Origin of the sequence: Niveispirillum sp. BGYR6 (genome assembly GCF_027568365.1) — a bacterium.
In the GTDB taxonomy this organism is placed as follows: Bacteria; Pseudomonadota; Alphaproteobacteria; order Azospirillales; family Azospirillaceae; genus Niveispirillum.
In genome coordinates, this window is sequence record NZ_JANLNL010000001.1 from 115,344 (window position 1) to 171,723 (window position 56,380).

At 63.2% G+C, this 56,380-nt stretch carries 56 protein-coding genes (2 of these 56 only partly in view); 30 read left to right on the forward strand and 26 right to left on the reverse strand.

What is annotated here, in order from left to right; genetic code table 11:
- Positions 1 to 596 carry the 3' portion of a zinc-binding alcohol dehydrogenase family protein gene (locus PCJ49_RS00460; protein WP_269909213.1) on the forward strand. Its footprint begins 418 nt before the window's first position, so 596 of the gene's 1,014 nt are visible here — the last part of the coding sequence; its start codon lies beyond the left edge, outside the window; its stop codon occupies positions 594 to 596.
- 154 nt (positions 597 to 750) lie between these two features.
- A complete protein-coding gene (locus tag PCJ49_RS00465; RefSeq protein ID WP_269909214.1) occupies positions 751 to 1,629 on the forward strand; it encodes a LysR substrate-binding domain-containing protein in 879 nt (292 codons plus the stop codon).
- Between the two features lie 7 nt (positions 1,630 to 1,636).
- On the opposite strand, the gene PCJ49_RS00470 is transcribed toward PCJ49_RS00465, so the two are convergent.
- On the reverse strand, positions 1,637 to 2,476 hold the full coding sequence (locus tag PCJ49_RS00470; protein ID WP_089289077.1) for a universal stress protein: 840 nt from the start codon (positions 2,474 to 2,476) through the stop codon (positions 1,637 to 1,639).
- A 345-nt stretch (positions 2,477 to 2,821) separates the two neighbouring features.
- Between PCJ49_RS00470 and PCJ49_RS00475 the strand changes: the two genes are divergently transcribed.
- From PCJ49_RS00475 to PCJ49_RS00505, 7 genes are all read left to right on the forward strand, one after another.
- Positions 2,822 to 3,154, forward strand: coding sequence for an NHLP leader peptide family RiPP precursor (locus tag PCJ49_RS00475; RefSeq protein ID WP_089289078.1), 333 nt, complete (start codon positions 2,822 to 2,824; stop codon positions 3,152 to 3,154).
- Positions 3,155 to 3,412: 258 nt separating this feature from the next.
- Positions 3,413 to 3,760 (forward strand): NHLP leader peptide family RiPP precursor, encoded by a 348-nt coding sequence (locus PCJ49_RS00480; protein ID WP_089289079.1) that lies wholly within the window; start codon positions 3,413 to 3,415, stop codon positions 3,758 to 3,760.
- Positions 3,761 to 4,015: 255 nt separating this feature from the next.
- Positions 4,016 to 5,572, forward strand: coding sequence for a cytochrome c oxidase accessory protein CcoG (ccoG, locus tag PCJ49_RS00485; RefSeq protein ID WP_269909215.1), 1,557 nt, complete (start codon positions 4,016 to 4,018; stop codon positions 5,570 to 5,572).
- Positions 5,526 to 6,053: a FixH family protein gene (locus tag PCJ49_RS00490; RefSeq protein ID WP_244559571.1), complete on the forward strand. Its 528-nt coding sequence runs from the start codon at positions 5,526 to 5,528 to the stop codon at positions 6,051 to 6,053. Before ccoG (PCJ49_RS00485) ends, PCJ49_RS00490 begins: the two co-directional genes overlap by 47 nt.
- Positions 6,050 to 8,437 carry a heavy metal translocating P-type ATPase gene (locus PCJ49_RS00495; RefSeq protein ID WP_347710412.1) on the forward strand — a complete coding sequence of 796 codons (2,388 nt, stop codon included), beginning with the start codon at positions 6,050 to 6,052 and terminating at the stop codon, positions 8,435 to 8,437. The genes PCJ49_RS00490 and PCJ49_RS00495 overlap by 4 nt, the downstream gene beginning before the upstream one ends.
- Positions 8,434 to 8,622, forward strand: a complete 189-nt coding sequence (ccoS, locus tag PCJ49_RS00500; RefSeq protein ID WP_089289081.1) for a cbb3-type cytochrome oxidase assembly protein CcoS — start codon at positions 8,434 to 8,436, stop codon at positions 8,620 to 8,622. Before PCJ49_RS00495 ends, ccoS (PCJ49_RS00500) begins: the two co-directional genes overlap by 4 nt.
- 1 nt (position 8,623) lies before the next feature.
- Entirely contained in the window at positions 8,624 to 8,803 is a 180-nt protein-coding gene (locus PCJ49_RS00505) for a hypothetical protein (RefSeq protein WP_269909216.1), read from the forward strand.
- A gap of 53 nt (positions 8,804 to 8,856) precedes the next feature.
- Here the strand turns inward: PCJ49_RS00505 and PCJ49_RS00510 are convergent, their stop codons facing one another.
- Positions 8,857 to 10,041, reverse strand: a complete 1,185-nt coding sequence (locus tag PCJ49_RS00510; protein ID WP_269909217.1) for a hypothetical protein — start codon at positions 10,039 to 10,041, stop codon at positions 8,857 to 8,859.
- Between the two features lie 163 nt (positions 10,042 to 10,204).
- On the reverse strand, positions 10,205 to 10,816 hold the full coding sequence (locus PCJ49_RS00515) for an NAD(P)H-dependent oxidoreductase (protein ID WP_269909218.1): 612 nt from the start codon (positions 10,814 to 10,816) through the stop codon (positions 10,205 to 10,207).
- An 82-nt stretch (positions 10,817 to 10,898) separates the two neighbouring features.
- Between PCJ49_RS00515 and PCJ49_RS00520 the strand changes: the two genes are divergently transcribed.
- Positions 10,899 to 11,357, forward strand: a complete 459-nt coding sequence (locus PCJ49_RS00520; RefSeq protein WP_269909219.1) for a helix-turn-helix domain-containing protein — start codon at positions 10,899 to 10,901, stop codon at positions 11,355 to 11,357.
- On the opposite strand, the gene PCJ49_RS00525 is transcribed toward PCJ49_RS00520, so the two are convergent.
- From PCJ49_RS00525 to PCJ49_RS00535, 3 genes are all read right to left on the reverse strand, one after another.
- On the reverse strand, positions 11,285 to 12,424 hold the full coding sequence (locus tag PCJ49_RS00525; RefSeq protein ID WP_269909220.1) for a M20 aminoacylase family protein: 1,140 nt from the start codon (positions 12,422 to 12,424) through the stop codon (positions 11,285 to 11,287). The genes PCJ49_RS00520 and PCJ49_RS00525 overlap by 73 nt on opposite strands.
- Positions 12,425 to 12,715: 291 nt before the next feature.
- Entirely contained in the window at positions 12,716 to 13,213 is a 498-nt protein-coding gene (locus PCJ49_RS00530; protein ID WP_089289087.1) for an Lrp/AsnC family transcriptional regulator, read from the reverse strand.
- A 64-nt stretch (positions 13,214 to 13,277) separates the two neighbouring features.
- Positions 13,278 to 14,663, reverse strand: coding sequence for an aspartate aminotransferase family protein (locus PCJ49_RS00535; RefSeq protein WP_269909221.1), 1,386 nt, complete (start codon positions 14,661 to 14,663; stop codon positions 13,278 to 13,280).
- A gap of 564 nt (positions 14,664 to 15,227) precedes the next feature.
- On the opposite strand from PCJ49_RS00535, the gene ccoN reads away from it, so the two are divergent.
- The 16 genes from ccoN (at position 15,228) to PCJ49_RS00615 (ending at position 30,801) form a co-directional block, all read left to right on the forward strand.
- A complete protein-coding gene (ccoN, locus tag PCJ49_RS00540; RefSeq protein WP_269909222.1) occupies positions 15,228 to 16,688 on the forward strand; it encodes a cytochrome-c oxidase, cbb3-type subunit I in 1,461 nt (486 codons plus the stop codon).
- Between the two features lie 20 nt (positions 16,689 to 16,708).
- A complete protein-coding gene (ccoO, locus tag PCJ49_RS00545; protein WP_153205896.1) occupies positions 16,709 to 17,428 on the forward strand; it encodes a cytochrome-c oxidase, cbb3-type subunit II in 720 nt (239 codons plus the stop codon).
- Positions 17,428 to 17,598 (forward strand): cbb3-type cytochrome c oxidase subunit 3, encoded by a 171-nt coding sequence (locus tag PCJ49_RS00550; RefSeq protein ID WP_089289091.1) that lies wholly within the window; start codon positions 17,428 to 17,430, stop codon positions 17,596 to 17,598. The genes ccoO and PCJ49_RS00550 overlap by 1 nt, the downstream gene beginning before the upstream one ends.
- Positions 17,585 to 18,451: a cytochrome-c oxidase, cbb3-type subunit III gene (gene ccoP / locus PCJ49_RS00555; RefSeq protein WP_269909223.1), complete on the forward strand. Its 867-nt coding sequence runs from the start codon at positions 17,585 to 17,587 to the stop codon at positions 18,449 to 18,451. Before PCJ49_RS00550 ends, ccoP begins: the two co-directional genes overlap by 14 nt.
- Complete coding sequence (gene ccoG, locus PCJ49_RS00560) at positions 18,451 to 19,800, forward strand: cytochrome c oxidase accessory protein CcoG (RefSeq protein ID WP_269909224.1); 1,350 nt, start codon at positions 18,451 to 18,453, stop codon at positions 19,798 to 19,800. The genes ccoP and ccoG (PCJ49_RS00560) overlap by 1 nt, the downstream gene beginning before the upstream one ends.
- Entirely contained in the window at positions 19,797 to 20,267 is a 471-nt protein-coding gene (locus PCJ49_RS00565) for a FixH family protein (protein ID WP_269909225.1), read from the forward strand. Before ccoG (PCJ49_RS00560) ends, PCJ49_RS00565 begins: the two co-directional genes overlap by 4 nt.
- Positions 20,264 to 22,495, forward strand: a complete 2,232-nt coding sequence (locus PCJ49_RS00570) for a heavy metal translocating P-type ATPase (RefSeq protein WP_269909226.1) — start codon at positions 20,264 to 20,266, stop codon at positions 22,493 to 22,495. The genes PCJ49_RS00565 and PCJ49_RS00570 overlap by 4 nt, the downstream gene beginning before the upstream one ends.
- A complete protein-coding gene (gene ccoS / locus PCJ49_RS00575) occupies positions 22,486 to 22,650 on the forward strand; it encodes a cbb3-type cytochrome oxidase assembly protein CcoS (protein ID WP_089289095.1) in 165 nt (54 codons plus the stop codon). Before PCJ49_RS00570 ends, ccoS (PCJ49_RS00575) begins: the two co-directional genes overlap by 10 nt.
- Positions 22,647 to 23,201, forward strand: coding sequence for a hypothetical protein (locus PCJ49_RS00580; protein WP_269909227.1), 555 nt, complete (start codon positions 22,647 to 22,649; stop codon positions 23,199 to 23,201). Before ccoS (PCJ49_RS00575) ends, PCJ49_RS00580 begins: the two co-directional genes overlap by 4 nt.
- A gap of 34 nt (positions 23,202 to 23,235) precedes the next feature.
- On the forward strand, positions 23,236 to 23,922 hold the full coding sequence (locus PCJ49_RS00585) for a sulfite exporter TauE/SafE family protein (RefSeq protein ID WP_089289097.1): 687 nt from the start codon (positions 23,236 to 23,238) through the stop codon (positions 23,920 to 23,922).
- 309 nt (positions 23,923 to 24,231) lie between these two features.
- Positions 24,232 to 24,891 carry a hydrolase gene (locus tag PCJ49_RS00590; RefSeq protein WP_089289098.1) on the forward strand — a complete coding sequence of 220 codons (660 nt, stop codon included), beginning with the start codon at positions 24,232 to 24,234 and terminating at the stop codon, positions 24,889 to 24,891.
- 206 nt (positions 24,892 to 25,097) lie between these two features.
- On the forward strand, positions 25,098 to 25,355 hold the full coding sequence (locus PCJ49_RS00595; protein WP_269909228.1) for a DUF1427 family protein: 258 nt from the start codon (positions 25,098 to 25,100) through the stop codon (positions 25,353 to 25,355).
- Positions 25,352 to 27,304, forward strand: coding sequence for an amidohydrolase (locus tag PCJ49_RS00600; protein WP_269909229.1), 1,953 nt, complete (start codon positions 25,352 to 25,354; stop codon positions 27,302 to 27,304). The genes PCJ49_RS00595 and PCJ49_RS00600 overlap by 4 nt, the downstream gene beginning before the upstream one ends.
- A 224-nt stretch (positions 27,305 to 27,528) precedes the next feature.
- Complete coding sequence (locus PCJ49_RS00605; protein WP_269909230.1) at positions 27,529 to 27,948, forward strand: DoxX family protein; 420 nt, start codon at positions 27,529 to 27,531, stop codon at positions 27,946 to 27,948.
- Between the two features lies 1 nt (position 27,949).
- Positions 27,950 to 29,560: an MFS transporter gene (locus PCJ49_RS00610; RefSeq protein WP_269909231.1), complete on the forward strand. Its 1,611-nt coding sequence runs from the start codon at positions 27,950 to 27,952 to the stop codon at positions 29,558 to 29,560.
- Positions 29,557 to 30,801 (forward strand): alginate export family protein, encoded by a 1,245-nt coding sequence (locus tag PCJ49_RS00615; RefSeq protein WP_269909232.1) that lies wholly within the window; start codon positions 29,557 to 29,559, stop codon positions 30,799 to 30,801. The genes PCJ49_RS00610 and PCJ49_RS00615 overlap by 4 nt, the downstream gene beginning before the upstream one ends.
- A gap of 3 nt (positions 30,802 to 30,804) precedes the next feature.
- Here PCJ49_RS00615 and PCJ49_RS00620 read toward each other — a convergent pair whose 3' ends face one another.
- The 5 genes from PCJ49_RS00620 to PCJ49_RS00640 all read right to left on the reverse strand — a co-directional run bounded on the left by PCJ49_RS00620 (position 30,805) and on the right by PCJ49_RS00640 (position 35,902).
- Complete coding sequence (locus tag PCJ49_RS00620; RefSeq protein ID WP_269909233.1) at positions 30,805 to 32,070, reverse strand: peptidoglycan DD-metalloendopeptidase family protein; 1,266 nt, start codon at positions 32,068 to 32,070, stop codon at positions 30,805 to 30,807.
- Positions 32,071 to 32,072: 2 nt separating this feature from the next.
- The gene (locus PCJ49_RS00625; protein WP_269909234.1) at positions 32,073 to 32,753 is read right to left on the reverse strand and encodes a protein-L-isoaspartate(D-aspartate) O-methyltransferase; all 681 of its coding nucleotides are present in this window, start codon (positions 32,751 to 32,753) and stop codon (positions 32,073 to 32,075) included.
- The gene (gene surE, locus PCJ49_RS00630) at positions 32,750 to 33,532 is read right to left on the reverse strand and encodes a 5'/3'-nucleotidase SurE (protein ID WP_269909235.1); all 783 of its coding nucleotides are present in this window, start codon (positions 33,530 to 33,532) and stop codon (positions 32,750 to 32,752) included. Before surE ends, PCJ49_RS00625 begins: the two co-directional genes overlap by 4 nt.
- On the reverse strand, positions 33,532 to 34,800 hold the full coding sequence (serS, locus tag PCJ49_RS00635; RefSeq protein ID WP_269909236.1) for a serine--tRNA ligase: 1,269 nt from the start codon (positions 34,798 to 34,800) through the stop codon (positions 33,532 to 33,534). Before serS ends, surE begins: the two co-directional genes overlap by 1 nt.
- A 100-nt stretch (positions 34,801 to 34,900) precedes the next feature.
- Complete coding sequence (locus tag PCJ49_RS00640; protein WP_269909237.1) at positions 34,901 to 35,902, reverse strand: esterase-like activity of phytase family protein; 1,002 nt, start codon at positions 35,900 to 35,902, stop codon at positions 34,901 to 34,903.
- A gap of 176 nt (positions 35,903 to 36,078) precedes the next feature.
- Here PCJ49_RS00640 and PCJ49_RS00645 point away from each other — a divergent pair, with 176 nt between their 5' ends.
- Positions 36,079 to 36,339, forward strand: coding sequence for a hypothetical protein (locus PCJ49_RS00645; RefSeq protein ID WP_269909238.1), 261 nt, complete (start codon positions 36,079 to 36,081; stop codon positions 36,337 to 36,339).
- Positions 36,340 to 36,351: 12 nt separating this feature from the next.
- Positions 36,352 to 36,666, forward strand: coding sequence for a hypothetical protein (locus PCJ49_RS00650; protein WP_269909239.1), 315 nt, complete (start codon positions 36,352 to 36,354; stop codon positions 36,664 to 36,666).
- A 21-nt stretch (positions 36,667 to 36,687) separates the two neighbouring features.
- On the opposite strand, the gene PCJ49_RS00655 is transcribed toward PCJ49_RS00650, so the two are convergent.
- The gene (locus PCJ49_RS00655; RefSeq protein WP_269909810.1) at positions 36,688 to 37,221 is read right to left on the reverse strand and encodes a protease complex subunit PrcB family protein; all 534 of its coding nucleotides are present in this window, start codon (positions 37,219 to 37,221) and stop codon (positions 36,688 to 36,690) included.
- A 4-nt stretch (positions 37,222 to 37,225) separates the two neighbouring features.
- A complete protein-coding gene (locus PCJ49_RS00660; protein ID WP_269909240.1) occupies positions 37,226 to 38,407 on the reverse strand; it encodes a M20 aminoacylase family protein in 1,182 nt (393 codons plus the stop codon).
- Between the two features lie 205 nt (positions 38,408 to 38,612).
- Between PCJ49_RS00660 and PCJ49_RS00665 the strand changes: the two genes are divergently transcribed.
- Positions 38,613 to 39,401, forward strand: a complete 789-nt coding sequence (locus PCJ49_RS00665; RefSeq protein WP_269909241.1) for a MipA/OmpV family protein — start codon at positions 38,613 to 38,615, stop codon at positions 39,399 to 39,401.
- A gap of 258 nt (positions 39,402 to 39,659) precedes the next feature.
- Here the strand turns inward: PCJ49_RS00665 and PCJ49_RS00670 are convergent, their stop codons facing one another.
- From PCJ49_RS00670 to tssI, 13 genes are all read right to left on the reverse strand, one after another.
- Entirely contained in the window at positions 39,660 to 39,953 is a 294-nt protein-coding gene (locus PCJ49_RS00670; protein ID WP_269909242.1) for a hypothetical protein, read from the reverse strand.
- A gap of 394 nt (positions 39,954 to 40,347) precedes the next feature.
- A complete protein-coding gene (locus PCJ49_RS00675; protein WP_269909243.1) occupies positions 40,348 to 40,572 on the reverse strand; it encodes a hypothetical protein in 225 nt (74 codons plus the stop codon).
- Positions 40,573 to 40,576: 4 nt separating this feature from the next.
- A complete protein-coding gene (locus tag PCJ49_RS00680; RefSeq protein ID WP_269909244.1) occupies positions 40,577 to 42,037 on the reverse strand; it encodes an RHS repeat-associated core domain-containing protein in 1,461 nt (486 codons plus the stop codon).
- Between the two features lie 652 nt (positions 42,038 to 42,689).
- Positions 42,690 to 42,989: a hypothetical protein gene (locus PCJ49_RS00685; RefSeq protein WP_269909245.1), complete on the reverse strand. Its 300-nt coding sequence runs from the start codon at positions 42,987 to 42,989 to the stop codon at positions 42,690 to 42,692.
- A 1-nt stretch (position 42,990) separates the two neighbouring features.
- The gene (locus PCJ49_RS24735; RefSeq protein WP_269909811.1) at positions 42,991 to 44,430 is read right to left on the reverse strand and encodes an RHS repeat-associated core domain-containing protein; all 1,440 of its coding nucleotides are present in this window, start codon (positions 44,428 to 44,430) and stop codon (positions 42,991 to 42,993) included.
- A 23-nt stretch (positions 44,431 to 44,453) separates the two neighbouring features.
- The gene (locus PCJ49_RS00695) at positions 44,454 to 44,759 is read right to left on the reverse strand and encodes a hypothetical protein (RefSeq protein ID WP_269909246.1); all 306 of its coding nucleotides are present in this window, start codon (positions 44,757 to 44,759) and stop codon (positions 44,454 to 44,456) included.
- Complete coding sequence (locus tag PCJ49_RS00700) at positions 44,756 to 49,126, reverse strand: RHS repeat-associated core domain-containing protein (RefSeq protein WP_269909247.1); 4,371 nt, start codon at positions 49,124 to 49,126, stop codon at positions 44,756 to 44,758. The genes PCJ49_RS00695 and PCJ49_RS00700 overlap by 4 nt, the downstream gene beginning before the upstream one ends.
- A gap of 3 nt (positions 49,127 to 49,129) precedes the next feature.
- The gene (locus PCJ49_RS00705) at positions 49,130 to 49,579 is read right to left on the reverse strand and encodes a DcrB-related protein (RefSeq protein WP_269909248.1); all 450 of its coding nucleotides are present in this window, start codon (positions 49,577 to 49,579) and stop codon (positions 49,130 to 49,132) included.
- Positions 49,580 to 49,609: 30 nt separating this feature from the next.
- Positions 49,610 to 50,260, reverse strand: a complete 651-nt coding sequence (locus PCJ49_RS00710) for a hypothetical protein (protein ID WP_269909249.1) — start codon at positions 50,258 to 50,260, stop codon at positions 49,610 to 49,612.
- Positions 50,261 to 50,513: 253 nt separating this feature from the next.
- Positions 50,514 to 51,059, reverse strand: coding sequence for a hypothetical protein (locus PCJ49_RS00715; protein ID WP_269909250.1), 546 nt, complete (start codon positions 51,057 to 51,059; stop codon positions 50,514 to 50,516).
- A 130-nt stretch (positions 51,060 to 51,189) separates the two neighbouring features.
- Positions 51,190 to 51,597, reverse strand: a complete 408-nt coding sequence (locus PCJ49_RS00720) for a hypothetical protein (protein WP_269909251.1) — start codon at positions 51,595 to 51,597, stop codon at positions 51,190 to 51,192.
- 29 nt (positions 51,598 to 51,626) lie between these two features.
- Complete coding sequence (locus PCJ49_RS00725; RefSeq protein ID WP_269909252.1) at positions 51,627 to 52,649, reverse strand: hypothetical protein; 1,023 nt, start codon at positions 52,647 to 52,649, stop codon at positions 51,627 to 51,629.
- A 64-nt stretch (positions 52,650 to 52,713) separates the two neighbouring features.
- On the reverse strand, positions 52,714 to 55,266 hold the full coding sequence (tssI, locus tag PCJ49_RS00730; protein WP_269909253.1) for a type VI secretion system tip protein TssI/VgrG: 2,553 nt from the start codon (positions 55,264 to 55,266) through the stop codon (positions 52,714 to 52,716).
- Between the two features lie 741 nt (positions 55,267 to 56,007).
- Here tssI and tagH point away from each other — a divergent pair.
- Positions 56,008 to 56,380, forward strand: partial view of a type VI secretion system-associated FHA domain protein TagH gene (gene tagH, locus PCJ49_RS00735; RefSeq protein WP_269909254.1) — the 5' end (the start) only. It continues 968 nt past the right edge of the window; 373 of the gene's 1,341 nt are visible here — the first part of the coding sequence; its start codon is at positions 56,008 to 56,010; its stop codon lies beyond the right edge, outside the window.

Sequence of the window (56,380 nt, forward strand, 5' to 3'; positions counted from 1 at the left end):
TGCGCGTTCCCTATGGCGTGAAGAACCAGACGGGCACGCTGCTGGTGATCGCCGGCGCCGGCGGGGTGGGGTCCATCCTGATCCAGTTGGCCCGCCGGCTGACCGGCTTGACGGTGATTGCCACCGCATCCCGCCCGGAGACGGTGGCATGGGTGCAGAAGATGGGCGCCCACCACGTGATCGACCATCGCCAGCCGCTGGCGGAGGGCTTGCGCGCCATCGGCATCAAGGCGGTGGATTATGTCGCGGCCCTCTCCAACACTGATCAGCATATGCCCTCGATCGTGGAGATGATTGCCCCGCAGGGCCACCTGTCGGTGATCGACGATCCGGCGACGTTTGATGTGCTGCCCTTCAAGCGGCGCAGCGTGACGATTTCCTGGGAGTTCATGTTCACCCGGTCGATGTTCGCCACGGCGGACATCATTGAACAGCACCGGCTGTTGAGCGAGGTCTCTGCCCTGGTGGATGCCGGCCTGCTGCAAACCACGCTGACCGGGGTGGAGGGCACCATCAATGCCGCCAACCTGACCCGGTTGCATCAGTTGCTGGAAAGCGGCCGCTCCTTCGGCAAGAAGGTGCTGGCCGGGTTCTGAGGGGGCGAAACAGTTTCGGCCTTCTCCACCGTCACCCCGGCGAAAGCCGGGGTCCAGCATCGTAGAGCAAAGCGCCTGTGGCCTCAGGACCCCGGCCTGCGCCGGGGTGACGGTGGGTGCAGGTTTGAAACGTACCCACCACCGGAGCCCCCCGATGCGTCACCCTGATCTGGAAATCGACCTGTTGCGGGCCTTCGTGGCGGTGGTGGATGCGGGCAGCTTCACCGCCGCCGCCGATCTGGTGGGGCGGTCGCAATCGGCGGTCAGCCAAAAGGTGCTGCGGCTGGAGGAAATCCTGCAGCTTCGTCTGTTCGACCGCACCAGCCGCAGCCTGCGCCTGACCGCCCAGGGGGAAAGGCTGCTGGTATCGGCCCGGCAGATGCTGGAATTCAATGATCGGCTGGTGGCCGACCTGCGTTCCCCCCTGGCGTCGGGCACCTTGCGGCTGGGCATATCGGAAGATTTCATCCCCCAGCAATTGCCCCGCCTGCTGGCCCGATTCAGCCGGCTCTACCCCGCGGTGCATCTGGAACTGATGACCGGCCTGTCCTGTGCCTTGCTGGCGGCCTATGATGAGGGGCGGCTGGATGCGGTGATCGCCAAGAAGGACGGCACCGCCCAGCGGGGTCGGGTGATCTGGCGTGAACAACTGGTCTGGATGGCGGCGGCGGACCAGCCGCTGGACCTGTCCGGCCCCTTGCGGCTGGTGATGCTGCCGGCCCCCTGCACCTATCGGGAATTGATGGTGTCCGCGCTGGGGCGCAATGGCCGCAACTGGGTGGCCGCCTGCACCGCCAGCAGCCTGATGGGCGTGCAGGCGGCAGTCGCAGGCGGGTTGGGGGTGACGGTGCTGGGCCGCTGTTTCCTGCGCGACGGGTTGCGGATATTGCCCGAAGGGCCGGACTGGCCGGCCCTGCCCCAGACGGAAATCACCGTGGTGGGGGAAGACCGCGCCGGCGATCTGGTCCGCCCGCTGGTCGGCTTTCTGACCGAAAGCCTGGCCGGCGGGGCGGGGATGCCGGTGGCGGCCTGAGTTGGGATCACTGCGACAGCAGCAACGGCAATTCCGCCTTGTCCAGCAGTTTGCGCGTGGCCCCGCCGAAGACGAATTCGCTGATCCGGGAACGGCCCACGGCCCCCATCACCAGCATGTCGGCGTGAAGTTCGCGGCAGCGTTCCAGCAAAATGGCCCCGGCATCATCGCCCGGCCGCTGGTCCAGCACGGCGCGCACGCCATGGCGGGCCAGATGGGCGGTGATGTCAGCACCCGGTTCCTGCCCATATAGCCGGCGCAGGCGGGCATCGGGGGCCACCACCACATGTACCTCCTCTGCGGCGATCAGGAAGGGCATGGCGGCGGCAATGGCGCGCGTCGCCTCCCGGCTGGCATTCCAGCCCACCACGATGGGGCCGCCGATACGGGCGGCCGACCAATGGGCCGGCAGGCAGAGCGTGGGCCGGCCGGAAGCAAAGATGATGTCATTGGCCAGCCCCAGCAGGCTGGGATTGGCGATATCGGGCTTCAGCGGCGGGCCGACGATGGCCAGCCCGGCGTGACGGGCGTGCAGCATCAACCCCTCGCCCGTTTCATCCTCTGCCACCCGCCATTCGGCGGTGAAGCTGCGGCGCTGGCACAGGGTTTCAAATCGGGCGCGGTTATCCAGCATCGCCGCCTGGGTGCGCAGGCGATGCTGGTTCAACATCTCCGTCAGGCCGACGCCGATGGCAAAACCGGCGTGGCGATCCAGGTGCAGCGGATTAATGACATAGGTGGCGATCAGATGCGCCTGCCAGCGTTTGGCCAGTGCGGCGGCGTAGTTCAACCGTCCGTCGCTGCCTTCCGTCTCTTCCAGAAAGACGACGATATCCTTGGGTTCCATGGCGTGTGTGCCCTTGATCGATCATGTGTCAACTGGTGGGCATCATGCCTGTGGGCGGCGACGGTTTCCTTGATCTCGGTCAAAGGTTTCCCGGCAAGATCATTAAAACACGCCGAACAGGTAAAGCAGGATGATGATGGGGATGGGTATACCCACGGCCCAGAGCAGAATGCCACGCATCGCAACCTCCTTCTTGTTTCCAAATGAATAACGATCCGGGCGGCCCGCTGGTTCCCGCCGGCAGACCCTTTAGTGCTCAACGCATAGAAGGGCGACCGCGCACATTGCTTCCGCTCGCGGTAGGTTTGCGGCACACCGTCACCCACCCACCGGAGGAAAACCACGATGAGTGCCGAACCCTTCCCGATGCGCAAGGCGCGCGATCACGCCGTGGCATCCATCATTGAACGGGCCGAAGCCGACCCGGAATTTCGCGCGCTGCTGCTGGCCAATCCACATGAAGGGGTGAAGCGGACACTCGGCATCGACCCGATTCCCGGTTTCAAGATCAATGTGGTTGAAGAAAAGCCGGGCGAAGTGACCATCGTGCTGCCGGCCGCCCTGGAAGAAAGCGAATTGTCGGACGAGCTGCTGGATCTGGCCTCCGGTGGCACCTCCTTCAGCGCCTTCATCCTCTATGGCCCGCCGTACCCGGACAGGAAGCCGAAGAATCGCTGATCTGTTTTACGTCATTCCATCTGCCCAATCTGTTGGGGCAGAGGCATTCGTGGCCGTCGGTGACAGTACCGGCGGCCATTTCTTTTTCATTCGCATGACATGGTGTCGAAACTATTTATATTAATGTTTGATTATATTTGGGATTTCCGTTTTGCAGAGCCTTTCAAACATTTTTCATAGAGATTGTGGCACCCTTCTTTCAGTGGTTACCGATAATAATGCGGCCTGTTTGTTACACCCTTTATCAGAGGTGCCAGGATGACCGCTGAAATCTCCCCCCTGAGCAAGGCCCGTGCCCATGTGACCGCCGGCCTTATCGAGCGTGCCGAGGCTGATCCGGCCTTCCGCGCCCTGCTGCTGTCCAACCCGCATGAGGCGGTGAAGAGCCTGCTGGGGGTCGATCCGATCCCTGGTTACAAGATCACTGTGGTGGAAGAGCAGCCGGGTGAAGTGACCATCGTGCTGCCCGCCGCCCTGGATGAAAATGAACTGTCCGACGAACTGCTGGATCTGGCGTCTGGCGGTGTCAGCTTTAGCGCCTTTGTTGATTGGGAAACCTGGTACGGCATTAAGAACAGTAACCAGAAGTCCAAGAAGGGCCGTTGACCTGATCCTTGTTCCCGCTGCCGGGGGCATTGCATAGGCCTTACAGGCCGCCGTTCCCCATGGACGGCGGCCTTTTGCTTTTCATCCGTTTGTCGGGATTGCCCCAGCGGCTTGCGACATGTTGGTCGCCATATGATTGGCAGACCGGGATTTGATCTATCGCAAAGCGGGGGCGGGGCGGGGGGCATAGGGTGCGCTCACGGGTGGCTTGCCGCCCGAACTATTTTGGTGCCCCAACCCCCGAGAGACCCCCCCATGACCGGGCCGAACACATTGCTGGAAAAGGCCGCCGCCGCCGATGCGGCCCAGGCTTCTTTCGAGAATGGCCGCAAGGACAAGCCGGCCCCTGGCGGCCGCAAGCCGCGTCCGAAGGGCGATCCCGGCCCGTCCAACTCGCTTTATGCCGAGCATGTGAAGGTCTATCCCAAGGGGGTGAAGGGCAAGTACCGCACCATCAAATGGGCGGTGCTGATCTTCTGTCTGGCTTTCTATTATCTGGCGCCCTGGCTGCGCTGGGATCGCGGACCGGAAGCGCCGAACCAGGCGCTGCTGATCGATATCGGGGCGCCGCGCGCCTATCTGTTCAATATCGAGATCTGGCCGCAGGAGGTCTATTTCATCACCGGCCTGCTGGTGCTGGGGGCCTTGGGCCTGTTCCTGGTCACCTCGCTGTTCGGTCGGCTTTGGTGTGGCTATGCCTGCCCGCAGACGGTCTGGACCGACCTGTTCATGTTGGTGGAACGCTGGATCGAGGGTGATCGCGGCGCCCGGATGCGGTTGGACAAGGCGCCCTGGTCGTTTGGCAAGGTCTGGCGCAAACTGGCCAAGCACAGTGTCTGGTTCGCCATTGCATTGGCCACCGGCGGTGCCTGGGCGCTTTATTTCAACGATGCGCCGACCTTTGTGGTGGAGTTCTTCACCGGCACCGCCAGTTCCATGCAATATTTCTTCGTCGGCCTGTTCACGGCCACCACCTATGTGCTGGCCGGCTGGGCGCGTGAACAGGTTTGCACCTATATGTGCCCCTGGCCGCGTTTCCAGGCTGCCATGCTGGACGACCAGTCCATGGTGGTGACTTATGAATCCTGGCGCGGTGAAAAGCGCGGGCCGCACAAGGCCGGCACCAGTTGGGAAGGTCGCGGCGACTGCATCGATTGCGGCCAGTGCGTCGCCGTCTGCCCCACGGGCATCGATATCCGCGACGGTATCCAGCTTGAATGTATCGGTTGCGGCCTGTGCATCGATAGTTGCAACGAGATCATGGCCAAGGTCGGCCGCCCGCAGGAACTGATCACCTTCGATACCGAAGCCCGCCAGCGCGCCCGCGCCCAGGGCGGCCGCGCCAAGTGGCAGATCATCCGGCCGCGTGTGCTGATCTATGCCGCGTTGCTGCTGATCGTCAGCGCCATCATGCTGGTGGCCCTGCTGACCCGTACCACGGTTCAGGTCAGTGTGCTGCGCGACCGGGCGCCGCTGTTTGTCACCCTGTCCGATGGCGGCGTGCGTAATGGCTATACGCTGAAAATCCTCAACAAGCGTCGTGAAGCGGTGGATTTCCGCCTGTCGCTGGAAGATGTGCCGCCGGGTGCCCTGCTGACCGTGCAGGATGTGGGCGAGGCGCGCGATGGCCAGCCGGTGGTGTTGCCCACCAAGGGTGACAAGGTGGCCACCTTCCGTGTCTTCGTCACCCTGCCGCCTGATCGCAAGCGCGATGAGAAGACCGAGTTCGAATTCCTGCTGCAAAATCCCGTTCGTGGCGAAGGCGATGAATATCACGCCGTCTTCGTCGGTCCCCACCCTGTCCGCCGGTGATGCCATGACCATGATCGAGACACCCCGTAAAAGCTTGTGGATTCCCTGGGTTTTCGTTGGCGCCATGCTGGTCGTCATCGCCGTCAATGGCGTGCTGGTGACCTATGCGCTGAAATCCTTCTCCGGTTTGGCGGTGGAAAAGCCCTATGAACGGGGGGTGCAATATAATCAGGTGCTGGCCGTGCAGGCGCACCAGAATGCGCTGGGCTGGAAGGTGGAAACCAAGGTCCAGGGCCGGATGCTGGAAATCCATCTGACCGGCCGCGACGGTCTGCCGATGGACCGGGCCACGGTGACGGGCGATCTGGAACGCCCGCTGGGCGGGTTGGCGCCGGTGGCGCTGTCCTTCACCGGTGTCGGCAATGGCCGCTATGTCGCCCGCCTGGATGCGGTGCCGCAGCATGGGCAGTGGGACGTGAATGCCACGCTGCTGAATGGCGGCGAACGCTATCTGCTGGTTGAAAGGGTGTTCGTTCCGTGACCGACCAAGCCGCCCTCCAGCCCCGGATGCCGGGTGAAACGGTGCTCTGTGCCCATTGTGGCCAGCCGGCCTTGCCGGGCAGCCACTTTTGCTCCCCCGGCTGCGAGGGCGCGCATGGCCTGATCCATGATCTGGGTCTGGATGCCTATTACGCACGGCGCGATGTGGCGGCCAAGCCGGTGGGCGACCTTTCAGAGGAAGCGCCGCTGGATCTGGCCTCGGCTACAGACACCCTGCCGGGGGGCGATTGCCAGATGCGGCTGGTGCTGGACGGGCTGACCTGTGGCGCCTGTGTCTGGCTGATCGAAAGCGTGCTGCGGCGGGAACCGGAGGTGGTGTCCGCCCGCGTCAACCTGACCAGCAGCCGGCTGGCCCTGCGCTGGCATGGCGATGCCGCTCTGGCCGCCCGTTTTGTCGATATCCTGCGCCGGCTGGGCTATCGCCCCGCCGTGCCGGGGACCGACGGGGCGGATGATCCGCAAAAGCGCAGTGAGCGGGAACTGGTGCGCGCCATGGCGCTGGCGGGCTTTTCCGCCATGAATATCATGCTGTTGTCTGTCTCCATCTGGTCCGGCCATGCCGGCGGCATGGGGGAGGCGACGCGCACCATGATGCATTGGCTCTCCGCCTTGATCGCCATCCCCACGGTGGCCTATGCCGGGCGGCCCTTCTTCCGCTCCGCCATTGGGGCGCTGCGGGCGCGGCGGTCCAATATGGATGTGCCGATTTCCATCGGTGTCACCCTGGCCACCCTGACATCGCTGTGGGAAACGCTGCGCCATGGCCAGCACGCCTATTTCGATGGCGCGGTCATGCTGCTGTTCTTCCTGCTGATCGGCCGCTTTCTGGATGCGCGCGCCCGTGGCCGTGCCCGCTCGGCGGCTGAACATCTGCTGGCGCTGGGCCGCGCCCCGGTGATGATGCTGGGGCCGGATGGCAGCGCCGTGCCGACGCCGCCGGCCCAGGTGCCGGTGGGGGCAACGGTGCTGGTGGCGGTGGGCGAACGCATTGGCGTGGATGGCGCCATCGCCGCCGGTACATCGGACATCGACACCTCTGTCGTTACTGGCGAAAGCAATCCGCAGGCAGCCGGTGTGGGGGATAAGGTCTTTGCCGGCATGGTGAACCTGTCGGCCCCGCTGCGCGTCACCGTGACGGCGCGCGGGGAAGATACGCTGCTGGCGGAAATTGTCCGATTGATGGAATCGGCCGAACAGGGGCGGGCCCGTTTCGTCGCCCTGGCCGACCGGGTGGCCCGCAATTACACGCCCGTGGTGCATACCGCTGCTATCGCCACCTTCCTGGCCTGGACGTTGGGTGTGGGCCTGGCCTGGCAGCCGGCTTTGTTCATCGCCGTGTCCGTGCTGATCATCACCTGCCCCTGCGCGCTGGCGCTGGCCGTGCCGGCGGTGCAGGTGGTGGCCACGGGCCGGTTGATGCGCCAGGGCGTGCTGTTGAAATCCCCCACTGCGCTGGAACGGCTGGCCAAGGTCGATCTGGTGGTGTTCGACAAGACCGGCACACTGACCCTGGGTCGCCCGGAATTGCAGGCCGATCCGGCGCGCAGCGCTGCCGATCTGGAACTGGCGGCCGGTCTGGCCCGGTTCAGCCGGCACCCGCTGTCGCGCGCCATTGCGCGGGCTGCCGGGCCGGGGCCGGTGGCGCATGATGTGCGCGAAGTGCCGGGGGCCGGGCTGGAATGGGATGGGCCGAACGGCACGGTTCGGCTGGGCCGTCGCGGCTTTGTTGGCCCGGTGCCGGCCCCCTTGGTGGAAAATGCCGCCGGACCGGAACTGTGGCTGGCCCAGCCGGGCCGCGCGCCGCTGCGTTTCAGCTTCATCGATGCACCGCGCCCGGATGCGGCGGCCACGGTCGCCACCCTGCGCCAGCGCGGCTATGGCGTGGCGCTATTGTCCGGCGACCGGGAAGGGGCCGTGGCGGCCCTCGCCGACCAGTTGGGGATCAGTGACTGGCGCGCCGGGGTGGACCCGGCCGGCAAAGCCGCCGCCCTGGCCGCCATGCGGGCAGAGGGGCGGCGGGTGTTGATGGTGGGGGATGGCCTGAACGATGCCGCCGCCCTGGCCTCGGCCAATGTGTCCGTTTCCCCCAGCACGGCGGTGGATGTGGCGCAGACGGCGGCGGACAGCATTTTCCAGGGGGATCATCTGGCCCCGGTGGCCGAATTGCTGTGGGTCGCCAAACGGTCGGAACGGCTGGTGACGCAGAATCTGGCCTTCTCTCTGCTCTATAATCTCTGCGCGGTGCCTATTGCCATGCTGGGCCATGCAACACCGCTGATCGCGGCCTTGGCCATGTCCTCTTCCTCGCTGGTGGTGCTGGTCAATGCGCTGCGCCTTTCCCGCGTCAAACGGAGCCTGCCATGACGGCCCTGTTATTCCTCATCCCCATCGCACTGCTGCTGGGTCTGGCCGGATTGGCCGGCTTCATGTGGTCGGTGCGCAGTGGCCAGTACGACGATCTGGACGGTGCCGCCGTCCGCGTCCTTTACGACGACGGCAAACCCTTGCCAGTCGTCCCTGATCAAACCGCCCCATCCAAGGAGAAGTGACATGGGCAAGTGGATTTTCGGTATTTTCGCGGTGCTGCTGGCCCTGCTGGGCATGATCCTGGCCGCGAATGCCCATGATACCGGCATGTTTGTCGGCGGCATGTTGTTCACCCTGTTCGGTGTGGGGGTGAATTTCTGGCTGATCGGCCATGAAGAGGATACCAGCAGCACTGTGGTGTAAGCGGGGAAGTCCCCCCCAAAAAAGGCCACCGGCGCCCACGCCGGTGGCCTTTTTCATGTCTCGGCCGCTTCCCGCCGGTGGCGGGCGCGGCGGCGGGCATCTTCCTGCTGGCGGGCCATGCGTTGCACGGCCGCCCCCTGGAAATGGCTGATGCCGGCTTGCCGGCCGGCCGATACGGCATCCGTCCGGGTACAGCGGGTCAGGATGCAGCGGGTGGGATCAATGCCGGTCAGCCAGCCCATGGCATCCACCACATTGATGAAATGGCCCTGCCCATCGTGCCAGGGGATACGGTACCAGTCGACCGGCGGCAGGGCGCGGTCCTCCGGCGGGTCGGCCGGCACATGGTCCAGGGCGATGGCGATATCCTCCCGCTTGGCGGTTTGCATCGCCTCGTTGAAGGCGCGCCGCGCCGCCTCCCATTCCAGGAAGGGCAGTTCCACCACCAATTGCCCGTGCAGCCGGGCCGGAAAGCGGGCGACGATGCCCCGGAACTCCTCGCTGGTCACCGTGGCGGCGTGCAGCTTCACGGCGATGGGCAGGCTATGCGCCTGCTGGTCGCGCAGCAGGTGGTAAAGCATCCGCCCGTCCAGCACATCCGTCACCTTGTCGAACAGCCAGGGGTTCTGGCGCAGGCTGGTGGAAAACAGCCGGTCCAGCACCTCCAGCGCCACGGTGCGTTCAGCCAAGATCGGTACAAGGCGGCCATTCGGTTCCATCCGGTAAACGAACTGCTCCCGCAGCAGGGAGGAGATATCCACCGCGTGCAGCGCCCGCTCCAGCATCATGAACTGGTCAAGCTGCTCCCCGTCCGGCGGGGCATGGGGGAACAGGCTGCGCCCTGCCTCTGCCGCCAGGGTCTGCACGGCAACCTGAAAGGCTTCCGCCTCGCGGGACAGGTTGAACCAGCGCGCACCGATGCTGCCGGCATGTTTTTCGCCCAGCACCTGCGCCACCCGGCCCAGCCGGGTACGCCGGTCGGCCAATTGCGCATCGGGGATGATCAGCACGATACGGTCGTGGGGAAGCTGGAAAAGCTGGATGGCGGGTCCACTGCCAGGCTGGGGCTTTCCCAGCGGCCCGCCCTCACCGGCCAGCCAGCGCACCAGGGAGCGTTTGAATACCGGCTCCTCAATATGCAGCACGCGTGACAGGTCCAGCAACAGCCCATGCTCGGGCGGCCGGTCGCGCAGATAGCGTGCCGCCAGCGTAATCAGCCGGGATTCGTCATTGGCCATGTGCCAACCATTCCCCCCACCGGGCCTTCATATGCTCCCCCTTTTTGACAGACAGTTTAAGGGGGATTGCCGATGCTGGGAAGGGCGGGACATATGGCCCTATGAAGTAACAGGGACGGTTGAGCGATTCTCAACCGTCCCTGCTGCTTGGTCATGGCGCGGATCAGGCGGCCTTCAGGCTTTCGATCTTGGTCTTGGCGCCGCTGACAGCCGCAGCCTTGGCTTCATCCCCCAGGGCAACACCCTCGGCGATGACGAATTCGACATCGGTGATGCCCAGGAAACCGAACACGGCCTTCAGATAGGTCTCACCATGTTCAAAGCCGGCGGCCGGGCCGCTGGAATAGATGCCGCCACGGGCCAGGGCGACGATCACCCGCTTGCCCCCGCACAGACCTTCCGGCCCATTGGCACCATAGCGGAAGGTCTTGCCGGCCACGCAGATGCGGTCGATCCAGGCCTTCAATTGGCTGGGGATGGTGAAATTATAAAGGCCGGCGCCGATCACCAGCACATCGGCGGCCAGGAATTCTTCCAGGATGCTGCCGCTCAGCGCCAGATCGGCCTGGGTGGCCGCATCATTGCTGGCGTCATAATTGCCCATGCCGGCGGCCAGGGTCAGCCCCGACAGGTGCGGCACCGGGGTGGCGGCCAGGTCGCGGTAGCTGACTTCCACGCCGGCGGCGGCGCTCAGCTTCTTGGTGATGTCGGCGCTCAGGTCACGGCTGACGGAATAGGGGCCGAGAACGCTGGAATCGAGGTGCAAAAGCTTCATGGTCTGGACCTTCTTGCATGGTATAAAATGAATACCGGGACACATAAGGTAACTGCCAATGTCCGCGCAAGGAGGCACATGGATGGAACCCAGTAACAGCAATGTGACTGAACAATCTGGGGCATCGCACGACAGCGATGATTTTCATGGCCGCTGCGCCATGGTCAACAGCGTGCTGACGCGCATCGGCGACAAGTGGAGCGTGCTGATTGTCGTGCTGCTCGCAGACGGCCCGTGCCGCTTCAACGAATTGAAGCGGCGCATCGGCGGGATTTCCCAGCGGATGCTGACCCTGACGCTGCGGGGGCTGGAACGTGACGGGCTGGTCAGCCGCACCATCTATCCCACCATCCCGCCGCGGGTGGAATATCAACTGACCGATCTGGGCCATTCCCTGCGCGAACCGGTGGAGGCGCTGAGCAAATGGGCCTTCAGCAATGCCGACCGTATTTTCCAGTCCCGCACAGATTATGACCGCGATTGCGCCAGCGCGCAGAGCAAGGATATGCCCGTCGGGATGATGTCATCGTTGAAATCATAGTGGGGATGGTGCAGCGGGGCCGACGCCCCGCCCTGACCCAGCCAGAGATAGGCCCCCTTGCAGGCCTGCAGCATGAAGGCGAAATCTTCTGACGTGAAGGCCGGCTCCGGCGCGCGCACGGCCGTGCAGACGCTGGCGGCAATGCGCAGCGCCTCTTCCGCCGCGTCTTCATCATTGATGGTGGCCGGGTAATAGCGGTCATAGGTGATCGCCGCCTCTGTCCCGCTGGCCAGGGCTACGCCGGCGACAATCTGGCGCAAGGCTGCCTCGATCGTATCCTGCACGGCGGGATCGAAGCTGCGCACCGTGCCGCCCAGCGTCACGGCGGCTGGCAGCACATTATGGGCGTGCCCACCCTGGATGCGTGTCACCGACAGCACGGCCGACGATGTGGGCGGGATGCGGCGGGAAATGATGCTGTTCAACTGGCCCACCAGATCGCTGGCCGCCAGCACCGCGTCGGGGGTGACATGCGGCATGGCGGCGTGACCGCCCTTGCCCGTCAGGGTGATTTCAAACTTGTCGGCGGCGGCCATGATCGGGCCGGGCCGGGTGGCCACGGTGCCGGCGGGCAGGTCCGGCCAATTATGCAGGGCGAAAACCCGCTGGCTGGGGAAGCGCTGGAACAGCCCATCCTGCACCATGGCCCGTGCCCCGCCCAGGCCTTCCTCGGCCGGCTGGAAGATGAAATGGATGGTGCCGTCGAACTGCCGGGTCCGCGCCAGATGCCGGGCGGCGCCCAGCAGCATGGTGGAATGCCCGTCATGGCCGCAGCCATGGAACACGCCGGCATGGCAACTGGCATGGGGCAGGCCCGTTTGTTCCTGGATGGGCAGCGCATCCATATCGGCCCGCAGCGCGATGGCCCGATCCGACGATCCGGCCTTCAGCACGCCGACAATGCCGGTCCCGCCGATGCCGTCATGCACCTCCAGCCCCGCCTCGCGCAGGGCGGCGGCGATGCGGGCGGCGGTGCGATGTTCCTTGAAGCCCAGTTCCGGGTGCGCATGAAGGTCACGGCGGAAATCCACCAGGGACGGCAGCAGGTCGGCAATGCTGTCAGGCATGGGAGCGGGTCCGGTTGGGGGGGGGGAGGGCAGCACGTTTTCACAACCGTCACCCATGCTGCGCCCAGAGGCGCTAAGCTAGTCCCTTGGAATAAGGTGCCTTCCCCGCGTAAGCGGGGATCCAGGGGCCAAGGGCACCGAGGTGTAGTTCCTGGTGGCCCCTGGACCCCCGCTTTCGCGGGGGAGGCAGGAAGGGGGCAATGGGACCAGCTTCGCGCCTATGGCCGAAGGCCGGGGTGACGGTTGTGATTTAAATTTCAGGAGGTTGAATAGGCCATTTTCAAATCCCCCTCACTCATGCCGATCGCCGAACAGCGTCTGGATCGGGTAATGGTGTTTGATGAAGGGGGATTTGATCACGACATAGCTGAAATATTTCTCGATGCCGAAATCGCCTTCCAGCATCCCTTCGATGATCGTCTGATAATGCGCCACGCCATGGGTGACGAATTTCAGCAGATAATCATAGCCGCCGCTGACCAGATGGCATTCCACGATCTCATCGATCTTGCGGATCTTCGTCTCGAAGCGGGAAAAATCGCCGCTGCGATGTTCGGTCAGGGTCACCTGGGTGAAGACGGTGAGGAATTCACCCAGCTTGTTCAGGTTGATATGGGCGCCATAGCCGGTGATGTAGCCCGCCTTTTCCAGCCGCTTCACCCGCGTCAGGCACGGGCTGGGCGAAAGACCCACGGCGTCGGCCAGCTCCACATTGGTGATGCGGCCGGCTTGCTGGAGTTGCGCCAGGATCTTCAGGTCGATCCGGTCTAGCTTCGGTCCCGGTAACATCTGCCGAACACCTATCTCGAATATGCCAGGGGCGCAGGGGAAGGCGGGGTGGGCGGTTCTGGTTTCAGCGCAGGGCGGCCCGGATGTCCGGTTCTTCCAGCAACTGATCCAGCGTCTGCCGGATGCGGTTGAAAATCAACGACATTTCATCAGCATTGCAGCACAGCGCCGGGGCCAGTCCGATGATACCATCAGCAAAGGCGCGGAAGATCACGCCATTCGCATAGGCCTTGGCGAACAGCCGGTCGGGCAGCTTCAAACCATTGTCAAAGCGGGCCTTGCTCTGCTTGTCGGCGACCAGTTCGATGGCGCCCAGCAGGCCCTGGCCGCGCGTTTCGCCGACCAGCGGATGGTCGGCCAGACTGGCCAGCCCGGCGGCGAAATCGGCCCCCACCTTCTGCCCATTGGCCAGGATGCCGCCTTCGGTATAAAGCCGCATCACCTCCAGCCCCACGGCAGCGCTGACCGGATGGCCGGAATAGGTGAAGCCATGGCCGATGGGCAGGTCGGGGGACGCCCCATCGGCGATGCCCTTGAATATCTGTTCGGACATCAGCACCGCCCCCATCGGGGCATAGCCGGCGGTCAGCCCCTTGGCCACCGTCATCAGGTCCGGCTGTACCCCTTCATGGTCACAGGCGAACATCGGGCCGGTACGGCCGAAACCGGTGATCACCTCATCGGCGATGAACAGGATATCCAGTTCCCGGCAGGCCTCCCGCATGGCCTTCAGCCAGCCCTTGGGCGGCACCACCACCCCGCCGGAACCCTGGATCGGCTCACAGAAGAAGGCGGCGACATTATCCGCCCCCAGTTCGGCCACCTTGGCTCGCAACTGGGCGACCGACAGGTCGATCACCGCCTGGGCATCGCCGCCCACCGGGCTGCGATAGGGGTAGGGGGAGGGGATATGGTGCTGCCAGGGGCGCGGCACGTCGAAGAAGCGATGGAAATTGCCCAGCGCCGTCAGGCCCGACCCAACGGTGGAGGAGCCGTGATAGCCCCGCTCCAGCGCGATGAAATGCTTCTTGGCCGGTTTGCCGATGGCGTTGAAATAATGGATGATGTAGCGCACGGCAGAATCCACCGCGTCCGACCCGCCCAGGGTGAAATAAACCCGGGTCAGGTTGGCCGGGCTTAGCTCCACCAGCTTTTCCGCCAGCTTCACCGCCGGCTCGCTGCCGAAATGGAAATAGCCGGTGGCATAGGGCAGGCGGCGCATCTGTTCGGCCGCCACCTCCACAATGCTGTCCTGGCCATAGCCGACATTCACGCACCACAGGCCGGCAAAGGCATCGATCAGTTCCTTGCCATCCACGTCCGTCAGGAACATGCCCTTGCCGCTTTGCAGCAGGGTGGCGCCCCGCGCCTCGTGCCCGCGGAAGGAGGTGACCGGGTGGATCAGATGGTCGCGGTCGATATCCAGAAGGGAACGGTTGCGCTTCAGCATCGGGGTCTGCCTTGGGGGTGGATGAACCAGGCGAAAGCATAGGCCCGCCCCGCCGGGGCGTGTCGCCGATCTGGTCCCCGCAAAGCGGACGGGGACAGGGATTCGCCCCGGCGGGACGGCAGAATATGCTGTGGCTCCTCCTGGCTGCATTTTGTTGCGGCGCAGCATGGACAAGCTGTCGCAGTGACATATCGAAGCAACCTATTTGATCGTCACCCCTTGCGCGGTGCGGCCCTTGGGATTCCGGCACCCTTGCATTCCCGCCATGCTGCAATGCGATGCTGCGACACTTGCGCCGTCGACAAAGCGCCGCCCGCCATGGCAGAAGCGTCACCCCATGAATGGTTGCGTGTCTCACAAGCTGGCCGGATGCATGGCTCTGCCAAACATTCAGCCGTGTGAATCACGCCAACCGCGCCCGCGTGCCTGCCATCCGCCTTTTTTAAGGGCGGGCGGTGGGCTGTCGCCTTTGTCGCAGGGCCCTGTCGGGGTCTTGCCGGGGCGGGCGGGTAGAACAGTTTGTCCGGCGAGTTTGTTCCAGCCCCTGAAAACGGGACCAGAAGCATGAGCACCCCTTCCACCAGCCTGGCCCCGGCCGGGTCCATTCCCGGCCTGAATGAGGCGATTGTCCGCCGCTTCACGCTTGCCACCGTTATCTGGGCGCTGTTCGGCTTTGCCGCCGGCACCTGGGTGGCGACCCTGCTGGCCTTTCCGCACCTGAATATGGGGCTGGAAGGCAGCTTTGGCCGCCTGCGCCCGGTTCACACCACCGGCGTGATTCTGGGTTTCGGCGGCAATGCGCTGATCGCCACCTCGTTCTATGTCGTGCAGCGCACCTGCATGGTCGGGCTGTGGGGCGGCAAGCGTCTGGCCAACCTGTTTTTCTGGGGCTATCAGGCGTTCCTGGTCATCGCCATTTCCGGCTATGTGATGGGTATTACCCAGAGCAAGGAATATGCGGAGCCGGAATGGTATGCCGACCTGCTGCTGCTGGTCGTCTGGGTGATTTATTTCGCCATCTTCGCCGGCACCATCGCCCGCCGGCGGGAACCGCATATCTATGTGGCCAACTGGTTCTATCTGGCCTTCATCATCACGGTGGCCGTGCTGCATATCGTCAATAACCTGGCGATGCCGGTGGCGATCACGGGCACCAAGAGCTATTCCGCCTTCTCTGGCGTGCAGGATGCGCTGATCCAGTGGTGGTACGGCCATAACATGGTCGGCTTCTTCCTGACCGCCGGCTTCATCGGCATCATGTATTATTTCGTGCCCAAGCAGGCGGAACGGCCCATCTATTCCTACCGGCTGTCCATCGTGCACTTCTGGGCGCTGATCTTCCTCTATATCTGGGCCGGTCCGCACCATCTGCACTTCACCTCCCTGCCGGACTGGACGCAGACGCTGGGCATGGCCTTCTCCATCATGCTGTGGATGCCGTCCTGGGGTGGCATGATCAACGGCATCATGACCCTGTCGGGCGCCTGGGGTAAGCTGCGCACCGACCCGATCCTGCGCTTCCTGGTGGTGGCCGTCGCCTTCTATGGCATGGCCACGTTTGAAGGCCCGCTGATGGCGCTGAAGTCGGTCAATGCCCTGTCGCATTACACCGACTGGACCGTTGGCCATGTGCATTCCGGTGCGCTGGGCTGGGTGGCCTTCGTTGCCTTCGGCGCGCTCTATTACATGGTGCCGCGCCTGTGGCGCCGGCCGCTCTGGTCCATCCGTCTGGTCGAATGGCACTTCTGGATCGCCTCCATCGCCATCGTGCTCTACATCACCGCCATGTGGGTCAGCGGCATCACCCAGGGCCTGATGTGGCGCGCCTATGATGCCATGGGCTTCCTGCAATACTCGTTCGCCGACAGCGTGGCGATGCTGCACCCCTATTACGTCATCCGTGCGCTGGGCGGGGTTCTGTACCTGACCGGCGGCATCCTGATGACCATCAACTTCGTCATGACCATCCGCCAGCCGGCCAGCCGCGAAGATAAAGCGGCTGTGTCCCCGGCCGTGACGGCCTGATCGGCGGGAGGGAATAGAGAATGCCCAATCACGCGACTATCGAACGCAGCCTCTCGCTGCTCTCCATGCTGGCGCTGCTGGTGATTTCCATCGGCGGTCTGGTGGAGATCGTGCCGCTGTTCCGCATTGAAACGACGGTGGAAAAGGTGGCCGGGATGCGGCCCTACAGCCCGCTGGAACAGATGGGCCGCAATATCTACACCCGCGAGGGCTGCTATCTCTGCCATAGCCAGCAGATCCGCCCCTTCCGCGATGAGGTTGACCGGTACGGCCATTACTCCATCGCGGCGGAGAGCATGTATGACCACCCGTTCCTCTGGGGGTCCAAGCGCACCGGTCCCGATCTGGCCCGCGTTGGCCTGAAATATTCCAACGCCTGGCATCTGGCCCACCTGGAAGACCCGCGCAGCGTGGTGCCGGTGTCGATCATGCCGGCCTATGCCGAACTGAAGAACCGCGACCTGGACCTGACCAGCATTCCGGACCATCTGACGGCCCTGCGCAAGGTGGGCGTGCCCTATACCGATACGCAGATCAAGACCGCCATCGATGACGCCAAGGCTCAGGCCAGCGGCGTGGATACCGATGGGCTGCTGGCCCGCTATCCCAAGGCCCGCCTGGGTGATTTCGATGGCCAGCCGAACCGCGTCACCGAAATGGATGCGCTGATCGCCTATCTGCAGGTGCTGGGCACGCTGGTTGATTTCCGCGATGCCCGCCTGGATCCGGGGGCCAAATAATGACGGAAGAGGCAATCCTGTCGCTGCTGCGTCAGGCCTGGCTGGTGATGGCCGTGGTGGTCTTCTTCGCCCTGCTGTGGCGGACCCTGCGGACCAGCAACGGCAAGACCATGCGCGATCACGCGCTTATTCCTTTCCAGATCAAGGATGATGATCATGGCGCAGCGTGAGCGCGATGCATTGACCGGCCGTCTGACCACGGGTCACGAGTGGGACGGTATCAAGGAACTCTCCACGCCGATTCCCACCTGGTGGATCACGACCTTCCTGATCTCCATCATGGTGGCGCTGATCTATCTGTGGCTGATGCCCTCCTTCGCCACGACGAAGAGCCTGGAGCCGGGCCTGCTCGGCTGGTCCTCGCGCGGGGAGCTGCGGGAGGAACAGGCCATCGCCGCCGCCGCCCAGGCCCCCTGGCGCCAGCGCCTGATGGCCGTGCCGCTGGAAGAAGTGAGCAAGGACGAGGAGCTGCGCCGCTTCGTGCAGGCCGGCGGCCGCGCCCTGTTCAATGAAAATTGCGCACCTTGCCATGGTGTGGGGGGCGGTGGCCAGCAGGGCCAGTTCCCGGCGCTGCTGGACGATGACTGGCTGTGGGGTGGCAAGCCCGCCGATATCATCCAGACCGTGCGCCACGGCATCCGCAACACGGATGAGGAAAGCCGCCAATCGGCCATGCCGGTGTTCGGCGACAGCCTGTCCAAGGAACAGATCGCCAATGTGGCGGATTATGTGCTGACGCTGGCTGACAAGTCCAAGGCCGACAGCCGCGCCGCCCTGCCGGGTGCCACCCTGTTCAAGGATAATTGCGCCGGCTGCCATGGTGAGAATGGCGAGGGCGGGCGTGATTTCGGCGCGCCGCGCCTGAATGATGCCATCTGGCTCTATGGTGGCAGCCGCGACGCCATCATCCACCAGATCACCAGCCCGCGCATGGGCTCCATGCCCAGCTTCGCCAGCCGCCTCAATGAGGAATCGCTGCGGATGCTGGCGCTCTACGTCCATGGCCTGGGCGGGGGCGAGTGATGAAGGGCGTCCCCGCCACAGCCAGCGGCCGCTATCGTCGCATCAAGACGGGGCTGGCTTGTCTGCTGCTCGGCTGGTTCTTCTTGGTGCCGTTCCTGCGCTGGGACCGGGGGCCTGACCTGCCGGGTCAGGCCATCCTGTTCGATCTGCCGGGCCGGCGGCTGTTCCTGTTCGGCTGGGAATTCTGGCCGCAGGATCTGCCGATTGCCGTGGGTCTGCTGGTGGGGGCCGCCTCTCTGTTATTTTATGCCACGGCCCTGGCGGGCCGCGTCTGGTGCGGCTTTGCCTGCCCGCAGACGGTGTGGACCGATCTGTTCTTCGCGGTGGACCGCTTCTGTGAACATCGCCGCATCCCGCCGGTGCTGGTGAAGATCGCCATCGCCCTGCTGACCGGGTTCGGCTTTGCCTGCTGGTTCACCGATGCGCCGACGCTGGCCGGCCGGCTGCTGGGCGGGTCGGCCGCCCCCGGTTCCTATGGCGCGGTCCTGATCATTGGCGGCCTGACCTGGCTGCTGGGTGTTTATGCCAAGCAGCGCGTCTGCCTGCATATGTGCCCCTGGCCGCGTTTTCAGGCGGCCTTGCTGGACCGTGACAGCCAGGTGGTGACCTATCAGGCCTGGCGCGGTGAAAGCCGGGGCCGCAAGCGCATCCCCTTGCGGGAGGATCTGGGCGGGGAGCCGGGCGGCACGCGCGGCGACTGTATCGACTGCACCCGCTGCGTCGCTGTCTGCCCCACCCTGATCGATATCCGCGACGGGCTGCAGATGGGCTGCATCGGCTGTGGCCTCTGTGTTGATGCCTGCGACACGGTGATGGAGAAGATCGGCCGCCCCAAGGGCCTGATCCGTTTTGACAGCGAAACAAACGCCAACGCCAAAAGCTGGACCAAGACGCTGCCGCGTCCCTTCGCGGCCAAGCCGATGCTGTTTTTGTCGGTGGCGCTGCTTGCATTGGGTGCCTCGCTGTTCGCCATGCTGACCTTGAGCCCGCTGCGCGCCGATCTGGACCCGCAGCGCAACCCGCTGTTCGTGCGCCTGTCCGATGGCGGCATCCGCAATGATTTCCTGCTGCATATCCAGGCCCGGCAACCCGGCCTGTCCACCCTGCGCCTGCGTCTGGCGGAAGGGGAGGCGGGTTTGCTGCGACTGGCCAGCAGTGGGGATCATATCGGCGCCGAAACGGTTGATGTGACGCTGGATCAGCGCGAGTTGCGCGAACGTCTGCTGATCACCCGCTCGGCCGGGGCGGATGCCAAGGGCCGGTCGCCGCTGCATCTGCTGGTGCAGGATGCCCGCGACGGGCGGTTGCTGGGCACGGTGGAAACCCAGTTCTGGGGGCCGGAATCATGAAGCGTGACCGTTGGATTCCCTTTGCTTTTGTTGGCTTTTTCCTGCTGCTGTTCTCGGTGCAGGGCGTCTTCGTCTCCATCGCGGTGAAGACCTTCCCCGGTCTGGTGACGGACAAGCCCTATGCCACCGGTGTGGGCTATAATGCGGTGCTGAAGGAGCAGGCGGCGGAGGCCGCCCTGGGCTGGCAGGTGCAGACCCGCTTTGAACCGACCGGCCCGCTGGCCGGGCGGTTGACGCTGCAGGTGATCGATGCCAACGGTCAGCCCGTGGAAGCGCATATCGTTGCGCAGGCGGAACGGATGACCAAGTTCCCGCAGATCGTGGAACTGGCGACGGAAACCACGTCCCGTGGTGAAGCGGTGCTGCCGGTGAAGCTGCCGCTGGCCGGCCGCTGGTTCGTGCGGCTGACGGTGAACCGGGGCGCTGACCATGTGGCCCGCATTGTTGAAATTGAGGTCTGGCCGTGACAGCGCTGGCCGGCACCTTCCCGTCCGATCAGCGGACCCTGCCGGAACAGGGTTCCGTGCTGGGCTTCGTTGACCGCGACGGGGCGGAATGCCGGCTGAATCTGCTGGTGGAGGGGGCGCATTGCGCCGCCTGCATCCAGGCGGTGGAAGGGGCGGTGGCGGCCGAACCGGGGGTGACCGAGGCCCGGTTGAACCTGACCCTGCGCCGCCTCAGCCTGCGCTGGCAGGGCGATGCCGCCGAGGCCGACCGGCTGGCCGCGCGGATTGAGGCGGCGGGCTACAAGGTGGTGCCCTTCGACCCGGAATTCCTGGAAAGCAGTGATCAGCAGACCTGGCGCAGCCTGTTGCGCGCCTTGGCCGTGGCCGGCTTTGCCGGCAGCAATGCCATGATGCTGTCCATCCCGGTCTGGGTTGGTTTCGCCACCGATATGGAAGAGGGTACGCGCCTGTTGCTGCAGGCGATCAGCGGGCTGGTGGCGGTACCGGCGGTGCTTTATGGCGGGCGGTTGTTCTATCGCTCCGCCTGGAATGCGCTGCGCACGGCGCGGACCAATATTGATGTGCCCATCACGCTGGGCCTGCTGCTGACGCTGGGCATCTCTGTGGTGGAGCTGCTGCGCGGTGGCCCGCATGTTTATTTCGACAGTGCGGCGTCGCTGCTGTTCGTGCTGCTGCTGGGCCGCGTGCTGGAATTCCGTGTGCGGGCACGGGCGCGGCAGACGCTGGAACAGTTCCTGCTGATGCAGTCGCGCGGGGCGACGCGGGTGATGGCGGATGGCGCGCTGGCGCAGCTGCGCGCTGCCGATATCCTACCCGGCATGGTGCTGCTGGTGCGTCCCGGCGAACAGGTGCCGGTGGATGGCACCATTCTGTCCGGCCATAGCGAGATGGACCGCGCCGCCGTGACGGGCGAACCGGTGCCGCTTTCCGTGGCACCCGGTGACGCGCTGGTGGCCGGCATGATCAATGGCGGCGGGGCGCTGCATTGCCGCGCCGACCGCGCCATGGCCGACAGCCATCTGGCGGAAATGGCGCGGCTGGTGGAAGTTGCGGAAACAAGGCGCGGCCATCTGGTGGCGCTGGCCGACAAGGTGTCCGCCATCTGGACGCCGATCATCCATGCCTGTGCTGCCGGCACCTTCCTTTACTGGCTGTTCCTGGGCGGGGCCGGCTTTGCCACCGCGCTGCTCTATGCCGTGGCGGTGCTGATCATCGCCTGCCCCTGCGCCATCGGGCTGGCTGTGCCGGCGGTGCAGGTGGTCAGCCGGGGGGCGCTGCTGCGGCGGGGCATTCTGCTGCGCGGCGGCGATGTGCTGGAACGGCTGGCCGCCGTGGACCGGGTGGTGCTGGACAAGACCGGGACCCTGACAGAAGGCCGCCCGCGCCTGCTGCGCGACCCCTCGCGCGATCCGGCGGTGCTGGCCCTGGCGGCAGGGCTGGCGGCGCACAGCCTGCATCCGTTGGCCCGCGCCCTGGCGGCGGCGGTTCCCGCCGGATCGGCGGTGGAACTGACGGGCGATGTGCAGGAGGTGCCGGGCGCCGGCCTGGAATGGCAGGGGCCACAGGGTGCGGTACGCCTGGGCTCGGCCGGTTTCTGCGGGGTGCCGCCGGGTTTTGGCGCAGCCGAGATGGAGGCGGCCTCCACCGTCTGGCTGGCCCGCCCCGGTCGGCCGCCCGTCTGTTTCCGCTTTGCCGATACCGTGCGGGCAGAGGCGGCGGAACTGGTGACCACCCTGAAACGCGCCGGCCTTGCCCCCTCCATCCTGTCCGGCGACGCGCAGGGGCCGGTGATGGACCTGGCCAAGCGGCTGGCGGTGCCGGCCGTGGCCGCCGCTGACCCGGCCGCCAAGCTGGCAGCGCTGGAGGCGTTGCGCGCCCAGGGCGCCCATGTGCTGATGGTGGGCGACGGGGTGAATGATGCGCCGGCGCTCGCGGGCGCGCATGTTTCCGCCAGCTTCACCCATGGCGCCCCGGTCAGCCAATGCGCGGCGGATATCGTGCTGCCGGCGGGCCGTCTGACCCTGCTGCCGGAAGCGATGCGGATTTCCCGCCGGGCCCTGGGCCTGATGCGGCAGAACATGATCATCGCTGCCATCTATAATGCCGCCCTGGTACCGGTGGCGATGACGGGGCATGTCACGCCGCTTGCGGCCGCCATTGCCATGTCGGTCAGTTCCCTGACCGTGACCTTGAACGCGCTGCGCGCGGGGTGGGGCCGATGGACGTGATCCTTTTTCTGATACCGCTGGCCCTGGGGCTGGGCGGATTGGGCCTGGTGGGCTTTTTCTGGAGCCTGGATAATGGCCAGTATGATGACCTGGATGGCGCTGCCCAGCGCATTCTGAATGAACCGGACGATAAGGTTGGAGGGGTTGAAAGATGAATGAGTTGCTGCGCGGGGCGATCAATCTGGTCATGGCCGCACTGGCCGGATATCTGATGGGCGGGCTGATCGGCACGGCGGTGGCGGTGGCCCTGCTGGCCCTGGCCTATGGCGTCTGGCTGGCCATCCGCAGCCTGCCCAAGAATCCCGGTGACAGCGCCGCGGCCAAGCTGGCCGGCGAAGGCCTGGGCCTGCTGGGCAAGGCGCTGGCCATTCCGCTGGGGCTGGTCGGTGCGGCTGTCGTCATGGGTATCGGTGTTGCGCTCAGCCTCGCCCAGCCGGTGCTGCGCCCCTTGGCCGCGCTCAGCGTGCTGGCAACGGTGCCCGGCCGGCTGTATCGTTTCGGGGCCAGCCTGTTCAGCGACCAGCTGCTGCCCTGGACGTTGGGCAATGTCATCCTGCTGCTGATCGGTGGTGTGGTGGTGATCGGGATCGATGTGGCCTTCTATGCCGCGCTGATCGCCGTGCCGCTGCTGATCCTGGCGCTGGCCCTGCTGGCGCTGAAGGGTGGCGAAGACCCGGAGGCGCAGGGGGCAGGGGACCATCACTGACCCCTGCGGTCCCATTCACTTGTTTTAGGTTCCTATGGAAGAAGTCAATTTCATCGGCGGGTTTCTGTTGGGTCTGGCCAGTGCCTTGCACTGTGCCGCCATGTGCGGCGGCATCGCCGGCAGCCTGCTGATGGCATTGACACCGGGGCGGGAGACATCCCGCCCCTTGCTGCCCCTGCTGGGGCTGCAGGCCGGAAGGGTGCTGGCCTATATGCTGGCCGGGGCCATTGTCGGGGCGCTGGGTTCCACCTTCTACGGCATGTTTGACCAGCGGGAGGCCTATCGCGTCATGCAATGGGCTGCCGCCGTCACGCTGGGCTGGATCGGCTTTTCGCTGACCGGTCTGGCCCCGCCGCTGTCCATTTTCGACCGGCTGCTGGCCCCCATCGGCAAGGGGCTGGAGATGCTGCGCCGCCACGGCCGGATTGCCGGGCCGCTGGCCGGTATCCTCTGGGGTTTTCTGCCCTGCGGCATGGTCTATGCCGCCCTGTTCTATGCCATGCTGGCCGGCAGCGCCCCGCAGGGGATGCTGGTGATGGCCGGTTTCGGGCTGGGCACGCTGCCTGCCGTCACGCTGGCCGCCATCGGCTATGGCCGCATTGTCGCCTGGGCCCGCCGCCCGGCCCTGCGCCGGGCCATGGGGGCGCTGTTGATTCTGCTGGCCCCCTTGTCGCTGCTGGTGCCGGCCTCCCTGATCGAGGCCATCTGCCGGGTGGTTTGACCCCGTTACCGGCTGAATTCCATCCCGCCAGAGGGCCTGCGACACCACGCGTGCCGCAGGCCCTTTTTGCATCTGCGCCACCCCATACCACGGGTATATGCCGATGGTCCGGGTGCGGAATGGTTCGCTGTTAAAAGTTCTAAAGCCCGGCAATCCGGACAAGCATCGGCGGCCAATCTGGTTAAGATCAGCGGCGAACATAATCGATCAGCATTGTTCAGCATTTCAAACACGATCCCGCACAGATCAGGGCCATAGCGCTTCTGGCAAGGCCCACCCATGCCTGCAACCCTTGAAGGAACCGATCCCATGTCCATCAAAGCCACCCCGACGCCCGGCCCGCTGCTGCTGTCCCCGCAGGACCACACGCTGATCATGATCGATTTCCAGTCGCAGATGGCCTTTGCGACCAAGTCGATCGATGCGGTGGAGCTGCGCAACAATGCCGCCCTGGTGGCCCATGCCGCCAAGGGCTTCGGTGTTTCCACCATCCTGACCACCGTGGCGGAGAAGAGCTTCTCCGGCCCGATGTTCGCTGAGATCACCGAGGCTTTCCCCGGTCAGAAGCTGCTGGATCGCACCTCCATGAACACCTGGGAAGATGCCCCGGTGATCGAGGAAGTGAACAAGATCGGCAAGGGTCGCCTGGTGTTCTGCGGCCTGTGGACGTCTGTCTGCATCGTCGGCCCCACCCTGTCGGCGCTGGCCCAGGGCTATGAGGTCTATGTGATCGCCGATGCCTGCGGCGACGTTTCCACCGAAGCGCATGATCGCGCCATGGACCGCATGGTGCAGGCCGGCGTCCGCCCGATGACTTCGCTTCAGTACATGCTGGAGCTGCAGCGCGATTGGGCACGTACCGAGACCTATGACATGACCACCGGTATCGCCAAGAAGTTCGGCGGCGCCTATGGGCTGGGCATCATCTACGCCAAGACCATGTTTGGCGCGTCCGAAGGCGCGCATTGAGGGATGTCGGGGGCTTGGCCGGTGGGGGCACTGCTTCTCCGGCCCGGCCTGCTTTTGTGAGTGATTGTTTTAGCGGGCCGTTTCCGCCCCCTACCGTCACCCCGGCCTTCGCCGGGGTGACGGTGGAAAAAGGGGACGGTTGCGGACAGCCATGTTTCAACCCCGCCGGGAAGTTACGTACTCCCCCACCCAGGAGCCCGCCGCCCATGAAGCCCTATCTCCTTTCGCTTGCCGCCGGGCTGCTGGTCGGTGTGATCTACAGCCTGTTGAATGTGCGCTCCCCCGCGCCGCCCACCATCGCGCTGATCGGGCTGCTGGGCATCCTGCTGGGTGAACAGGTGGTTCCCGTGGCCAAGCGGCTGTGGGGCGGTGAGTCCGTTGTCTCCTACCTGCGCACCGGCTGTGCCAACCATGTGATGGGCCGGCTGCCGGACGCGCAGGATAATGAAAGCCGCCCGACATGACCGGGCCGACGCGTCGCGGCACCCTGGCGGGTGCCGCATCCCTTTTCATCACCCCGTTCCTTGCCGACCCTGGGAGAGCCGCCATGCCCGGCACCGATCTGATCCTCACCAACGCCAAGATCACCACGCTGGACCGTGCCAACCCGCAGGCCCAGGCGGTCGCCATCCGCGACGGGCGCTTCCTGGCCGTCGGGTCGGAAGCAGAGGTACGCGCGGCGGCATCGCCGGATGCGAAGATCATCGATGCCAAGGGACGGCGCGTCATCCCCGGCCTGATCGACAGCCATATGCACATCATCCGGGGTGGGCTGAATTACAATATGGAATTGCGCTGGGACGGGGTGCCAACCCTGGCCGACGCCATGGCCATGCTGAAGAAACAGGCTGAGGTGACGCCGCCGCCGCAATGGGTGCGGGTTGTCGGCGGCTTCACCGAACATCAGTTCGCCGAAAAGCGCCTGCCGACGTTGGAGGAGATCAACCAGGCGGCCCCGGAAACCCCGGTCTTCATCCTGCATCTCTATGACCGGGCGCTGCTGAACCGGGCCGCCCTGCGCGTGGTCGGCTATACGCGCGACACGCCCAACCCGCCGGGGGGTGAGATCATCCGCGATGGCAATGGGGAGCCGACCGGCCTGCTGCTGGCCAAGCCCAACGCCACCATCCTTTATTCCACACTGGCCAAAGGGCCGAAGCTGGCCCCGGAATATCAGATCAACTCCACCCGCCATTTCATGCGGGAGATGAACCGGCTGGGTGTGACCGGAGTGATTGATGCTGGTGGCGGCTTCCAGAATTATCCCGACGATTACCAGATCATTGAGAAGCTGCATGGTGATGGGGAGTTGACGCTGCGCATCTCCTACAACCTGTTCACGCAGAAGCCGAAACAGGAACTGGCAGATTTCGCCGGCTGGTCGAAACAGGTGAAGCCGGGGCAGGGCGACGATACCTATCGCCATAATGGTGCCGGTGAAATGCTGGTCTATTCCGCTGCCGATTTTGAGGATTTCCGGGTGGAGCGGCCGGAGATGCCGCCCAATATGGAAAGCGACCTGGAACCGGTGGTCCGCCTGCTGGTGGAAAATCGCTGGCCCTGGCGTTTGCACGCCACCTACAACGAAACCATTACCCGCGCGCTGGATGTGTTCGAAAAGGTGAACCGGGATGTGCCCTTTGACGGGCTGCATTGGTTCTTCGACCATGCCGAAACCATTGATCAGCGCAATATCGACCGTATCGCGGCCCTGGGCGGCGGTATCGCCGTGCAGCACCGGATGGCCTATCAGGGCGAATATTTCGTCGAACGCTATGGCGCGAAGGCGGCCGAGACGACCCCGCCCATTGCCAAGATGATGGCGGCCGGCGTGCCGGTGGGGGCGGGGACGGATGCCACCCGGGTTGCCAGCTATAACCCCTGGGTCTCGCTGTCCTGGCTGGTGACGGGGCGGACGGTCGGCGGCCTGTCACTCTATCCCAATACCAACCGGCTGGACCGGGAAACGGCGCTCCGCCTGTGGACGGAGGCCAATACCTGGTTCTCCAACGAACAGGGCAAGAAGGGGCAGCTGAAGGCGGGCCAGCTGGCCGATCTGGTGGTGCTGTCAGACGATTATTTCAGCGTGCCGGAAAGCGAGATCCTGCACATCACCTCTGTCCTGACCCTGCTGGGCGGCAAGGTGGTGCATGGGGCTGGTGATTACGGCCCGCTGGCCCCGGCCTTGCCCAAGCCGATGCCCGACTGGTCACCGGTCGCCACCTTCGGCGGCTATTACCAGCCGGCGCGGGACAAGGATGGCAAACTGCTGAAAATGGGCTCGCTGTGCGGCTGTGCATCTGCCTGCGGGGTGCATGGGCATGACCATGCGGCGGCCCTGGGGGCCAACGTGCCGGCGGCGGATGCCGGCGGGTTCTGGGGGGCGTTCGGGTGCGGGTGCTGGGCGGTGTGAGGCGTCTTTCTGCCACATCGTTTCCAACGTCACGCCATTCCCAGGCTCCCTCATCAACCGTCACCCCGGCGAAGGCCGGGGTCCAGAATCAAAGGGCGCATTGCTCTACAAGCTGGACCCCGGCCTTCGCCGGGGTGACGGTGAGATGTCGAGCGGGAAGCCCCGTTCGCTGAGCGCCCTGTGATGGCTGCCAACGAACAGCCCCCAACCGAAAGCCCCCACCCATGCGCGACACGCCGGCCCCTCTGGCCTCCCTGCTCACCGCACCCTGGTTTGATCTGGCGGCGCGTGTGCTGTTGACACTGCCTTTCTGGACCAGCGGCATCGCCAAGCTGTTCGACATCCAGGGCGCCCTGGCCGAAGCGGCGCATTTCGGGCTGGAACCGGCCTGGGCGACCGTCATCGCCACGGTGCTGGTGCAGATCGGCGGGTCGGTGCTGGTGATCTGGGGGCGGTTTGCCTGGCTGGGGGCGGGGGCTTTGGGGGTGTTCACCGCGCTCGCCACCCTGATTGCCCATCCATTCTGGACCATCGCCGAGCCGATGGCCCGCTTTCACGAACGCAATACTTTCCTGGAACATGGCGGGTTGATCGGTGGGCTGGTGCTTGCCGCCATCCTGTCATGCCGGCGGCGAGGGGTGTGATATGGCCATTGCCCCATCGCCATCCGTCCCCCCGCCGCCGTCCCCTTCCGCCACCCCCGGCCCCCTGCACCTGCCACTGTTCCGGGCGCTATGGATCGCCACCATCGTGTCCAATGTCGGTACCTGGATGCATGATGCCGGGGCCGGCTGGTTGATGACCAGCCTGTCCGAGGCGCCGATCATGGTGGCGCTGGTGCAGGCAGCCACCACCCTGCCCATGTTCCTGTTCGCCCTGCCGGGCGGGGCGCTGGCCGATATTGTGGATCGCCGCCGGCTGTTGATCGGGGCCCAGCTCTGGGCACTGGCCTGTGCCGGGTTGCTGGCCGTGCTGACCTTCATGGGGCTGACCGGGCCGCTGGTGCTGCTGGCGCTGACCTTTGCCATTGCCACCGGGGCGGCACTGTCGGCCCCCGCCTTTCAGGCCATCGTGCCGGAACTGGTGCCGCGCCCGGCCTTGCCCGATGCGGTGGCGCTGAACAGCCTGGGCATCAATATTTCCCGCGCCATCGGCCCGGCGCTGGGCGGTTTCATCATCGCGGCGGCCGGCACGCCCGCCGTCTTCGCCCTGAACGCAATGTCGGTGCTGGGGGTGATGGTGGTGCTGGTGGCGTGGCGGCGGCAGGTGGCCGCCCCCACCTTGCCGGCAGAGCGTTTCTTCGGCGCCTTGCGGGCCGGGGCGCGCTATGCCCGGCATTCACCGGCCTTGCAGACGGTGCTGATCCGCTCCATCGGTTTCTTCCTGTTTGCCAGCGCGCTCTGGGCCTTTGTGCCCATCATTGCCCGGCGGGAACTGGGGTTGGGGCCTGCCGCCTATGGCGGGTTGCTGGGCTGCATGGGGGCGGGGGCCGTGCTGGGGGCCGTGCTGCTGCCGCATGTGCGGGCGCGGACGGGTGCCAATGGGCTGACCATCGGAGCCACCATCCTGTTCGCCCTGGTCGCCGTCGGGCTGGCCCATGCGCGGAACTTTGGGGAGGCGGCAGGCGCCATGGCGCTGGCCGGCATGGGCTGGATCGCCATGCTTTCCAGCTTTAACGTCGCCGCCCAGATGGCAGTGCCGGCCTGGGTGAAGGCCAGGGCGCTGGCCGTCAATCTGCTGGTCTTCCAGGGCTCCATGGCGGCGGGCAGCACGCTGTGGGGGACGCTGGCCGGGCATCTGGGCATCCCCATGACCCTGATGGTGGCGGCAACGGGCCAGATCCTGGCCCTGGTTCTGGCGCTGCGCTGGCGGATCAGCGGGGAAGGGGCAGGCAATCTGACCCCATCCTCCCATTGGCCGGTTCCGCTGGCGGTGGCCGACATGCCGGCGGACCGGGGGCCGGTGATGATTACCGTTGAATACCGGGTCGATCCGGCCAGGGTGGCGGATTTCAGCGCCGCCATGCAGGTGCTACGCCGCATCCGCCACCGCGACGGTGCCATCAGTTGGGGCCTGTATGAGGATGCGGCCGAGCCGGGCCGCATGGTGGAGAGCTTTGTGCTGGAAAGCTGGCTTGAACATCTGCGCCAGCATGAACGCGTCACCCATGCCGACCGGGAAAACCAGGAGGCGGTGCGTGCCTTTCATCTGGGGCCGGATGCCCCCATCGTCCGCCACCTGATCGCCCCATCATGAAACGGTGTCTTGCCGGTCTGGCGCTGGCTCTGGCGTTGAGCGCACCGGCCGGTGCCGAAAGCCCCACGGTCACGCCGGGGCTGGATCTGCGCCTGCGCTGGGAGGATCTGGCCCATGACCAATGGGGCCAGGGGGGCGACCATTATCTCTATGAACGGGTCATGCCCTCGCTTTCGGTGAAGGGGGACGGGTTTCGCCTGTTCACCCAACTGATCGGGGCCGGGGTTACCGGAATGCGGGCCGATCCCGGCCCGCCCGACCGCAGCGGGGTGGACCTGTTACAGGCCTCCCTGGCGGTCGATCTGGTACAGGCGGGACCGGTCGCAATGTCGGTCAGTGGTGGCCGGGAATTGCTGGGGCTGGGCTCTGAACGGCTGGTGGGGCGGCGGTTCGGCGCCAATGTGCCCCAGCCGTTTGATGGTGGACGGCTGATCCTGTCCGGCCAGGGCTGGAAGGCCCAGGCCCTGTGGGAACGGCCTGTCATTACCGGGCCGGATGATTTTGACGACAAGCCGGGCCAGGGCCGTTTTCTGCGCGGTCTCTACACCACGCTGCAGGGGCAACAGGGCGTGATGGATGCCTATCTGCTGGCCACCGGCCAGGGCACCGCCCGCTATGCCCAGGGGCGGGGCCGGGAACGGCGACGCACAGCGGGTCTCCGTCTGGCCGGCAAACAGGGCCCCTGGTCCTGGAATTGGGAAGCGATGGCCCAATGGGGGCATCTGGCGGACAGCAGCATTCGGGCCTGGTCGCTGGCCAGCGAAACCGGCTATCAATTCACCGATCTGCCCCTCACCCCCCGCCTGCTGCTGCGGGCCAATATTGCCAGCGGGGATGGCGATCCCAAGGATGGCCGGCTGGGCACCTTCAACCCGCTCTACCCGCGCGCCAAATATTTCGGGGAACTGACGCCCATCGGCCCGCGCAACATCATGAACCTGCATCCGGGCCTGGAACTGGATTTGGGCCACGGCTTTGACCTGTCGCTGGTCAGCCTGTTCTATTGGCGGGAAAACCGCCATGACGGGGTATATAGCGTGCCCGGCCAGCTGCTGCGCCCCGCCGATCCCGATGCTGGCCGCTATATTGGCCATCAAGGCGAACTGGTGCTGGGCTGGAAGGGGGAGGGGCTTTCGGTCACCGCCTCCCTTTCCGCCTTCCAGCCCGGCGGCTATCTGCGCCGCACCGGCCATGATGACACCACCACCCTGGTGGGGGTGGAAATCGGCTGGGCGCTGTAGCTTTTACTTCTCCAGCTGCCCCATCGGGTCGACCACCTGATCGCCCTTGCGCACGGCGAAATGCAGTTGCGGGAAGCGGACATTGCCGGTCTGGCCCACCGTGCCGATGGACTGGCCGCGCGTCACCCGCTGGCCCTGCTGCACGCCGATATCGGCCAGATGGGCATAGACGGTGACCCAGCCGCCATCATGGCGGATCAGCACCAGATTGCCGAAGGATTTCAGCTGATTGCCGGCATAGGCGACGATGCCGGCCTCGGCCGCCGCCACGGCCGTGCCCTGGGAGGCGGCAATATTGATACCGTCATTGCGCAGGCCACCCGGCTTGGCGCCATAGGTGGAAATGATCTCCCCCCGCAGCGGCCACATGAAGCGGGCAGCGGTGCGCGGCGGTGGTGCTTCGTCCGGCTTGGCCAGCGGGGTGGCGGTGGCCACCTGGGGGGCGGGCGTGGGGGCCTGACTGGGCACAGGTGCCGGGGTGGCCGGCACCACGGGGGCCGGGGTCACCGGCACCGGCTGCCGGTTGGCCGGCAGCACCGGCGCGGTCGCATTGCTGGCGGTCCCGTTGCCATTGCTGGCATGGGGGACGGGGGCAGCCGGTGGCGGGGCCAGGGTTTCCGCCTCCACCCCGCGCTTACCGGCCGCTGGTGCCGTGCTGGTGGCCACCGGTGCCGTCACGGTCGGGCGGACCGGTGCTGGGGTTACCGGTTTGGCTGCCGCCGGGGCCGGCGGGTCCAGCGGCACCGCCTCCACACTGGGGCGGGGCGCGCGGGCCGGCGGGGCGGAGCTGGTGGCCGGCGGCATATCCGGCTTGCGCGCAGGGGCGGGGGCCGGGTTGACGCTGCTGGCGACCTGGGCCGGGGCACCGCCCCCGCCGCCCGGCATCTGCAATTGCTGGCCGACCCGCACCATATAGGGCGGCTGCAGGCCGTTCAGGCGGATGATTTCCGCCATGTCGACATTCATCTGTCGGGCGATACCATAGACTGTATCACCGGCTTTCACCTGATAGGTGCGGGGTGTCGGCAGGTTCAGCCGCTGGCCGGGATGCAGCGTATAGGGCGGGGCCAGCCCGTTCAGGCTGATCAGATCCTGCGCGGAAACATGGTACTGCGCGGCGATGGTCTGCACCGTGTCGCCGCGCGAAACGAAGATGGCATTGGCCGGCGGGGGCGGCGGTGCCGCGTGCGGCGCATCCCCACCGGTAGAACAGCCGGAAAGCAGGCCCAGGGCCAGCAGGGGAACGGCGATGGTGGTGGCCAGACGCATCCTCAACCCACCCCGCATTGCGGTGGATAAGGGGCGAGGTCCGGCAACAGGGGGACGAATCGAACGGGCCACAATTCCTCTCGCTGCAATCCACATTCGCCATCACCATCCACCAAGGGCCGCCGCAAACGGACAACCTTCAGCGCACGGTGATCGGGGCCAAGCGGTATGACCATGATACCACCGGGCGCCAGTTGTTCCACCAGATCGGGCGGTGGATAGCCGATACAGCCGGCTGTTACCAATATCCGCTCGAACGGGGCCGCCTCTGGCCAGCCGCGCCGGCCATCGGCCAGCCGGGCCGTGACATTGGGCAGTCGCAAGGCAGCGAACCGGGCCTCTGCCTCCTGCAACAGGGGCCGGTGCCGCTCGACCGTATACACGTGCCGGGCGATCTTGGCCAGAATGGCGGCCTGATAGCCGCTTCCGGTGCCGATTTCCAGCACCTTATCGTTCGGTCCTGCCGCCAGCGCCTGGGTCATCAGGCCTACCACCTGTGGTTGGCTGATGGTCTGGCCATGGCCGATGGGCAGGGCCGTATCCTCATAGGCCTGATCGCGGAACGGTGTCGGCACGAACAGTTCGCGCGGCACCAGCTCCACCGCCCGCAGCACATTGACATCGGTGATGCCCTGACGGCGCAGCAACATCAGCAGCCTGATCTTGCTGGCCGCCCGGTTCACGCCAAGGCCCCCTTCAACGCCTCCAGACAGGCGTAATGGGTCAGGTCCAGATAGATCGGCGTCACCGAGATGCCGCCATGGGAAACGACATGCACATCGGTGTCCGCCGGTACCTCTGTTTCCCCGCGCGCCATGCCGATCCAGAAATAACGCCGGCCGCGCGGGTCGATCCGCTCGTCCAGCTCATCCCCGATCTTGCGGTTGCCGTGGCGCACCACATGTACGCCGGTCACCTCATCCGGCGGCACGGCGGGGTAATTCACATTCATCAGCACATGGCGCGGCCAGTCCACCGCCATGATTCGGCGGACGATATCGGCGCCATGGCGTTCGGCCACCGACCAGTCGGGCGGGCTGTCCGGGCGGGTCCGCTGGCTCATGGCGATGGCACGCACGCCCAGCAGCGTCGCCTCCATCGCACAGGCAATCGTGCCGGAGTAGGTGACATCCTCCCCCAGATTGCTGCCATGGTTGATGCCGGACAGCACCAGGGTCGGTTTGCGATCCTGCATCAGGTGGTTGATGGCCAGCAACACGCAGTCGGTGGGCGTGCCGTCCACCGTATAGCGCTTCGGCCCCACCTCCCGCAGGCGCAGGGGCCGATGCATGGTCAGGCTGTGGCTGGCGCCGGATTGCTCCGTCTCCGGCGCCACCACCCAGACATCATCGCTCAGCGACCGGGCGATCTTTTCCAGCACGCCCAGCCCTGCGGCATGGATGCCGTCATCATTGCTGATCAGGATGCGGGCACCGGTAAAATCGAAACTAGGTTTGCTCATTATGCGGTGATCCGTTCCAGCCCGCCCATATAGGGGCGCAACGCTTCCGGCACCAGGATGGAGCCATCGGCCTGCTGGTAATTTTCCAGCACTGCGATCAGGCAGCGGCCCACGGCCACGCCCGACCCGTTCAGCGTGTGCAGGAACTGGGTGTTCTTCTCCCCCTTGGCGCGGAAGCGGGCCTTCATGCGGCGGGCCTGGAAATCCCCGCAATTGGAGCAACTGGAGATTTCGCGGTACATGCCCTGGCCGGGCAGCCAGACCTCGATATCGTAGGTCTTCTGGGCGGAAAAGCCCATATCGCCGGTGCAGAGCGTGACGGTGCGGAAGGGCAGGCCCAGCCGCTTCAGCACGGTTTCGGCGGCATCCGTCATCCGTTCATGCTCGGCCGCCGACTGGTCGGGCCGGGTGATGGAGACCATTTCCACCTTGTAGAACTGGTGCTGGCGGATCATGCCGCGCGTATCGCGCCCGGCCGACCCGGCTTCGGACCGGAAACAGGGGGTGCGGGCGGTCAGGCGCAGCGGCAGTTCGTCTGCATCTAGAATGGCGTCATTGACCAGATTGGTCAGCGGCACCTCTGCTGTGGGGATCAGCCAGAAACCATTGGTGGTCTGGAACAGGTCTTCGGTGAATTTGGGCAACTGCGCGGTGCCAAAGGCGGCATCATCCTTCACCAGCAGGGGCGGGGACACTTCCTCGAACCCGTACTCGTTGGTGTGGATATCCAGCATGAAATCGCCCAGCGCGCGTTCCAGCCGGGCCAGCTTGCCACGCAGCACGGTGAAGCGCGCGCCCGACAGCTTGGCGGCCAGATCAAAGCTCATCAGGCCCAGCGCTTCGCCCAGCTCGAAATGCTGCTTGGCATTGGCGATCTCTACAGGCGTGCCAATGCGGCGGATTTCCACATTGTCATGCTCATCCTTGCCCGCCGGCACATCATCGGCCGGGATGTTGGGCAGGCTGGCCAGGATGCCATCCAGTTCGGTCCCCAACTCCTTTTCCTGCTGTTCCAGGGCGGGCAGCTTTTCCTTCAGCGCCGCCACCTCATCCAGCAAAGGCTGGGCATCGCGCCCTTCCTTCTTATAGGTGCCGATCAGCTTGGAGGCTTCGTTGCGGCGCGCCTGCAATTCCTGGAATTCGGTCTGCAGGGCGCGGCGGCGCTGGTCCAGTGCCAGAATGTCGGACGACTGGGCGGACAGTCCGCGCCGGGCCAGGCCACGGTCGAAAGCATCGGGATTGTCGCGGATGGAACGAAGGTCGTGCATGACAGCGCCAGTTGAAGCCGTGAAGGGGGCACAAAGAGTGCACCGCCCTTATAGGGGCAGCAGGGGGCTGCCGTCCAGGGACACCGGTTGTGAAGCCCGGTCAGGGCTTCCATTCGAACATCATCATCACCGTTCTTTGCAGCACAAAGAAATTATCGTCGGAAATAATGTGGATGAAGACGCGGCCATCCTTGGCCGGGCGCACATCGATTCCCTCAAAATTCTCCGTCAGCAGGGGCGGGTCCAGGCGGGCGATCTCCCGCCCTGCCAGGGTGGCGCCGGCCATGGTGCCCACCGCCAGGGCCTTGGCATCAATATGCACGATGCGGCTGCCCCAGCCGCCCAACATGCCGACGCGCCGTTCCAGCACCAGAATGCCGCCATCGGGCAGGTTTGCCGCATCCACTGGCAGGAAGGGCGGGTGGCCCTGGTAGCGGAACTCCACCCAATTGCCTGACCGGCCCACCCAGGCGCGGTGAAGCCCGGGCGCGCCGGCTGCCTCCCCCTCCGCGATCAGCAGCAGCCGGTTGTCGGCCAGCATCAACGCCGTCTCCAGCCCGGCATTGAAATCCAGTTCCTTCAGCCCTGCCGGACCGTCCAGCGGCACCGGCTTCACCCCCGCCAGGGCCGGGCCATAGCGTAGCAGCCGGTGTTCGCGTTCAAACCCGACAACCCAGCCATCGCCCGGCCAGGGACCGATCATGGCCAGCGATTCGGTATCATTCTTCCCGCCCTGCAGGGCGCTGCCGTCACTTTCCAGCAAGGGGGCCTTGATCAGATCGTCCATCCCGGTCAGCGTCCCATCCGGGCGGTAGGACAGCCGGCCCGCCACCTTGTCACCCCGGTCGGAAATGGCGATGAACTGCCGTCCGTCGGGGCTGACGCGCAGGGAAGAGAGCCCACCCACGGTCTTGCGCCCCTCCTGCAAGGCCACGGCCCCCTTGAAAACCAGTTCACCAACCCGCTCTGGCTGGATAGCGGCCGGTTCGGTCTCCACCAGTTGCACGGGCACGCCATGGGGCCGGGTGTCGCCGGTGGCACAGCCGGTCAGGCCAAGGGGGGCCGCCAGCAGCCAACCGGCAAGATAACATAGGCGGAACATCGATCGGGCCATCGTGGTGTGTTTTTCCTGTCGGTTCAGGGCTGGCGGGCATCAAACAGGGCGGCAGCCGTCGGGGTCAAGCCATGTGGCCTGTTCAATCTTCTTTCGCAGCGCCGCATGGGGGGCTATCCTGCCACCCAACCTTTGGCATTCCACAAGATCAGGTACATGACATCATGAGCGAGATCGACGCCCTGCCGACCCCGCCGCCGGCCATCGATTCTGAGCGGCTGGACCGCCTGGAAGCCCGCATCGCCGAACTGGAAGCCAAGCTGGCGACGGCGGAAACCAAGCCAGAATCGGATAATGTCCGCGTTCTGAAGGCGGAATTGAATTTCAGCAGCAGTGATTTGGCGGCGTGGCTGCGGTACAACCCTGTGATGGCGTTGGTGATTGCCATCGTCGGGTTCGTCATCCTGTTCCATCTGCTGGGTTAAGGCGCCCGTCCCATGGCCAATTACAATTTCGAAACCACGGTGAAGTTCAAGAACCGTGGCGACATGGATAAGGCGGAGGATTGGATACAGGCCAATGTGAAGGGCCTGTGGGCGCTTGAGTTCATCGGTATGCAAGAGCAGATGAGCGTGGATACCGGTATGCGCAGTCAGGTGCTGCTGGTGCTGTTCAAATTCGGCCGGAAGGAGGATTTTGAACGGTTCTGCCATGAATATGTGCAGGGCAAACCCGCCCTGCCACAGCCCAAGCCGCAGGCCAAGGCGGCCCCGAAGAAATCCAAGGGCCTGCTGGGTTGGTTGTTCAACTGACCTGGGCGTGGCCCTGACCAGTCAGGGCAGCTTGTTATACCGCACGCCGGCTTCGCTGCGGTCCACCATGATCACCGCGTAGGGGCTGGTCAGTACCTGCGTGGTCATCTGGCCTTCCGGGGGGGATTTTTCCCTGAACTCCACCACCAGCCGGTCGCGCTGCGCCACTTGGCGTTCCGAGCGCACGCGCAGAATATCCACCGAATAGCCGGTGGTGGTGCGCGTGCCCAGGAAAATACCCAGCGCCATCAATTCATTCGGCAGGCGGCCCGGCGGCGGGCGGCCCACCAGATCCCACAGCGCCGCCCATTCCGCCTGATTGCGGGCCACCAGAAAGGCCTGGCCCTGGGCGCGGCTTGTTTCCCCCGACCATAGCGCCCGCCCCACCAGGGGGGCGGCCTTGCCACTAATATCCGACATGCTGGGTGCCAGCGTTTCACCCGCCAGCCAGCTGCTGGTGTCGGTGGCACAACCGGTCAGTAAGGGGGCGACCAAGGCGGACAGGGCCAGAACCCGGCCCCAATCGCCCTTACCCCGCCAGCATGTCGGCATCATCACCTCAAGCCGCCTTTGGCAGCGCCGTTTCCACCAGCGTCGCCCAATAGCTGGTGCCCAGCGGCAGGATATCGTCATTGAAATCATAGCGCGGATTATGCAGCTGGCAGCCCAGCGCCGACCCGCCCTGGCCGACCCAGACATAACAGCCCGGCCGTTCCAGCAGCATGAAGGCGAAATCCTCCGCCCCCATGCTGGGGCCGACATCGCTGAACACCTTGTCTTCGCCCACCAGCTGCTTCGCCACAGCGGCAGCCAGATCGGTGGGGGCACCGGCATGGTTGACCGTGGGCGGATAGCCCCGGCGATAGGTCATGGTGGCACTGCTGCCAAAGGTGACCGGCACGGTTTCTACGATATGGCGCAGGCGCGCTTCCAGCATGTCCCGCACCTCATGGCTGAGCGCACGCACGGTGCCGCGCATCACCACTTCCTCCGGGATCACATTATAGGCGCTGCCGGCATGGATCTGGGTGATGGAAATGACGCCGCTTTCAATCGGGCTGACATTGCGGCTGACGATGCTCTGCACCGCTGTCACGATGTGGGCGGCGATGACAATCGGGTCGATCGTGTGGTGGGGTAGGGCGGCATGACCGCCCTTGCCAGCCACCCGGATTTCAAATTCGTCGGAGCCGGCCATGATCGGGCCTGATTTCACCACCATTTCACCCGGCGGCAGGTCGGGCCAGTTATGCATCCCGAACACCATATCGCAGGGGAAGCGCTGGAACAGCCCTTCTTCCACCATGCGGCGGCCGCCGCCATGGCCTTCCTCGGCCGGCTGGAAGATGAAATTCACCGTGCCGCTGAAATTGCGGGTTTCCGCCAGATAGCGGGCAGCCCCCAGCAGCATGGTGGTGTGGCCGTCATGGCCGCAGCCATGCATCTTGCCCGGCACCTTGCTGGCATGGGCAAATTCGTTCGCTTCCTGCATGGGCAGCGCATCCATGTCGGCGCGCAGGCCGATGGATTTGCCATTGGGGCCGTCCTGGCCGTGCAGTACGCCGATGACACCGGTGCCGGCGATGCCGGTATGCACCTCCACCCCGAATTCCTTCAGTTTCTCCACCACAAAGGCGGAGGTCTTGAATTCCTCGAACCCAATTTCGGGGTTCTCATGAATATGCCGACGCCACTCGGTCATGTCGGCATGGAAATCGGCGATACGGTTGATGATCGGCATGGTCCCTTGCTCCTGACGCAGCACCACCCCGTTTACGTGGGTATGGCGCGGCCATCTGTCGGACAGATTAGGGCGAAGCTCTCCAATGGGGAAGGGGCAAACGTTCCCGACGGTGATCCGTATCATAGTGCAGCGCGTATATTCTCCGTCAAGAAACGTCCGTGGGCGCAAACCGGCCCATCCGGCAGTTGGAGAAAAACGGAAAATGTCCACGAAACTGTTATTTCCCCTGATAGCCGGGGTGGCGCTGTGCGTGCTGGCCCTGGGCAGTGCCCAGGCGCAGCAGGCACCGAAGAAACAGGGCTGGCAGGTCCGGCTGGGGATGCTGGGGGCGGCAATGCCGGATTATGAAGGATCGGACGACTATCGATTCCGCCCCTTTCCCGATATCGAAATTACCTATGACGACCGATTCTTCCTGGATCGGCGGGGGCTGGGGGCCAGCCTGATCCAGTCCGGCCCGCTGACGGCGGGGGTGACATTGGGCTATGATGGCGGGCGCAAGGAAAGGCGTAACCGCGCCCTGCGCGGGCTGGGCAATGTCGGCGATACGGCGGTGGCTGGCGCCTTTGCCAATTACCAGATCGGGCGCTGGATTGTGACCGCCGATGTCAATACCGACCTGCTGGGCGACGGGCATGATGGCACCACGGCCGATCTTGGCTTTTCCTACGTGTTGCGGCCGACCAAGCAGATGATGATCATCATTGGGCCGTCGGTCACCTGGGCCAGCGACAATTACATGCAAAGCTATTTCGGCATCAATGCGGCGCAGGCCGCCCGCTCCGGCCGCGCCGTTTATCGCGCCGAGGCGGGGTTCAAGGATGCCGGGCTGGTGGGGTTTGGTACGTACAAGCTGACGCAGAACTGGTCATTGACCGGCGTGGCCGGTTACAGCCGCCTGCTGGGCGATGCTGCCGACAGTCCGCTGGTGGATCGTGACGGCAGTGCGGATCAGTTCTTCGGCGGTTTGGGCGTCTCCTACAGCTTTTAGCGCCGTTGACCCGGCCTCGCCCGGTCGTCCCCGATGATCAGCCTGGCCCTGGATCGCCATGATGTGAAGGCGCATCTTTGCGCCCGGCGGGGCAATGCGGGCACTATTGGCATTGCCTCGCCGCAGGGGGGCCGTATAGGTGCTGGCCGTCAGTTTCTACAGTCACCTCCCGAAGGCGTCATAGCCTTAGCGGGCCTGAAGCTGATGTGGCAGGTATAAACTTTAATATTCAGATAAAATTTATCGGAGCAATGATGACTACTTTAGCGCAAGCCATAGCATAGAATTATATTTTTCAAGTTCTTTATTTGCGGACTTTAATTCTAATTTATTGTTTGTATTTATGTAAAAATCAGAATAGCTTCCATATCCACCATTTATATATTCAAAAATCTGAAGACAATCCGGCAATGCGCGTTCATCAATTATTGAATTATCACAAAGTATATTTAGAATTTCATTAAATGGATTTATCAATTGTTTTTGATTGTATTTTTTCATTATTGAGATAATCTCAGATGTGGCGTTAATTGCCTCTTGTCTTTTTCCCATTTCTCACCTCAGTGGTTCGCTGCTGATTACTTCTACGCCATCAATTGACCATGGCTTTGATACAAAAATTTGTTTTATATCTTGACCTCCCAAATATGGTCCTCCCTGATATCCAACTGGCCCTTCATATATCGTAGTTCCTGCGGGCAGTTTTACTGCATGAACAGTATTTATTGGAGATGTCCCTTCCAGTACACCTGTTTTCGGGTTAACCCATTGTGGCTTAACAGCGGTGTCAATTCTCACCTGCACCACAGATGTTGGTGGCTCTCTGGTGAACCATTGGCCCAATGCATGGTGCCGCATAGGATGCATATTAAAAAATACCATTCAATGAGAATGCGCGTATGCTGCTTAAAGAAAATGTTTATTCCATTCAATATTAATTCAACCACTATCCATAATAATACATCATATCGTCAATTTTTTCTTTGTCTATTTTGTCTATTTCTTTGTTTTTGTTTCTGTATATAATTTCAACAACCCCCCTTACTGGCGGAAAATCATCATTTTCTATTTTGTATTTTATTCTGTCATTTGTTTCTTTTGCTAGGTGTTCATTCGAAATGTACTCATTTACAAGTTCGGTGAGGATTTTAAAACATTCTGAACGGTTCATTTTTCTACTCCGGGATAATTTCCACCTTATCAAAAAGAAGCCTGTTTTCAGTTATTAGTTGCTCAGCGCCTCCTTTGCCGTACTCTGGGTAGTAAGATGTGAACGGTTCTGGGTTGAGCCCGTGATTGCCCATATCAAAAGGTACTCTGGCATTTACACTGCCAGTATTTTTATCAAACAATTGCAATGTGTCGAAGGTTCCCTTAAGTCGAGCATCACTCCATGATTCACCATGCTCTGGTCCTTTAATCTGGAAGGCATCACGGGCAGCAGAACCGTTCTTGTAATCGCCAAAACCGAAATATCCACCTGGTGCAGATTTCGTATCTATGGTGCCCTGAACATATTTATTTACTGTTCCATCGTCGTTTTGATATCGCATGTATCGGTAACCAGTCGATGGCAATGTTTCGCCTTTGCTGTTTACATAAAAATCAGCCTTCCCTGTCTTGCCAACCCCACAACTCAACCCCAGCGGATCGACCCATTCTACCGGGTTTGGCGCATAGGCTGCAAGGTTGCTGCCACCGGCCAGCCGGATCGGGTCTTGGGTGGTGAAGCAGCCTTCGTTGGGGGCGTAGTAGCGGTGGCGGTTATAGTGCAGGCCAGTCTCAGCGTCATGGTACTGGCCCTGGAAGCGCAGGGGGTTTTCCACCTCCGCCACATGCAGCTTCGCCAAGGCCCCCCAGGCGCGGTATTCCGCCTGCCAGACCAGCTCGCCATTATCGTTGGTCAGTTCCTGCGGTGTGCCCAGATGGTCCAGGTGGTAGTGATAGACCTGTGGCCGCTGATCCGCCCCGCCATTGCGGCGCAGTTGCGCCAGGGGGCGGAAGCTGCCGGGTTCGTGCAGATAGACGATGGCCAGCGGATCGGGGCTGGGGGCATCGGGCGCGTGGGCGGCGCTTTCGCCCAGCAGCACGTCGCCATCCCAGAGGAAATCCGTGCGCTGCCAGACCAGACCCGACGCATCGCCGCCAGGGGAGGGGGCGTCATCATTGGCGCTGGCGGGGGGCAGATGGGCGGTCTGTTTCCACAGCCGCCGCCCGAACGCATTATAGCCATAGCGGGCCAGGGTTCGGCCCCGCCGATCCTGCCGCTCCACCGCCACCAAGCGGTTGCTGGCATCATACCGGTAAGTCAGTGATACCGCCCCGCCGGCGGCCCGCCATTCCCGCACCCGGTTGCCCCAGGCATCATACTGGAACTTGGCATCGCCATGCACCAGCAGCCGGTCACCCTTGGCCTCTCCACCGCAGAAACCGGCATCGGCACCCGAGGCCAGGATATTGCCGGCCGGATCGGGAACGAAACTTTCCGGGTTGGTGCCTTCCACGGCCAACAGCCGGTCGCAGGCGTCATAGCGATAGCGCCGCACCCCGCGCTTGGCATCCTCAATCGCTACCAGCGCGTCGGCACCATCATAGCCATAGGCCCGGCTGAAGCTGACGGCACCGCCGCGACGCACCCCTTCCTGGCGGATCAGGCGGCCTTGCGGATCAAAATCCTGGCGCTGGAAGAGGCTGCCGGCCTGCGGGCCACTGTCATGGCATTGCTGTTTTTGTGCATCTCGGCGCTATATCTGTCTGCCTCAAGGGCAAAATTTTATTTCATAATTATCAGATGATTTCCAGTATATGCAATAAAACCCAGATAAATTTACTCCTTTTTCTTTGATATATTTTAGATATTATTCTGGCGACCATTCTCTCCCGGATGAAAAAATGAAATTATTTGATATAAAATATTCAATTAATTCAGTCCTTTGTTTATAGTTGTGTATTTTGCATTCGTATAAATTTCCTGTTGTGGAAATAAATCCCTTTCCCTTTATTCTGTCCACATCATCATTATTTGGATGAATGATAGCCCTGGTTCCCGCAATAACAAGTACGACGCTTTTGTCATCTGGGTAGGTCATGGAACTACGCTCACGTTCAGAATTGTTGATAAGTATCCGTTATCTTTTGTTGGAACTGAGTCAACAACCACCTCCGGGGCTCCCACCAGGAAGATGGTTGCCACCGCCCCGGAAATACTGATTTCCTTCTAGAGCGATTCTTGAGTTCATCAGAATGAAACTCAAAAATCAATTTAAACGGATATATGCGCTCTGATTTTTATTTATTCCAAAAACTGTAAGCCCATTGTATGGATTTTTTTGCTTTATAATCTAGGTAGGGAAACTGTTGGCAAGTTTTCTCTGCTATAAGCCTACTCCCTTCGAATAAATCATTTTTTTCCCATTCCGGATCTACGGAATCGGCGTACTTAAATATTCTTTCAATTTCCATTATAGCTTCATTTCGATCCTCTGGAGCAATTAATGATAAAGCGCGGTCTATGTTTAATTGCGGATATGGAAAATCATCATATCCAACATATATTGGAATCACCTCATTGATGGCTTTAGTATTCATATTAACGACTCCATATGATGGTTTCAATTTCCGTATTGGGGTGTACCCTACTGATTTGTGTGACAGTCGGATTGTTTTTGAGGGCTGGAAGCTCGAAGGTTTCCCATATATTCCCTGGTCGGAGATTATCACCCAACACAGCTCGGACCTTACCGCTAGCTCCTTCTGCATAGGCTGCAGAGGCATTTTGCCATGCTTTGGTAGCACCTGGAGAGCCGTCCCATTTAGGCATATCCACACCTTTTGATGCAGCCAACATTTCCAAGGTTGTGCCGCCTTTAGAAGTGGCTACTTTTGCCGCAATGGCATCCCCCCCATGACCAAGACCGGACCAAAAATAGGCTTCGTCTTTAGGTGAAGAAAACACGTCACGAGCAGCAACAAATTGCCCATTCTTGGCACGAAAGCGCATCGCATTTTGGTCGAATGAGATGCAACTCAACCCCAGCGGATCAACCCATTCTACCGGGTTTGGCGCATAGGCTGCAAGGTTGCTGCCACCGGCCAGCCGGATCGGGTCTTGGGTGGTGAAGCAGCCTTCGTTGGGGGCGTAGTAGCGGTGGCGGTTATAGTGCAAGCCAGTTTCAGCGTCGTGATACTGGCCCTGGAAGCGCAGCGGGTTTTCCACCTCCGCCACATGCAGCTTCGCCAAGGCCCCCCAGGCGCGGTATTCCGCCTGCCAGACCAGCTCGCCATTATCGTTGGTCAGTTCCTGCGGTGTGCCCAGATGGTCCAGGTGGTAGTGATAGACCTGTGGCCGCTGATCCGCCCCGCCATTGCGGCGCAGTTGCGCCAGGGGGCGGAAGCTGCCGGGTTCGTGCAGATAGACGATGGCCAGCGGATCGGGGCTGGGGGCATCGGGCGCGTGGGCGGCGCTTTCGCCCAGCAACACATCGCCATCCCAGAGGAAATCCGTGCGCTGCCAGACCAGACCTGCGCCATCACTGCCGGGGGAGGGGGCGTCATCATTGGCGCTGGCGGGGGGCAGATGGGCGGTCTGTTTCCACAGCCGCCGCCCGAACGCATCATAGCCATAGCGGGCCAGGGTGCGGCCCCGCCGGTCCTGCCGCTCCACCGCCACCAAGCGGTTGCTGGCATCATAGCGATAGGTCAGCGATACCGCCCCGCCGGCGGCCCGCCATTCCCGCACCCGGTTGCCCCAGGCATCATACTGGAACTTGGCATCGCCATGCACCAGCAGCCGGTCACCCTTGGCCTCCCCACCCCAGAAACCGGCATCAGCACCCGAGGCCAGGATATTGCCGGCGGGATCGGGAACGAAACTTTCCGGGTTGGTGCCTTCCACCGCCAGCAGCCGGTCGCAGGCATCATAGCGATAGCGCCGCACCCCGCGCTTGGCATCCTCAATCGCCACCAGCGCGTCGGCACCATCATAGCCATAGGCCCGGCTGAAGCTGACGGCACCGCCGCGGTATAATATTTAGTATTTGTTTTACAATTTATTTATATTTTTTCCAAATCAACGATATAAATTGATTTTCTTTCAATTTCATACCCTATGTTTAGTATTTCGTCGTCATTACACCACTCTCCTACATGTTTATTTATCCCAATCATGGCTCTAAGAGGAGCTTTTTTTTCTATTCCAAATTCAATATATTTTTCCATAATGTTTATTAATTTTTTGTATTCATTTTTTGCCCACTCTCTTTTTTCTAATTTTATTTTTCTATTTGCTGCATCAATCATCTTTTTCATTTCTGCATACATTTCCTTCTTTTCTTTTTCTATTATATTTTCTTCGCTCATGGTATTCTCCTTGACTCTACAATCCAAGATGGATCAAAATCCTTAAACCGTAACTGTGTTGCACCTCCTTTAAAAACACCACTTATATTGCTCTGTTGTTCTTTCGCTGTGCCGATGTAAGCAGTTATATCAGTACCCTTTGGGATTTTTGCAACGCTTGTTACTTCGCGCTTACCCCACTCCGGAGGAAGTGCCAGCCCCTGATGAACATCATCAACGGTAGAGAAAGAATTTGCTTGATCTGTTGTTGTCCACCATTTTGCGGATCTTCCTTCTCCAAAAGGAGTGTCTTGATGATATGAAACTAAAGTTAAATCTTCGGTAAGTTTTCCTGATTTCAGAGAATATCCTGGATTGAAGTTGACTAAATCATCCTCAAAACCTCTGCTGTAATCTACTCTTTTAGAAGATCCACCATCAACCCCACAACTCAACCCCAGCGGATCGACCCATTCTACCGGATTCGGTGCATAGGCTGCAAGGTTGCTGCCACCGGCCAGCCGGATCGGGTCTTGGGTGGTGAAGCAGCCTTCGTTGGGGGCGTAGTAGCGGTGGCGGTTATAGTGCAAGCCAGTTTCAGCGTCGTGATACTGGCCCTGGAAGCGCAGCGGGTTTTCCACTTCCGCCACATGCAGCTTCGCCAGTGCCCCCCAGGCGCGGTATTCCGCCTGCCAGACCAGCTCGCCATTATCGTTGGTCAGTTCCTGCGGTGTGCCCAGATGGTCCAGGTGGTAGTGATAGACCTGTGGCCGCTGATCCGCCCCGTCATTGCGGCGCAGTTGCGCCAGGGGGCGGAAGCTGCCGGGTTCGTGCAGATAGACGATGGCCAGCGGATCGGGGCTGGGGGCATCGGGCGCGTGGGCGGCGCTTTCGCCCAGCAGCACGTCGCCATCCCAGAGGAAATCCGTGCGCTGCCAGACCAGACCCGACGCATCGCCGCCAGGGGAGGGGGCGTCATCATTGGCGCTGGCGGGGGGCAGATGGGCGGTCTGTTTCCACAGCCGCCGCCCGAACGCATCATAGCCATAGCGGGCCAGGGTGCGGCCCCGTCGGTCCTGCCGCTCCACCGCCACCAAGCGGTTGCTGGCATCATAGCGATAGGTCAGCGATACCGCCCCGCCGGCGGCCCGCCATTCCCGCACCCGGTTGCCCCAGGCATCATACTGGAACTTGGCATCGCCATGCACCAGCAGCCGGTCACCCTTGGCCTCCCCACCCCAGAAACCGGCATCAGCACCCGAGGCCAGGATATTGCCGGCGGGATCGGGAACGAAACTTTCCGGGTTGGTGCCTTCCACGGCCAGCAGCCGGTCGCAGGCATCATAGCGATAGCGCCGCACCCCGCGCTTGGCATCCTCAATCGCCACCAGCGCGTCGGCACCATCATAGCCATAGGCCCGGCTGAAGCTGACGGCACCGCCGCGACGGACCCCTTCCTGGCGGATCAAGCGGCCTTGCGGATCAAAATCCTGGCGCTGGAAAATGCTGCCGGCTTGACGACCGATCTCCCGCCCCGCCGCGTCGCGCTGGAAACGGGCAATCTCCCGCCCGTCACAGCCCACGGCAGATGGGAGGCCATCCTCGCCCCAGGCCAGTTCCACCCGCCGCCCATCGGGCAGCAGCGTGGCCGTGCGGCGGCCGCGCGCATCATGCAGATGGCGGATTTCCAGGCTGCCCTGGCGTTCCACCGAAAGCCGCCCATCGGTATCATAGGCGAACAGGTTGGCATGGTCCGGCGTTTCCGCCGCTAGCAGACGCCCCACCACATCATACCGGTAATGGTGGGCGCGGCCATCGGCGAACTGTGCTGCCACCAGCCGGCCCAGCACATCGCGGCTGAACAGGGTGGCGCGGCCCTGGTCGGTGCTTTCCACCACAAAGCCGGCGGCATCGCGCCGGTACTGGATCAGCCGCCCGTCAAACCCGGTTTCCGCCACCAACCGCCCGGCGGGATCATAATCCAGCCGATAGCGTTCGCCCTTGGCGTTGGTCAGGCCGATCAGGTTCAGTTCGCTATCGTAGTGATACTGGAAGCGCGAACCATCAGCGGCGATGCGTTCCAGCGGATAGGGCAAGCCGTCGTAACGCCAACGCGTCACCCGCCCCAGCGGGTCTTTATGGCGTGTTACATGGTCTTCGGCGTCATAGTCCAACACCACCTTGCCGCCATCGGGGCGGTGGATGGTGATGGGGTTGCCATTTTCATCCCGGCTGAGGCGCAGCGGCGCGTCGGTGCCGCGCTGGACGGAGATGACCCGGCCCAGCGCATCATGATCATATTGCCGATAGGGGCCTTTCTCCGTCGCTTCGGCCAGCAGGTCGCCACCGGCAGACCAGGTGAAGCGCTGGATGGTACCCAACGCATCGCGCAGGGCCAGCGGCAGGCCGCGCCCATCGCGCAGATAGGAGGTCGGCTGGCCGGATGGGGAGACATGCTGGGCCAGATTGCCGCGAGGATCATAGGTGAAGCGATGGCTGGCCCCATCGGGTTCCACCACCTGTGCCGGGCGGCCCAGATCGGGCCGGGTCAGATCGCCAGTGACGGGCACGCCGTAGCCGAGTTTCAGCGCCGCCCCGTCGGGGGTGACACGCTCCACCAGCCGGCCCAATTCATCATAGGCAAGGCGCAGGGTGGCGCCATCTGGCCCGGTGATGGATACCAGCCGTCCCGCCTGATCGAACTCCCGCTTGGTCACTTGGCCCAGCGGGTCGGTCTCTTCATCAATCAGGTGCAGCGGGTTCCAGCGATACAGGCTTTTCGCCCCGCGCCCGGTGACCACTTCGGTGGTGTGGGCGCTGAGGTCATAATTCAGCTTGGCGTGGTAGAGCCCGTTGGTGCCCCAGGTTTCCACACAACGGGCGGCACGGCCCCGCGCCACATCATCCCAGACGAAATGGAAGGCAAGGCCACCGCGCCGAACCTCTTCCACCAGCAGGTGGTTTTCGTAGCGATAATGCCATTCATGGCCGCGCGCATCGGCGGCGGCCACCATGTCGCCCGCTTCGTCATAGCGGAAGCTGACCAGCCGCAGCCGCCTTGGCTGACCATCCGCATCCGGCCCGTCCGGATGGGGCGCGTCGATGGCGGTGATGCGGCTTGCATCGTCGGTTTCGACCGCGTATTCGCGCCCGGCACTGTCGATGATGCCCAGCAGGCGGCCCTGATCGCCGCGTGACAGGCGGATGGCGTTGCCATTGGCATCCGCCACGCCCACCAGCCGGCGCAGGCCGGCGGCATCCGCCGGGCCGAATGCCATACGCGTGCCCTGATAGTCGGTCAGCCAATAATCCCGGCCATCCGTCTGTAAAAGCAGCTTTTCAACGCTGTTCAGCGCCGGGCGACCGGGGGCGGGATCATGGAAGAAGGCGAGCCGCCCATCGCCCAGCCGTGCTGCCCAGCCACCACCCGCCACCCAGCGATACAGCGCCATGTCAAACGGGTGATGCCAGCCGGACCCCAATTCCCCCTGATGGGTGGAACTGGACATCCAGACCCGCCCCCAGACCAGCGGGATGGGGCCCGCCACCTCAAAATCCAGGGCTTCGGTGAACAGTTCCCCGCTGGCCACGTCGACGGGGTGGCCGGCGGTCATGCGGTTGCCCAGGCCACCGCCCACGAAACCACCGATGGCACCACCCAGAACCTCACCGACGATGCGCCCGCGCTCGCCGCCAATCGCCTGACCAACCGCACCGCCAGCTATGGTGCCGCCCGTACCAAGCACCATCCCGCCCACAGCGGTGGCGCCAAATCGGGCCAACCCGCAGAGGCCGCGCGCCAGAAAAGCGGCACCGGCCCCCGCCCCCAGTCCCATCAGCGAGCCGGCAATGACCAGGAAATTGGCGGTATCCACCATCCATTCGGGCACTTCGCTGTCGATCGGCAGGTAATTGCCCGGCTCCCGCCCGATGAATACATCGGGGGAGCCGGCGGCAATCACCCCATCGCATTCCAGCTTGTCCTTGATGCGGGCGGCGGGCTGGCCATTAATGATGACGGTGCGGCTGCCCTGGGCAATGCGTTGCGGTGTCGGGCCATGGTCGGAACATTTGCCCTTGTCCTCGATGGCGCGGGCTGCCCGCTTGCCATTGATGATTACATTGTCCGAGCAGGTGGGGGCGATTTCGCCGGCCGCATGGGTGAAGGTGCTGCCCAACGCTTGCCCGACCAATGCTCCTGTTCCGGTGGAGGCCATGATCCCACCTACGGCACCGACAACGGCCAGGGCCGCACCACCGGTACCCACCACGGCAACCACAGCGACCGCCGCCGCCAGACCGATGGCCGCACCGACCAGGAAGCCGGCCATAGCACTGCTATGCTCGATCGGGTCGCCTTCGCGGGCGGCGTTGAACTCCCCATCCATGGTTCAGGTCGCCGCGCCCGGTGCCGGCCAGGTGAAGCTGTTCAGCATGGCCAGGAACTGCTGATCGCAGGCGGCAAAGCGTTCTGCCGGGGCGGTATTGACGATGGAGATCAGGCGGCCATCCGGCAATTGCGCATAAAGCTGGCGCTGTTTCACCATGCCCGCCCCGGAATTCCATTGGAACAGCACCTCCACCGCCTGCCGACCCGACAGCATCACGTCCCGCCGCAATTCCAGTTGGAAACCCTGGGCGCGGGCGGACAGGTCGGCCATCTGCCGGTTGACATAGGCCCCCAACGCCTCCCCCGGACGCGGCCGGTCATAGGCCACCATGATATTGGGGGCGACCGGGCCGCTATTGTCCGAGGGGCCCGCCCAGGCGATCATCGACCGGTCGGTCCAGTCATCCGGCAGTTGGAAGCTGAAATCGCGGGTGCGGCAGGTCTGCGACATGGAATGTCCTGAAGCAAAAATGGTGGGGGATCAGCCAGGCTGGCGCAGGGCACGGGCCACGGAAACGGCTTGATCAATCTTCTGGTTCCCGGTGCTGGGGGCGGCGGCCAGCAGATCGTCGGCCTTGGGCATCTCCCCCGCCATGGCCTTGGCCGCCAGCGATGAAGCGCCCCCTCCGGCAGGGCCGCCGGCGGCCCTGCCGGGCATCAGTCCCTGCAGGCTGGACAAGGCATTCTGGCCGGTCGGGGCAAAGCTGCCCGCCACGGCGTCCAGATCGGCGGATCGGGGCAGACTGCCGGGCAGTGCCGCAGCCCCGTCGGCCCCCGCCATGCCGGGCAGGTTGGCCCCCAGAGCAGACGCGGCTTGCGCCATGCCGCCCTGCATCAGGCCACTGGCTGCCTGCATTCCTGGCACGGCGTTGCCCAAGGCGGATGCTGCCTGTGCCATGCCGGCATTCAGGGCACTGGCAGCCCCGGCCTGCGGCCCGCCGGCGGCCAGTGACTGGGCCATTTGCAGTGCCGGGTTCAGCAATTGTCCGGCCGGCCCCGGCAGCGCCTGGGCCGCCATTTTGGCCATCTCCGCCAGCGCCCCCGGTGTTTGCAGGTTAAACGGGGTGAAAGGTGGAATACCCAGGCTGGAGCCGATGGCGCCTGGCTGGAACAGGGTGGCGAAGACCGACATCTGCTGAACCTCTTCTGCAAGACGGGACAGCCTGCGAGACGTGATTTCAGGCGCGGGTCACGCTGGCTGATGACCCTGACTTCCCGCGACAGGCGATCATTGCTGCCTTTCTCTCTACCTTAAACGCGGTCGGGTGCTGACCGTTCTAACGGTGAGCCTGCGGGCGAAAGGGGGGTATCTCTGATTGGTAAAGCCACGCTGCGGACTGAACAGCTTTGGCGACGTTCATGATTTGCCCGGCCCCCGCCAAGTATCAGGGCGTGCCTTTGGTGTTCCCTGTCAGTTCAAAGGTTTCCGCTGCGACCAGGAAATGCTGTTCGACCTGGGGATAGGTTTCCGCATCGCTGAAGCAATGAAGAATGTAGATGTAATCATCCTTCTGGAATGTGCGGATGCGGAACAGAACAGGGCGGCCCTTCACCATCTTGCGCGCCTTTACATCGGCATTGCGCTCCGTGGCGGCCGGGATGATGCGGTTGGCCAGAATCTCATAATCATTGGCCTTCAACCATTCATGCAGCCAGTCGGCGGGTACGACCGGCCGTTCGGTCTTGAGCGCCAAAATCTCCACCAAGCTTGTGTCGCCCCTGTCACCATAGGCAATCAGCAACTGCGGCTTGCCGTTGGGGGCGGTTGGCCGCCCTTCCTTTTCAAACCAGAGCCAGTCCTTGGGCATCAGGATATTGAAGGCGAAAGGCGGGTGGGGGCTGGGAAAGTCCTGCAAAATATAGGACCGCATGATCTCTTCCTTGCTGGCCGTGACACGGGTCTGCAAGGCGGATGCGTTGTCCGTTGCCAAGGCTGCCCCGGTTGGGATCAGCATCACAAGGCAGAGAAAACCACAGGCAAGAAGATGGGTAAGGGGGGATCTCATAGGTGCCCTCGTCTCAAAGGCCGTTCAGGATTGATCCCGTGGCCCGAATTTCGGGTTATGTGGCCAGGATGGCGTAAAGCAGGCCGAAACTGGCCAGCATCAACATGCTGGTGGCGAACAGGTCGGCACCCCGTCCTACGGCATGGATATGGGCGATATCCGCCCGGCTGTAGGGGGCCAGCCAGAGCCGGTATATGGCCGGCACCGCGTCGGGAAACGGCTCAAACCGGGCCACCTTCTTCAAAACGAAGGAGAGATACCAGCGGATGAAAAGGCAGAAGAGCAACCAGGCCGGCAGCCCCAGAGCGATGCGATAAACGCTCAGCACCGTACCGCTCATTTCCCGGCCCCGGCCTTCCAGCAGGAAGCCGATGCCAATGATCACGCCCAGACATCCGGCGAGGATGGCGACGGTCAGGGCCAGTTGCCGGCCCGCCGGCAAGGCCATCACCAAGCGCCCCATCGGGCTTAACCTTGCAGGGGGAGTGGCACTCAATGCGGCACCAGACCGGCCAGGAAACTGCCATAAGCGATGTCAAAGGCTCGCCGGTTGATCGGCCCAATCAGGTAGGGGTCGGGGGTGGGGGCCGGCGACAGCAGGGTGAAGACGGCCCAGCCCTTTGCCGTCCGGATCACCGTCTGGCGCAGGTGGGCCGGCGTGCCGTTCAGGCTGGTTTCGCGTTCGGCGACCGACAGGTGAATGCCGGGCAGCCCGGCATCCACCGGTTTCAGGGGCACTTCCCGCAGATCGGCGCCGATATTGCGCAGATTGGCGATCACCGGAGCCGCCGCCATCTCCGCCGTGCTGGCCCCTGTGCTGGTCAGCACGTTGAGGAAGCCCACCGGCGTGCCATCCCCATTGGCCAGATTCCAGGATTGGCTGTCGGGGCCGGCGCTGTTGTCGGGCTGTGCGATCCAGGAGGTCGGTGCTTTGAAACCCAACTGGAACACCTTGTTCAGGGGCAGTTCCTGCATGGGTTCCGCATAGGGCTGCTGTGCCTGCACCTGGGTCAACTGGAAGCTGGCCGCGGCGACAAGGAAGGCTTCCTCCACCTGGGGATAATGCGCCTCATCGCTGAAACAATGCAGCAGATAGAGGAACTTGCCATTCTTGAAGGTGCGCAGCCGGAACAGGACCGGGCGGCCCGCAATCATCTTCTTCGCCAGAACATCCGCGTTGCGGCCGGCCGTAGAGGGAATGGAGCGATGGCCCAGCACCTGATATTGGTTGATCATCACCCATTGTTCCAGCCAATCCTCCGGCGCAATCTCCCGCTCCAGCCGCAGCGCCAGCACTTCGATCAGGCTCTGATCGGTCCGGTCACCATAGGCGGCCAGCTTCTGCAACTGCCCGTTCGGCTCCGTCGGGTTGCCCTCCTTCTCGAACCACAGCCAATCCTTGGGGATGCGCAGCGTGAAGGCGAAGGCGGGATAGGGGCTGGGAAAGGGCTGCTGCAGGTAATCGCGGGCCAGATCGGCCGGCGTTGCCTGGATGGTTGTCCGCATCTCGGTCATCGCACTTTCCCTCGGATTATGTGGCGCGCGGCGAAAATGGCTGCCGCTTCCAATCGATAATGCATCATTTCTTCGGCGCGGGCCCGATGCTGGCCTCGCCCTCGATATCGACGCCGAACAGGGCGCCGATGGCGGCGAACCCACCCCCATGGTAGCGCGATGTCTGACGGTCATAGTAACCAAATCCACCGCCGCCAATTTCGGCTGTGCCCGCCGAGACGCCGCCGGTGGCCTTGCCAGAGATGGTCCAATCGTCCGGAACGCCGGGCAGCCAGCCGATGGGAATGGTGACATTGGTTTCCGCCTGCGCCTGGGCGACACGGGCGCCGGCCTTGCCGCCCAGGGCGGCACCGATATAGCGCCCATCATCGCCCAGCAGGGCCTGGCCCTTGGCATCGGCGGAGAACAGTTCGCCTGTCCCCTTCAGGCCGACGCCGCCGGTATCCAGATGGCCAAGCGCCCCTTCCACATTAACCCTTTGCATGGCCGCCTTGGCCTCGCCGGCGGCCCCCAGACCATCCTTGGTGATGCCGGCATGGCCGTTGGCTTCCGCGGCGAAAACATCCAGCCCGGCCCCGGCCTCGCCCCAACTGTTCTGACCTTTGGCGGAGATGCGGGCCAATGCCGCCTCGCCCTTGGCGTCAACGGTGGCCTTGTCGCCGGTCAGGGTGCCGGTGACTTCACCCTCTGCCCCCATGACCTTCGCATTGACCGGGCCGGTCTGCTTGTTGGCGGCCCAGGCGTCACCCTTGGCGGTGGCGGTTCTCTCGCCGGCCGGGTTCTGCCCCTTGATCGCCGACGTGGCGCTGCTGCCACTGGCGGCACCGTTGCCGGCAGCCGCCCCGCCACCACTGCCACCGCCGGAGACCTGCACCTCTTCTGCTTCCGGTGGGGGTACCTTCTCCTTGGTGTTCAGCCAGATATAGTCCCCATCCAGGCTGATCCCGGTCTTATCCATGATGATGGTGGAACCGTTGGAGACCAGGATGATCTTGTCGGGCGTCAGTTGGATGGCGCTTTCACCGACCTGGAAGACCATCAGGTTCTTGGCGCGCTGGATGGCGCCATTGCCGATCTGGATGAACTGGTTGTTCTGGACGACGGTGGAGAGATCCTTCTGGCTATGGAAGGCCAGTTCCTCGCCACCCGCCTTATCCTCCATGGAGAACAGGTTGAAGCCATTGCCGCCGGGGCTGGACAGGGTGCGGAACGCGGTCTGCGTCTTCTGCGCCGGCAGCGAAACGGGCGCGGCGGTTTCGGAATTGGGCACCAGACCCAGGATCACCGGGCGATCCGGGTTGCCCTCCATGAAACCGACCACCACCTCCATGCCCACACGCGGGATGGTCTGCGCGCCAAAGCCGCGCCCGGCCCAGCTTTGCGTTGCCCGGATCCAGCAGGAAGAACGGTCGTCCGCCGTGCCGCGCCGGTCCCAATAGAATTGCACCTTCACCCGTCCATAGGCGTCGGTATGGATATCCTCCCCCTTGGGCCCCACCACCACGGCCGTTTGCAGGCCGGGGATGGTGGGGCGGGGGGTGGTGCGGCGGGGGACAAAGGGGGTGGATGCTGGGATACAGGTAAAGCTGTTCTCGTACTGCGTATTGCTGCCGCCGTTGGTTTCATAGGACTGGTCGGCCGCCTTGTGGCTGACCGACAGCACGACATAGGAACTGTTTTCCGCCATCACCGGATGGCCGGTCATCAGGAAGCGGCCGATGGGGGCCAGGGTGCGGCAATTGCTGACGCCCTGGATGGTCTCGCGCTCCACCTCCTCGGCCTGCATGTTCAGCTTGGCGCGGCGTTCGCCCAGGCCAGGATCGGCATGAAGGCCCGGAAACTCAAAATGTTCGTGCTGGGGCTGTTGCTGGAAATTGGACAGGGTGGGAACCGTCTGGTTCAGGCGCAGCTTGCTGGTTTCGAAATTATAATCGGCCACCGTCCAGGCGCTGGCCTGATAGGAATGGCGCCGCCGCCAGTCCTTGATATGGTTGGACAGGGCCGAGGTGGCGCTGAACGGGATGCTGGGCTCGGCCCCCGACTGATAGGCGGCGGTCTGCGTTGCCACCACCAGCGTGTGCTTGCCGGGTTCATGGCGGAAGAAATAGTAAAGCCCATCCTCCTCCAGCAGGCGGCAGACAAAGGCGAAATCGGTCTCCCGATACTGCACGCAATAGGGGCGGGGCGGGGGGGAGCCGGCCATGGAGAAATCATACTGGCTATGGCCCATCTCATCAAAGATGGTGGCCAGGATTTCCAGGCTGCTCTTGTTCTGGAAGATGCGGCAATCGCTGGTGCGGGTCAGCAGCCAGAGCCAGGGCACAATCTCCAACTCATAATGACGCTGACCGCGCCCGGCGGCGTGCCCGGCCGTCAGCCCGGCGACGATGCCGTTGAAACTGCGATAGACGCCGTCCTGAAGCCGCAGGTGGAAATCCACCGGCTGGGCCACCAGGCTGGCCGGATCCAGCATATCGGTCTGCGCCCGCACCGTGGCGCGGAAATTGAACAGCGCCGACACCGCCTCCGTCCCCTCCAGCGCTTCCAGCAGCAGCTGATCGGGGCCAAGCGGTGTATCGATCGCCAGGATGCGATTGACCTGCGTGAAACCGTCCATTCCAGATTCCCGAGCAATGGCCCTTGCAGCCAACGGCAAATGCCTTGGAAAGAAAACACCCCAAGGAAACGGGGTATTGAAAGCGCCATCAGGCGTCACAAAAAACGCAAATCCCTGACCTGCTGAGAGCAGGGTGAATTCTACAGAAGCAAAACCCCGGAATATTGAGGGGGTCTGCCCCTTATTATAGAAAGTCGCTTTGGCTTCAACGAAACAGAAGGCAAGTGGATCGCCGAATTCGGGGTATGCCGAACGGGTCGATGCAGAGGACCGTTATAAGCAACGATTGGAATAGGGCGGCACCCCCAGGGGGTATCGTTTCATGGCCGAGAACCTGATTTATCGGCCCTTCGGCCTATCGAACGGGCGCGATAAAGGCTCTTTGAACGCGGATTGCGACAAAGGTAAGTGGTCGAAGGTACATCATCCGGAAGGGGTGACACCAAATCGGTGGATCATCAGCTATATGGAATAGTGCGTGTGTATAAATAGAACATGTATGGATAACACCAAATAGCACGTCGGTGGTGCCGATTGCTTGTGATACCTATTTTTTGTGAAGGGCCGTGGTTATCTCGCGGCCCTTGTTGATGGTATTATTTTGTTTCCACGATTGTTCCGCAACGATCGATAATTTTTCTGAAACAAAACCCAGTCTTCGATCCTTATACGATCATCAGGTGATATGCCGGTCGTTTTCGCAGCCCGGTTACGTCCCGCTCCCACGTGAACGAGGAAAAGATGGCGCTTGTCCTGAAAGTGATGAAAGCGGGTGACAGCTCCCTGAGCGAGGGGGAAAGCCGCAGCTTTGACGGCGCCAGCATCAGCATCGGGCGCGGGCAGGAGAATGACTGGGTGGTCAATGATCCGCACCGCCATCTGTCCAAACAGCATTGCCGGTTTGAAAAACGCGGCAACGCCTATTTCATCATCGATACCAGCACCAATGGTGTTTTCGTTGGCGATGCGCCGGTGCCGTTGGGCAAGGGCAATGCCCAGGCGCTGCGCGATGGGGAGGTGATCAATCTCGGCCCCTGTGTGCTGAAGGCGGAGTTTCGGGAGACGGTGACCGCTGCCCCCGCCCTGTTCGGTGATCATTCGCTGGCCGGCGGGG

Coding starts and splice junctions, on each gene's coding strand:
- PCJ49_RS00465 (WP_269909214.1), top strand. CDS start 751: ATGCGTCACCCTGATCTGGAAATCGACCTGTTGCGGGCCTTCGTGGCG.
- PCJ49_RS00470 (WP_089289077.1), bottom strand. CDS start 2,476: ATGGAACCCAAGGATATCGTCGTCTTTCTGGAAGAGACGGAAGGCAGC.
- PCJ49_RS00475 (WP_089289078.1), top strand. CDS start 2,822: ATGAGTGCCGAACCCTTCCCGATGCGCAAGGCGCGCGATCACGCCGTG.
- PCJ49_RS00480 (WP_089289079.1), top strand. CDS start 3,413: ATGACCGCTGAAATCTCCCCCCTGAGCAAGGCCCGTGCCCATGTGACC.
- ccoG (WP_269909215.1), top strand. CDS start 4,016: ATGACCGGGCCGAACACATTGCTGGAAAAGGCCGCCGCCGCCGATGCG.
- PCJ49_RS00490 (WP_244559571.1), top strand. CDS start 5,526: ATGAATATCACGCCGTCTTCGTCGGTCCCCACCCTGTCCGCCGGTGAT.
- ccoS (WP_089289081.1), top strand. CDS start 8,434: ATGACGGCCCTGTTATTCCTCATCCCCATCGCACTGCTGCTGGGTCTG.
- PCJ49_RS00505 (WP_269909216.1), top strand. CDS start 8,624: ATGGGCAAGTGGATTTTCGGTATTTTCGCGGTGCTGCTGGCCCTGCTG.
- PCJ49_RS00510 (WP_269909217.1), bottom strand. CDS start 10,041: ATGGCCAATGACGAATCCCGGCTGATTACGCTGGCGGCACGCTATCTG.
- PCJ49_RS00515 (WP_269909218.1), bottom strand. CDS start 10,816: ATGAAGCTTTTGCACCTCGATTCCAGCGTTCTCGGCCCCTATTCCGTC.
- PCJ49_RS00520 (WP_269909219.1), top strand. CDS start 10,899: ATGGAACCCAGTAACAGCAATGTGACTGAACAATCTGGGGCATCGCAC.
- PCJ49_RS00525 (WP_269909220.1), bottom strand. CDS start 12,424: ATGCCTGACAGCATTGCCGACCTGCTGCCGTCCCTGGTGGATTTCCGC.
- PCJ49_RS00530 (WP_089289087.1), bottom strand. CDS start 13,213: ATGTTACCGGGACCGAAGCTAGACCGGATCGACCTGAAGATCCTGGCG.
- PCJ49_RS00535 (WP_269909221.1), bottom strand. CDS start 14,663: ATGCTGAAGCGCAACCGTTCCCTTCTGGATATCGACCGCGACCATCTG.
- ccoN (WP_269909222.1), top strand. CDS start 15,228: ATGAGCACCCCTTCCACCAGCCTGGCCCCGGCCGGGTCCATTCCCGGC.
- ccoO (WP_153205896.1), top strand. CDS start 16,709: ATGCCCAATCACGCGACTATCGAACGCAGCCTCTCGCTGCTCTCCATG.
- PCJ49_RS00550 (WP_089289091.1), top strand. CDS start 17,428: ATGACGGAAGAGGCAATCCTGTCGCTGCTGCGTCAGGCCTGGCTGGTG.
- ccoP (WP_269909223.1), top strand. CDS start 17,585: ATGGCGCAGCGTGAGCGCGATGCATTGACCGGCCGTCTGACCACGGGT.
- ccoG (WP_269909224.1), top strand. CDS start 18,451: ATGAAGGGCGTCCCCGCCACAGCCAGCGGCCGCTATCGTCGCATCAAG.
- PCJ49_RS00565 (WP_269909225.1), top strand. CDS start 19,797: ATGAAGCGTGACCGTTGGATTCCCTTTGCTTTTGTTGGCTTTTTCCTG.
- ccoS (WP_089289095.1), top strand. CDS start 22,486: ATGGACGTGATCCTTTTTCTGATACCGCTGGCCCTGGGGCTGGGCGGA.
- PCJ49_RS00580 (WP_269909227.1), top strand. CDS start 22,647: ATGAATGAGTTGCTGCGCGGGGCGATCAATCTGGTCATGGCCGCACTG.
- PCJ49_RS00585 (WP_089289097.1), top strand. CDS start 23,236: ATGGAAGAAGTCAATTTCATCGGCGGGTTTCTGTTGGGTCTGGCCAGT.
- PCJ49_RS00590 (WP_089289098.1), top strand. CDS start 24,232: ATGTCCATCAAAGCCACCCCGACGCCCGGCCCGCTGCTGCTGTCCCCG.
- PCJ49_RS00595 (WP_269909228.1), top strand. CDS start 25,098: ATGAAGCCCTATCTCCTTTCGCTTGCCGCCGGGCTGCTGGTCGGTGTG.
- PCJ49_RS00600 (WP_269909229.1), top strand. CDS start 25,352: ATGACCGGGCCGACGCGTCGCGGCACCCTGGCGGGTGCCGCATCCCTT.
- PCJ49_RS00605 (WP_269909230.1), top strand. CDS start 27,529: ATGCGCGACACGCCGGCCCCTCTGGCCTCCCTGCTCACCGCACCCTGG.
- PCJ49_RS00610 (WP_269909231.1), top strand. CDS start 27,950: ATGGCCATTGCCCCATCGCCATCCGTCCCCCCGCCGCCGTCCCCTTCC.
- PCJ49_RS00615 (WP_269909232.1), top strand. CDS start 29,557: ATGAAACGGTGTCTTGCCGGTCTGGCGCTGGCTCTGGCGTTGAGCGCA.
- PCJ49_RS00620 (WP_269909233.1), bottom strand. CDS start 32,070: ATGCGTCTGGCCACCACCATCGCCGTTCCCCTGCTGGCCCTGGGCCTG.
- surE (WP_269909235.1), bottom strand. CDS start 33,532: ATGAGCAAACCTAGTTTCGATTTTACCGGTGCCCGCATCCTGATCAGC.
- serS (WP_269909236.1), bottom strand. CDS start 34,800: ATGCACGACCTTCGTTCCATCCGCGACAATCCCGATGCTTTCGACCGT.
- PCJ49_RS00640 (WP_269909237.1), bottom strand. CDS start 35,902: ATGTTCCGCCTATGTTATCTTGCCGGTTGGCTGCTGGCGGCCCCCCTT.
- PCJ49_RS00645 (WP_269909238.1), top strand. CDS start 36,079: ATGAGCGAGATCGACGCCCTGCCGACCCCGCCGCCGGCCATCGATTCT.
- PCJ49_RS00650 (WP_269909239.1), top strand. CDS start 36,352: ATGGCCAATTACAATTTCGAAACCACGGTGAAGTTCAAGAACCGTGGC.
- PCJ49_RS00655 (WP_269909810.1), bottom strand. CDS start 37,221: ATGATGCCGACATGCTGGCGGGGTAAGGGCGATTGGGGCCGGGTTCTG.
- PCJ49_RS00660 (WP_269909240.1), bottom strand. CDS start 38,407: ATGCCGATCATCAACCGTATCGCCGATTTCCATGCCGACATGACCGAG.
- PCJ49_RS00665 (WP_269909241.1), top strand. CDS start 38,613: ATGTCCACGAAACTGTTATTTCCCCTGATAGCCGGGGTGGCGCTGTGC.
- PCJ49_RS00670 (WP_269909242.1), bottom strand. CDS start 39,953: ATGGGAAAAAGACAAGAGGCAATTAACGCCACATCTGAGATTATCTCA.
- PCJ49_RS00675 (WP_269909243.1), bottom strand. CDS start 40,572: ATGAACCGTTCAGAATGTTTTAAAATCCTCACCGAACTTGTAAATGAG.
- PCJ49_RS00685 (WP_269909245.1), bottom strand. CDS start 42,989: ATGAATACTAAAGCCATCAATGAGGTGATTCCAATATATGTTGGATAT.
- PCJ49_RS00695 (WP_269909246.1), bottom strand. CDS start 44,759: ATGAGCGAAGAAAATATAATAGAAAAAGAAAAGAAGGAAATGTATGCA.
- PCJ49_RS00700 (WP_269909247.1), bottom strand. CDS start 49,126: ATGGATGGGGAGTTCAACGCCGCCCGCGAAGGCGACCCGATCGAGCAT.
- PCJ49_RS00705 (WP_269909248.1), bottom strand. CDS start 49,579: ATGTCGCAGACCTGCCGCACCCGCGATTTCAGCTTCCAACTGCCGGAT.
- PCJ49_RS00710 (WP_269909249.1), bottom strand. CDS start 50,260: ATGTCGGTCTTCGCCACCCTGTTCCAGCCAGGCGCCATCGGCTCCAGC.
- PCJ49_RS00720 (WP_269909251.1), bottom strand. CDS start 51,597: ATGGGGCGCTTGGTGATGGCCTTGCCGGCGGGCCGGCAACTGGCCCTG.
- PCJ49_RS00725 (WP_269909252.1), bottom strand. CDS start 52,649: ATGACCGAGATGCGGACAACCATCCAGGCAACGCCGGCCGATCTGGCC.
- tssI (WP_269909253.1), bottom strand. CDS start 55,266: ATGGACGGTTTCACGCAGGTCAATCGCATCCTGGCGATCGATACACCG.